At 69.8% G+C, this 55048-nt stretch carries 54 protein-coding genes (2 of these 54 only partly in view); 31 read left to right on the top strand and 23 right to left on the bottom strand.

The features are described 5' to 3' along the window. Positions 1-218, top strand: the 3' portion of a protein-coding gene (secB, locus tag ACK41C_RS05415) for a protein-export chaperone SecB (RefSeq protein ID WP_409651253.1). It extends 271 nt beyond the left edge of the window; 218 of the gene's 489 nt are visible here — the last part of the coding sequence; its start codon lies beyond the left edge, outside the window; its stop codon occupies positions 216-218. 53 nt (positions 219-271) lie between these two features. Here the strand turns inward: secB and dnaQ are convergent, their stop codons facing one another. From dnaQ to ACK41C_RS05390, 5 genes are read right to left on the bottom strand one after another with little or no spacing between them, the layout of a single operon-like run. Beyond that, positions 272-976, bottom strand: a complete 705-nt coding sequence (gene dnaQ / locus ACK41C_RS05410) for a DNA polymerase III subunit epsilon (protein WP_409651251.1) — start codon at positions 974-976, stop codon at positions 272-274. A 5-nt stretch (positions 977-981) separates the two neighbouring features. Continuing rightward, positions 982-1629: a dephospho-CoA kinase gene (gene coaE, locus ACK41C_RS05405; protein ID WP_409651249.1), complete on the bottom strand. Its 648-nt coding sequence runs from the start codon at positions 1627-1629 to the stop codon at positions 982-984. Then, positions 1630-2469 (bottom strand): shikimate dehydrogenase, encoded by an 840-nt coding sequence (gene aroE, locus ACK41C_RS05400; RefSeq protein ID WP_409651247.1) that lies wholly within the window; start codon positions 2467-2469, stop codon positions 1630-1632. Next, on the bottom strand, positions 2466-3062 hold the full coding sequence (locus tag ACK41C_RS05395) for a Maf family protein (protein WP_409651245.1): 597 nt from the start codon (positions 3060-3062) through the stop codon (positions 2466-2468). Before ACK41C_RS05395 ends, aroE begins: the two co-directional genes overlap by 4 nt. Beyond that, on the bottom strand, positions 3059-3907 hold the full coding sequence (locus ACK41C_RS05390) for a pyruvate, water dikinase regulatory protein (RefSeq protein WP_409651241.1): 849 nt from the start codon (positions 3905-3907) through the stop codon (positions 3059-3061). The genes ACK41C_RS05395 and ACK41C_RS05390 overlap by 4 nt, the downstream gene beginning before the upstream one ends. Before the next feature lie 504 nt (positions 3908-4411). Here ACK41C_RS05390 and hemE point away from each other — a divergent pair. The 5 genes from hemE (at position 4412) to ACK41C_RS05365 (ending at position 9448) form a co-directional block, all read left to right on the top strand. Next, positions 4412-5443, top strand: coding sequence for a uroporphyrinogen decarboxylase (gene hemE / locus ACK41C_RS05385; RefSeq protein ID WP_409651239.1), 1032 nt, complete (start codon positions 4412-4414; stop codon positions 5441-5443). Positions 5444-5525: 82 nt separating this feature from the next. Next, on the top strand, positions 5526-6563 hold the full coding sequence (gene hemH, locus ACK41C_RS05380; protein ID WP_409651237.1) for a ferrochelatase: 1038 nt from the start codon (positions 5526-5528) through the stop codon (positions 6561-6563). Continuing rightward, positions 6560-7021, top strand: a complete 462-nt coding sequence (locus ACK41C_RS05375; RefSeq protein ID WP_409651235.1) for a CopD family protein — start codon at positions 6560-6562, stop codon at positions 7019-7021. Before hemH ends, ACK41C_RS05375 begins: the two co-directional genes overlap by 4 nt. A gap of 280 nt (positions 7022-7301) precedes the next feature. After that, complete coding sequence (gene rho, locus ACK41C_RS05370) at positions 7302-8717, top strand: transcription termination factor Rho (protein WP_409651233.1); 1416 nt, start codon at positions 7302-7304, stop codon at positions 8715-8717. Positions 8718-8836: 119 nt separating this feature from the next. Beyond that, positions 8837-9448 (top strand): glutathione S-transferase family protein, encoded by a 612-nt coding sequence (locus ACK41C_RS05365; RefSeq protein WP_409651231.1) that lies wholly within the window; start codon positions 8837-8839, stop codon positions 9446-9448. A 28-nt stretch (positions 9449-9476) separates the two neighbouring features. Here the strand turns inward: ACK41C_RS05365 and ACK41C_RS05360 are convergent, their stop codons facing one another. Further along, positions 9477-10448, bottom strand: coding sequence for a quinone oxidoreductase family protein (locus ACK41C_RS05360; protein WP_409651229.1), 972 nt, complete (start codon positions 10446-10448; stop codon positions 9477-9479). Between the two features lie 8 nt (positions 10449-10456). After that, positions 10457-11152 carry a dienelactone hydrolase family protein gene (locus ACK41C_RS05355; RefSeq protein ID WP_409651227.1) on the bottom strand — a complete coding sequence of 232 codons (696 nt, stop codon included), beginning with the start codon at positions 11150-11152 and terminating at the stop codon, positions 10457-10459. 203 nt (positions 11153-11355) lie between these two features. On the opposite strand from ACK41C_RS05355, the gene ACK41C_RS05350 reads away from it, so the two are divergent. The 6 genes from ACK41C_RS05350 (at position 11356) to ACK41C_RS05325 (ending at position 17276) form a co-directional block, all read left to right on the top strand. Then, complete coding sequence (locus ACK41C_RS05350) at positions 11356-11607, top strand: DUF6489 family protein (RefSeq protein WP_409651225.1); 252 nt, start codon at positions 11356-11358, stop codon at positions 11605-11607. Further along, the gene (mnmE, locus tag ACK41C_RS05345; protein WP_409651223.1) at positions 11604-12941 is read left to right on the top strand and encodes a tRNA uridine-5-carboxymethylaminomethyl(34) synthesis GTPase MnmE; all 1338 of its coding nucleotides are present in this window, start codon (positions 11604-11606) and stop codon (positions 12939-12941) included. Before ACK41C_RS05350 ends, mnmE begins: the two co-directional genes overlap by 4 nt. Before the next feature lie 123 nt (positions 12942-13064). Then, the gene (gene mnmG / locus ACK41C_RS05340) at positions 13065-14915 is read left to right on the top strand and encodes a tRNA uridine-5-carboxymethylaminomethyl(34) synthesis enzyme MnmG (RefSeq protein WP_409651221.1); all 1851 of its coding nucleotides are present in this window, start codon (positions 13065-13067) and stop codon (positions 14913-14915) included. A 28-nt stretch (positions 14916-14943) separates the two neighbouring features. Continuing rightward, the gene (gene rsmG / locus ACK41C_RS05335) at positions 14944-15567 is read left to right on the top strand and encodes a 16S rRNA (guanine(527)-N(7))-methyltransferase RsmG (protein ID WP_409651219.1); all 624 of its coding nucleotides are present in this window, start codon (positions 14944-14946) and stop codon (positions 15565-15567) included. After that, complete coding sequence (locus ACK41C_RS05330) at positions 15551-16363, top strand: ParA family protein (RefSeq protein WP_409651217.1); 813 nt, start codon at positions 15551-15553, stop codon at positions 16361-16363. The genes rsmG and ACK41C_RS05330 overlap by 17 nt, the downstream gene beginning before the upstream one ends. A gap of 10 nt (positions 16364-16373) precedes the next feature. Further along, a complete protein-coding gene (locus ACK41C_RS05325) occupies positions 16374-17276 on the top strand; it encodes a ParB/RepB/Spo0J family partition protein (protein WP_409651215.1) in 903 nt (300 codons plus the stop codon). A gap of 261 nt (positions 17277-17537) precedes the next feature. Here ACK41C_RS05325 and holA read toward each other — a convergent pair whose 3' ends face one another. The 4 genes from holA to ACK41C_RS05305 form a co-directional block, all read right to left on the bottom strand. Then, positions 17538-18590, bottom strand: a complete 1053-nt coding sequence (gene holA / locus ACK41C_RS05320; RefSeq protein ID WP_409651213.1) for a DNA polymerase III subunit delta — start codon at positions 18588-18590, stop codon at positions 17538-17540. Positions 18591-18614: 24 nt separating this feature from the next. Continuing rightward, complete coding sequence (lptE, locus tag ACK41C_RS05315; RefSeq protein WP_409651211.1) at positions 18615-19112, bottom strand: LPS assembly lipoprotein LptE; 498 nt, start codon at positions 19110-19112, stop codon at positions 18615-18617. A 5-nt stretch (positions 19113-19117) separates the two neighbouring features. Then, complete coding sequence (gene leuS / locus ACK41C_RS05310; RefSeq protein WP_409651209.1) at positions 19118-21700, bottom strand: leucine--tRNA ligase; 2583 nt, start codon at positions 21698-21700, stop codon at positions 19118-19120. A 117-nt stretch (positions 21701-21817) separates the two neighbouring features. Then, a complete protein-coding gene (locus ACK41C_RS05305; RefSeq protein WP_409651207.1) occupies positions 21818-22306 on the bottom strand; it encodes a DUF3576 domain-containing protein in 489 nt (162 codons plus the stop codon). 258 nt (positions 22307-22564) lie between these two features. On the opposite strand from ACK41C_RS05305, the gene ACK41C_RS05300 reads away from it, so the two are divergent. Beyond that, positions 22565-22939: an NtrZ family periplasmic regulatory protein gene (locus tag ACK41C_RS05300; RefSeq protein WP_409651205.1), complete on the top strand. Its 375-nt coding sequence runs from the start codon at positions 22565-22567 to the stop codon at positions 22937-22939. On the opposite strand, the gene ACK41C_RS05295 is transcribed toward ACK41C_RS05300, so the two are convergent. Further along, positions 22929-23477 (bottom strand): thiamine phosphate synthase, encoded by a 549-nt coding sequence (locus ACK41C_RS05295; RefSeq protein ID WP_409651203.1) that lies wholly within the window; start codon positions 23475-23477, stop codon positions 22929-22931. The genes ACK41C_RS05300 and ACK41C_RS05295 overlap by 11 nt on opposite strands. 58 nt (positions 23478-23535) lie before the next feature. Between ACK41C_RS05295 and ACK41C_RS05290 the strand changes: the two genes are divergently transcribed. Next, positions 23536-24189 (top strand): YggS family pyridoxal phosphate-dependent enzyme, encoded by a 654-nt coding sequence (locus tag ACK41C_RS05290; protein ID WP_409651201.1) that lies wholly within the window; start codon positions 23536-23538, stop codon positions 24187-24189. A gap of 89 nt (positions 24190-24278) precedes the next feature. Here the strand turns inward: ACK41C_RS05290 and ACK41C_RS05285 are convergent, their stop codons facing one another. Next, positions 24279-24785 (bottom strand): L,D-transpeptidase, encoded by a 507-nt coding sequence (locus ACK41C_RS05285; RefSeq protein ID WP_409651200.1) that lies wholly within the window; start codon positions 24783-24785, stop codon positions 24279-24281. Positions 24786-24844: 59 nt separating this feature from the next. On the opposite strand from ACK41C_RS05285, the gene ACK41C_RS05280 reads away from it, so the two are divergent. Continuing rightward, entirely contained in the window at positions 24845-25531 is a 687-nt protein-coding gene (locus ACK41C_RS05280; protein WP_409651198.1) for a response regulator transcription factor, read from the top strand. Here the strand turns inward: ACK41C_RS05280 and ACK41C_RS05275 are convergent. From ACK41C_RS05275 to ACK41C_RS05265, 3 genes are all read right to left on the bottom strand, one after another. After that, positions 25528-26334 (bottom strand): exodeoxyribonuclease III, encoded by an 807-nt coding sequence (locus tag ACK41C_RS05275; protein ID WP_409651196.1) that lies wholly within the window; start codon positions 26332-26334, stop codon positions 25528-25530. The genes ACK41C_RS05280 and ACK41C_RS05275 overlap by 4 nt on opposite strands. A 210-nt stretch (positions 26335-26544) precedes the next feature. Beyond that, a complete protein-coding gene (locus tag ACK41C_RS05270) occupies positions 26545-27189 on the bottom strand; it encodes a LolA family protein (protein WP_409651194.1) in 645 nt (214 codons plus the stop codon). 95 nt (positions 27190-27284) lie between these two features. Then, positions 27285-29426 carry an ATP-binding protein gene (locus tag ACK41C_RS05265; protein WP_409651192.1) on the bottom strand — a complete coding sequence of 714 codons (2142 nt, stop codon included), beginning with the start codon at positions 29424-29426 and terminating at the stop codon, positions 27285-27287. 357 nt (positions 29427-29783) lie between these two features. On the opposite strand from ACK41C_RS05265, the gene ACK41C_RS05260 reads away from it, so the two are divergent. Both ACK41C_RS05260 and ACK41C_RS05255 read left to right on the top strand, forming a co-directional pair. Beyond that, complete coding sequence (locus ACK41C_RS05260) at positions 29784-31622, top strand: phosphoenolpyruvate carboxykinase (GTP) (protein ID WP_409651190.1); 1839 nt, start codon at positions 29784-29786, stop codon at positions 31620-31622. Between the two features lie 116 nt (positions 31623-31738). Beyond that, on the top strand, positions 31739-32887 hold the full coding sequence (locus ACK41C_RS05255) for a serine hydrolase domain-containing protein (protein WP_409651188.1): 1149 nt from the start codon (positions 31739-31741) through the stop codon (positions 32885-32887). 31 nt (positions 32888-32918) lie between these two features. On the opposite strand, the gene ACK41C_RS05250 is transcribed toward ACK41C_RS05255, so the two are convergent. Then, positions 32919-35288: a DNA translocase FtsK 4TM domain-containing protein gene (locus ACK41C_RS05250; RefSeq protein WP_409651186.1), complete on the bottom strand. Its 2370-nt coding sequence runs from the start codon at positions 35286-35288 to the stop codon at positions 32919-32921. Between the two features lie 146 nt (positions 35289-35434). On the opposite strand from ACK41C_RS05250, the gene ACK41C_RS05245 reads away from it, so the two are divergent. Continuing rightward, a complete protein-coding gene (locus tag ACK41C_RS05245; protein WP_409651184.1) occupies positions 35435-35842 on the top strand; it encodes a hypothetical protein in 408 nt (135 codons plus the stop codon). Positions 35843-35862: 20 nt separating this feature from the next. On the opposite strand, the gene ACK41C_RS05240 is transcribed toward ACK41C_RS05245, so the two are convergent. Both ACK41C_RS05240 and ACK41C_RS05235 read right to left on the bottom strand, forming a co-directional pair. Further along, positions 35863-36771: a dienelactone hydrolase family protein gene (locus ACK41C_RS05240; RefSeq protein ID WP_409651182.1), complete on the bottom strand. Its 909-nt coding sequence runs from the start codon at positions 36769-36771 to the stop codon at positions 35863-35865. A gap of 62 nt (positions 36772-36833) precedes the next feature. After that, positions 36834-37481, bottom strand: a complete 648-nt coding sequence (locus ACK41C_RS05235) for an alpha-ketoglutarate-dependent dioxygenase AlkB (protein WP_409651180.1) — start codon at positions 37479-37481, stop codon at positions 36834-36836. Between ACK41C_RS05235 and ACK41C_RS05230 the strand changes: the two genes are divergently transcribed. The 4 genes from ACK41C_RS05230 to dnaJ all read left to right on the top strand — a co-directional run bounded on the left by ACK41C_RS05230 (position 37480) and on the right by dnaJ (position 41332). Further along, positions 37480-37962: a hypothetical protein gene (locus ACK41C_RS05230; RefSeq protein ID WP_409651178.1), complete on the top strand. Its 483-nt coding sequence runs from the start codon at positions 37480-37482 to the stop codon at positions 37960-37962. The genes ACK41C_RS05235 and ACK41C_RS05230 overlap by 2 nt on opposite strands. Positions 37963-38138: 176 nt before the next feature. Beyond that, a complete protein-coding gene (gene dnaK, locus ACK41C_RS05225; RefSeq protein ID WP_409651176.1) occupies positions 38139-40049 on the top strand; it encodes a molecular chaperone DnaK in 1911 nt (636 codons plus the stop codon). Further along, the gene (locus ACK41C_RS05220; protein ID WP_409651174.1) at positions 40046-40180 is read left to right on the top strand and encodes a hypothetical protein; all 135 of its coding nucleotides are present in this window, start codon (positions 40046-40048) and stop codon (positions 40178-40180) included. The genes dnaK and ACK41C_RS05220 overlap by 4 nt, the downstream gene beginning before the upstream one ends. Positions 40181-40186: 6 nt before the next feature. After that, positions 40187-41332 (top strand): molecular chaperone DnaJ, encoded by a 1146-nt coding sequence (gene dnaJ, locus ACK41C_RS05215; protein WP_409651172.1) that lies wholly within the window; start codon positions 40187-40189, stop codon positions 41330-41332. 13 nt (positions 41333-41345) lie between these two features. On the opposite strand, the gene ACK41C_RS05210 is transcribed toward dnaJ, so the two are convergent. Both ACK41C_RS05210 and ACK41C_RS05205 read right to left on the bottom strand, forming a co-directional pair. Then, positions 41346-41738 carry a YciI family protein gene (locus tag ACK41C_RS05210; RefSeq protein ID WP_409651170.1) on the bottom strand — a complete coding sequence of 131 codons (393 nt, stop codon included), beginning with the start codon at positions 41736-41738 and terminating at the stop codon, positions 41346-41348. 30 nt (positions 41739-41768) lie between these two features. Beyond that, a complete protein-coding gene (locus tag ACK41C_RS05205) occupies positions 41769-42293 on the bottom strand; it encodes an N-acetyltransferase family protein (RefSeq protein WP_409651168.1) in 525 nt (174 codons plus the stop codon). Positions 42294-42399: 106 nt separating this feature from the next. On the opposite strand from ACK41C_RS05205, the gene mutS reads away from it, so the two are divergent. Together mutS and ACK41C_RS05195 are read left to right on the top strand one after the other, a co-directional pair. Beyond that, positions 42400-45081 (top strand): DNA mismatch repair protein MutS, encoded by a 2682-nt coding sequence (gene mutS, locus ACK41C_RS05200; protein ID WP_409651166.1) that lies wholly within the window; start codon positions 42400-42402, stop codon positions 45079-45081. Then, positions 45078-45689, top strand: coding sequence for an HAD family hydrolase (locus ACK41C_RS05195; RefSeq protein WP_409651164.1), 612 nt, complete (start codon positions 45078-45080; stop codon positions 45687-45689). Before mutS ends, ACK41C_RS05195 begins: the two co-directional genes overlap by 4 nt. Here ACK41C_RS05195 and ACK41C_RS05190 read toward each other — a convergent pair. Further along, positions 45679-45933, bottom strand: a complete 255-nt coding sequence (locus tag ACK41C_RS05190) for a hypothetical protein (protein WP_409651162.1) — start codon at positions 45931-45933, stop codon at positions 45679-45681. The two genes, ACK41C_RS05195 and ACK41C_RS05190, sit on opposite strands and share 11 nt — an antisense overlap. Before the next feature lie 65 nt (positions 45934-45998). After that, positions 45999-47480 carry a methyl-accepting chemotaxis protein gene (locus ACK41C_RS05185; protein ID WP_409651160.1) on the bottom strand — a complete coding sequence of 494 codons (1482 nt, stop codon included), beginning with the start codon at positions 47478-47480 and terminating at the stop codon, positions 45999-46001. A 261-nt stretch (positions 47481-47741) separates the two neighbouring features. On the opposite strand from ACK41C_RS05185, the gene ACK41C_RS05180 reads away from it, so the two are divergent. The 7 genes from ACK41C_RS05180 to tsaB form a co-directional block, all read left to right on the top strand. Then, the gene (locus ACK41C_RS05180) at positions 47742-47996 is read left to right on the top strand and encodes a hypothetical protein (RefSeq protein ID WP_409651158.1); all 255 of its coding nucleotides are present in this window, start codon (positions 47742-47744) and stop codon (positions 47994-47996) included. Between the two features lie 85 nt (positions 47997-48081). Beyond that, positions 48082-50907 (top strand): [protein-PII] uridylyltransferase, encoded by a 2826-nt coding sequence (locus tag ACK41C_RS05175; protein WP_409651156.1) that lies wholly within the window; start codon positions 48082-48084, stop codon positions 50905-50907. A gap of 52 nt (positions 50908-50959) precedes the next feature. Next, the gene (gene murJ / locus ACK41C_RS05170) at positions 50960-52585 is read left to right on the top strand and encodes a murein biosynthesis integral membrane protein MurJ (protein ID WP_409651154.1); all 1626 of its coding nucleotides are present in this window, start codon (positions 50960-50962) and stop codon (positions 52583-52585) included. A gap of 143 nt (positions 52586-52728) precedes the next feature. Continuing rightward, the gene (gene trpS / locus ACK41C_RS05165; protein ID WP_409651152.1) at positions 52729-53763 is read left to right on the top strand and encodes a tryptophan--tRNA ligase; all 1035 of its coding nucleotides are present in this window, start codon (positions 52729-52731) and stop codon (positions 53761-53763) included. 54 nt (positions 53764-53817) lie between these two features. Beyond that, positions 53818-54291 carry a universal stress protein gene (locus tag ACK41C_RS05160; RefSeq protein WP_409651150.1) on the top strand — a complete coding sequence of 158 codons (474 nt, stop codon included), beginning with the start codon at positions 53818-53820 and terminating at the stop codon, positions 54289-54291. A gap of 60 nt (positions 54292-54351) precedes the next feature. Further along, complete coding sequence (locus ACK41C_RS05155; RefSeq protein ID WP_409651148.1) at positions 54352-54924, top strand: NifU family protein; 573 nt, start codon at positions 54352-54354, stop codon at positions 54922-54924. A 25-nt stretch (positions 54925-54949) separates the two neighbouring features. Then, a protein-coding gene (gene tsaB / locus ACK41C_RS05150; RefSeq protein WP_409651146.1) for a tRNA (adenosine(37)-N6)-threonylcarbamoyltransferase complex dimerization subunit type 1 TsaB crosses the window boundary here: on the top strand, positions 54950-55048 show its beginning. Its footprint extends 537 nt past the window's final position; the window shows 99 of its 636 coding nt (coding positions 1-99); the start codon lies at positions 54950-54952; its stop codon lies beyond the right edge, outside the window.

The following is a 55048-nucleotide window of genomic DNA, read 5'->3' as shown; positions in this document are numbered from 1 at the left end:
TGCTTTACGGCGGGGTCTTCGCCATCACCGGCGTACCGCAGGAGGACCTGGAGCCGGTCCTCTTGGTGGAATGCCCCCGCTTCCTGTTCCCGTTCGCGCGGCAAATCATCGGGGCGGTGACCTCGGACGGCGGTTATCCGCCCTTCCTGCTCGACCCCATCGATTTCGCCGGTGTCTACGCCGCCCGCCGCGCGCAAGCCACCGTCGGCACGGCCTGAGGTCTTCCTATTCCTCCCCTGCGGGGCGGGGGGAGGAAAAAGGGTTTGTCTTCCTACAGTCCGTGCTTCTTCCAGAGCGCGTCGTTCTTCACCACGTCGCGGATGAAGCTCGCATGCCGCTCGCGTTCGGCGTCCGTCGAACGGAAGGGCAGGGGGCGGGGGCGGGCGCCGTAGGAACCGGCGCGTGCGACGCTGACCGCCTGGACGGCCACCGATGAGGTGAGCTCCAGCGTCCGGGCTCGGCCGCCCTTCAGTTCCAGATAGACCGCCGCCAGCAGGCGGGCGTCGATCAGGGCGCCGTGCTTCTCCCGCTCCGAGAGCGAAATCTTGAAGCGCTTGCAGAGCGCATCGAGCGAATTGTGCATGCCGGGGAAGCGCTGGCGAGCCAGGGCCAGGGTGTCGATCCAGCGGTGCTCCGGGATTTCGCCGCGGCCGCAGACGTTCAGCTCCCAGTTCACGAAGGCGCGGTCGAAGCTGGCGTTGTGGGCGATGATCGGGGCGTCGCCCACGAAGTCCAGAAAGGCGTGGCTGACTTCCGGATCCTCGAACTTCGGCTTGCCGGTCAGGAAGGCGGCGGACAGGCCGTGCACCCTTTCGGCCTCGGGGGGCATGTCGCGGCAGGGATCGATATAGACGTGGAAGCTGCGCCCCGTGGGCAGGTAGTCCTCGATCTCCAGGCAGGCGAGCTCCACCAGGCGGTGGCCGAGGTGGGGTTCAAAGCCCGTGGTTTCGGTGTCGAGGACGATCTCGCGCGCCATGGCCTTCAATCGCCCCGTTCGCCGCGGGCTTCAAGCGGGGCCTGCCGTCGCACCGGCCGTCGCTGTGGATCGCGGAGCGCCGAGATGATCTCCGCCACCTGTTCGCGTGCGGCCTCGATCCCGCGGCCGGTGTCGACCACGAAATGGGCGCGGGCGCGCTTTTCCGCGTCGTGCATCTGGCGGGCGAGGATGGCGTCCAACCGCTCCGGCGTCATGCCGGGCCGGGCCAGCACCCGCTCGCGCTGCTGCTCCGGCGGGGCCGAGACCACCACCACGGCGTCCATGTTCGCGTCGCCGCCGGTTTCGAACAGCAGGGGGATGTCCAGAACCACCATGTCGGCGGCTTGGGCCTGCGCCGCCTCAAAGAACTTCACCCGGTCGCGGCCGACCAGCGGGTGGACGATGGAATTGAGGCGGGTCATAGCCTCGTCGTCCCCCAACACCCGCTGGCGCAGGGCCTCGCGGTCGACGGCGCCGTCCCTGGTCACGCCCGGAAAGGCCGCCTCCAGGGGCTCGACCGCGGCGCCGCCCTTTTCATAGAGGTCGGCCACGGCGGCGTCGGCGTCGTAAACGGGAATCCCCGCCTCGCGGAACATGGCGGCCGTAGTCGACTTGCCCATGCCGATGGATCCGGTCAGGCCGACGATCAGCATTCATCCCTCCAGGATCTGCAGTGCGAGCGCGCGCACATCGACGTCCGCCGGCGGCGGGCGGCCATAGAAGGCCTCGAAGGACGGCGCGGCCTGGCCGATCAGCATGGCGAGCCCATCCACGGTGCGTCGCCCCAGCGCCTCGGCGGCGGCCAGGATCGGCGTCTTCAGCGGCTTGTAGACCATGTCCATGACAACCGCGGTCGCAGGCGTGGCCGAAAGCGGCAGGTCGAGGCGGCCTTCGCCGGCAAGCCCGGCCGAGGTGGCGTTCACCACCGCCCCGACGCCCTCGAAGGCCTCGGCCGCACGGTCCAGGGGATAGGCCCGGCCGCCGAACGACGCCGCCAGCGCCTCGGCCTTGGCGAGGGTCCGGTTGACGATCCGCACCTTTGCGCCGGCCTCGGCGAAGGCGGCCGCCGCGCCTCGCGCCCCGCCGCCGGCGCCCAGGATCGCAACGGGCGCCGCAGCCGGATCGAAGCCCGCCGCCTGTTCGGCGAAGGCGGCCAACAGGCCCATGCCGTCGGTGTTGTCGGCGTGCACGCCGCCGTCTTCACCGAACACCAGCACATTGGCGGCCTGGGCCGCCCGGGCGCGCGGGCTGGCTGTGTCGGCGAGGGCCAGGGCCTCTTCCTTGAAGGGCAGGGTGACGTTCAGTCCCGCCACCGAGCCGCCGCGGAGGGCGCGCACGAGATCCCCGAACCCTTCGGGCGTCACCGAAAAGGGGACATAGACCCCGTCGATCGCGGCCGCCGCCAGCCAGGCGTTGTGCAGCACGGGGCTGAGCGAATGGGCGATGGGCCGGCCCACTACGCCGGCCACCCGGGTCGCGCCGGAAATCCTCATGCCGCCAAGGCTCCGTGCCGCCGCAGGAGTTCGAGCAGGCCCATCAGCGGCAGGCCCAATATGGCGAAGTAGTCGCCTTCGATCTTCGAGAAGAGCTGGGCGCCGGGCCCTTCCAGCCGATAGACGCCCACCGAACCCAGCGCCGCCTCGCCCTCTTCCGCCAGATAGGCCTCCAGGAAGGTGTCGGAAAAGTCGCGCATGGTCAGGGTCGCGCTGACCACCTCGCGCCAGATCGGCGCCCCGTCCTTGGCCACCACCACCGCCGAGTGCAGCTTGTGCGGCTTGCCGCGCATGGCCTGCAGGCGCTCGCGGGCCTCGGCGAGGTCCTTCGCCTTGTCGTAGAGCCTGCCTTCGAACTCCAGAGTTTGGTCGGAGCCGACCACGAAGCCGGGCCGCCGGCGCGAGATCCGCACCGCCTTCAGCTCGGCCAGGGCGTCGGCCACTTCGCGCGCGCCGGCGCCCTCGGCCAGCAACGCCTGCTTGACCGCGTCCTCGTCGACGCCGGCCACTTCGGTCTCGAAGGCCACGCCGGCGCCGGTCAACACCGCGGCGCGGGCCGCGCTCTTCGACGCCAGAACGATGGGAGCACTCATCCCAGAACCTCGACCTGGCCATGACCGCCATGCAGCAGGTTGAGCACCGCCGCGGCCGTCTCCTCCACCGAACGGCGGGTGACGTCGATGACCGGCCAGCCCTGACGCTCATAGAGCCGGCGGGCATAGACGATCTCATCGCGCACGGCTTCGGTCTCGATATAGCTCGACTCCCGATCCTCCTTCAGGCTGAGCAGGCGGTTGCGACGGATCTGGATCAGCCGGTCGGGCGAAATGGTCAGCCCCACGACGAGGGTGTTCTTCAGTTCGAACAGCTTTTCCGGCGGCGGCCGGTGCGGCACCAAGGGCACATTGGCCGCGCGCACGCCGCGGTGGGCCAGATAGATGCAGGTCGGGGTCTTGGAGGTGCGCGACACCCCGACCAGCACCACATCGGCCTGGTCGAGATCCTGCCCGCCTTGGCCGTCGTCGTGGCCGATGGCGTAGTTGAGAGCGTCCATCCGGTTGAAATAGTCGTTGTCCATGGCGTGCTGGACCCCGACCCGCCGGGTGATGGAGGCCCCCAGATAGCGCTGCAGGGACGAGACCAGTGGGTCGAGCGCCGGGATGCAGGGCATGTCGAGCCGCCGCACGCCTTCCTCCAGGGCCGTGCGCAGGCTGTCGTCGACGATGGTGTGGATCACCACCCCCGGCGCCTCCTCGATGTCCTTCAGCGCCCGCTCCAGCTGCCGGGGCGATCGCACCAAGGCGTAGATGTGCTCGATGGGCAGGACGTTCTCGAACCGCGCGCAGACGGCGCGCGCCATGGCGTTCAGGGTCTCGCCGGTGGAGTCGGAGACCAGGTGAACATGGAAGTAGGTCGCGAAATTGCGGGCCGGGCTCATGGGATCGGGTGCGGCGTCATGTGGGGCCGGAAAGCTGGGGATGAAACGGTCGAAATCTTCTTAGCGAAGCTGGACGGGATTGGGGATAGGCGGCGGCTCTTCACGTCCGCCGTGGAAAGCCGGGATGAACCGCCCGGTTTCCGCTTCGTCGATCCACCGGATCGATGCTTAACGAAGTGTTACCGAACCATGACAGCCGGCGGCGCTGAACGACTCGTGTTCGATCACCGCCGCGCCCCGCCCAACTCTTAACGAAAGGTAAATCCTAACGGGGGGTTAACGACTTTCCCCGGTTTTCACAGGCGCCCCGCGTCGCGGCTGGAAAACCGCTTCGCGCCTGTGGGGAAAAGGGTTGGGAAGACGCCCGCCGACGGGGTTTTCCCCACATATCCACGGCCCTACCTCTTCCCCTGCATCCTTCTTTCTTAAGATCAGAAAAGATGAAGAGGGCTTTGGGGGCGGCTGGGCTTGAGCGTCCGGCGGGAAGCCGGTTTAAGGGCTTTCATGTCCAGTCCTTCTCGGCCGCGCCTGCTCGCGGCGCTCGCCGGCGAAACCCTCGATCGTCCGCCCGTATGGTTCATGCGCCAGGCCGGCCGGTCGCTCCCCGAGTACCGCGAGCTGCGCGCCCGGGCGAAAGACTTCATCGCATTCTGCCACAATCCGGAAATGGCGGCCGAGGCGACCCTGCAGCCCATGCGCCGGTTTCCGTTGGATGCGGCCATCGTCTTCGCCGACATCCTGCTGATCCCCCGGGCCCTCGGTCAGGAGGTCTGGTTCGAAGCGGGCGAGGGGCCGAGGCTGGGAGACCTGCCGCCCCTGGAAAGCCTCGCCGAACAGATCGAGGCCTCCACCGGCCGTCTGGCCGACATCGGCGAGACGCTGGCGAGAGTGCGCGCCGAGCTTGAGCCCGAGCGAGCCCTGATCGGTTTCGCCGGAGCGCCGTGGACGGTGGCCACCTACATGATCGAAGGCCGTGGCTCCGACCGGTCCGGAGCGCGCGCCTTCGCCTATGAGAACCCCGAGGCCCTGGACCGCCTGCTGGAGATCCTGGTGGAGTCCACGGCCCGCTACCTGGTCATGCAGGCGAGGTCCGGCGCCCAGGTGCTGAAGCTCTTCGAGAGCTGGGCGGAGGGCCTGGCCGAGGATGTCTTCCAGCGGATCGTGATCGAGCCCCATAAGGCGCTGGTCGAGAAGGTTCGCGCCGCGGGCGTAGAGGTTCCGATCATCGGCTTTCCGCGAGGGGCCGGCGCGTTGGTGGACTCCTACGCCGCCCAGGTTCCGGTCCAGGCGGTGGCCCTCGACACCCAGGCCAGCGCCGCCCAGGGCCGCCGCATCCAGGCGGGCGGCAAGGCGATCCAGGGGGCCCTGGACAATCTGCTGCTGCGCGTCGGCGGGCCGGCGCTCGATGCGCGGATCGATACGCTGATCGAGCAGTGGAACCAGGGACCTTACATCTTCAACCTCGGCCACGGCGTCATGCCCGATACGCCGATCGAACACATCGCCCGCGCCGTCCGCCGAGTGAAGGGGCTGTGATGGCTTGGTTCGCCGTATTCTTCCTCCCGGCCCAAGCGGGGGAGAGGGATGGAAAAGAGCGCCGCCTGCGTAGGCCCTTTTGATGAAACTCGCCGTCGTCCTCTTCAATCTCGGCGGGCCCGACGGGCCGGACTCCGTGCGGCCGTTCCTGGAGAACCTGTTCAGGGATCCGGCGATCATCGGCTTGCCGGGCGTGTTGCGCGTTCCGCTGGCCAAGCTGATCTCGACGCGTCGGGAGGAAACGGCCAAAGCCAATTACGCGATCATGGGCGGCGGCTCGCCTCTGCTGCCGGAGACGGAAAAACAGGCGCAGGCGCTGGAGGCGGCGCTTGCACAGGCGCAGCCGGAGATCACGGCCAAGGTCTTCATCGCCATGCGGTACTGGAAGCCGTTCGCCGACGAGACCGCCAGAGCCGTAGCCGCCTTCGCGCCGGACGAAATCGTGCTGTTGCCGCTCTATCCGCAGTTCTCCACCACGACCACGGCTTCGTCGCTGAGGGACTGGGCGCGGGCGTATCAGGGGCCTGGGCGGACCCGCACCGTCTGCTGCTACCCCACGGCCGATGGACTTGTCGAAGCCCACGCCAAGGTGATCCGCCGGACTTGGGAAGCGGCGGGCCGACCCCAGGGCCTACGGCTGCTGTTCTCGGCCCATGGCTTGCCGGAGAAGGTGATCCGCGCGGGCGATCCCTATCAGGCCCAGGTTGAAGCGACGGCGGCGGCGGTGTCCGCGCGCCTGCCGGAACTGCCGGACGTCCAGGTCTGCTACCAGAGCCGAGTGGGGCCGCTGAAATGGATCGGGCCGTCGACGGACGACGAGATCCGCCGAGCGGGCGCCGAGGGAAAGGGTGTGCTGATCAGCCCCATCGCCTTCGTCTCGGAACATGTCGAGACCCTGGTCGAGCTCGACCACGAATATGCGCATCTGGCGCGCGAGGCCGGCTGCGCCCCCTATCTGCGTGCGCCGACCCCCACGATCGAGCCGGACTTCATCGAGACGCTGGCCGGGACGGTGACGGGCGCGCTCGCCGGAAGCTCGACAATCGCGCCCTCCGGGCCTTGGCTATGCCCGGCGGAGTATGGAAAGTGCGCCTGCCGCAACCCGGGAGCCGCCGCATGAACACCTATGACCTCCTGCGAGGCGTCCACATCATCGCAGTGATCGCCTGGATGGCCGGGATGATGTACCTGCCGCGGCTCTTCGCCTACCACACCGAGACTGCGCCGGCGGGCAGCGAGTTCGACGGGCATTTCCTGGTCTGGGAGCGAAAGCTGCTCAAGATCATCATCAACCCCGCGATGAGCCTGACCTGGCTCTTGGGGGTCGGCCTCATCCTCTTCCACGTCTATGCCGTCGGGCAGGGCTGGGCGTTCCTGCTGCAGCCCTGGATGCTGGTGAAGCTGGCCGCTGTGATCTTCCTCTCGGGCTGGCACGGCTTTTTGAGCAAGTCCTACAAGCAATTCCTGGCGGGCGAGCGCCCGAAATCCGCGAAGTTCTGGCGGGCCACCAACGAACTGCCCTTCCTGGCCGCGGTGGTCGCCGTCCTGGCGGTCACCCTTCAATTCGGGCAGCGCTGATCCTATCTCTGGCGGGCGCGCCACAGCCTCTCCCCAAACGAGGTGGCTCCGCGGCGTCGCTTGACCCGGCGCGCGGCATGTGGTTCCGCTGATCCCACGCAGGGTCGGCTCGGCCGAAGCTGCGCCCCGCCTCTCTCCGTGCGTCGCGCGCCGTCACCGGCCGCAGCGGCCCGGCCCTCGAACAACATCGGCGTCCTTACGGATCGCCTGAAAGATTCAGAGTCTCCCCACGCCCGGAAACTGTCTCGGTTCCGGCGGGGCTCTCCCCAAGAGTAATCCCATGAACGAAGACAATCCGACCGAAACCCTCGACACCGAAGACGCCGCCCTGACGGCCGCCGCTTCGGACGAGGCCCCTGCCGACCTCGCGGCCGAGGACGGCGACGACGACGAGCCCTCCCAGGCCGCCCAGGCCATCGCCGCCATGGGGCTGACCTCCATGTCGCTCCAGGAGCTGAAGGACAAGGCGCCGTCCGACCTGCTCGCCTTCGCCGAGCAGCTGGAGATCGAGAACGCGAACTCCATGCGCAAGCAGGACATGATGTTCGCGATCCTGAAGACCCTGGCGGAGGAGGGGGTCGAGATCTCCGGCTCCGGCACCATGGAGGTGCTGCAGGACGGCTTCGGCTTCCTGCGCTCGCCGGAAGCCAACTATCTGCCCGGGCCCGACGACATCTATGTCAGCCCCTCCCAGATCCGGAAGTTCGGCCTGCGCACCGGTGATACGGTGGTCGGCGGCATCCGGGCTCCGCGCGAGGGCGAGCGCTATTTCGCCCTGGTCAAGGTCGACCAGATCAATTTCGAGCCGCCGGAGAACGTCCGGCACAAGGTCCACTTCGACAACCTGACGCCGCTCTATCCGGACCAGCGCCTGCGGATGGAGATCGACGACCCGACGCTGAAGGACCGTTCCGGCCGGGTCATCGACATCGTCGCGCCGCTCGGCAAGGGCCAGCGCTGCCTCATCACCGCCCCGCCGCGGGTCGGTAAGACGGTGATGCTGCAGAACATCGCCAAGTCGATCGCGGCCAATCATCCCGAGTGCTACCTGATCGTCCTGCTGATCGACGAGCGTCCGGAAGAAGTGACGGACATGCAGCGGACGGTGAAGGGCGAGGTGATCTCCTCCACCTTCGACGAGCCGGCCACCCGCCACGTCCAGGTGGCCGAGATGGTCATCGAGAAGGCCAAGCGCCTGGTCGAGCACAAGCGCGACGTCATCATCCTGCTGGATTCGGTGACCCGCCTGGGCCGCGCCTACAACACCGTGGTGCCGTCCTCCGGCAAGGTGCTGACCGGCGGCGTCGACGCCAACGCCCTGCAGCGGCCCAAGCGCTTCTTCGGCGCCGCCCGGAACATCGAGGAGGGCGGCTCGCTGACGATCATCGCCACGGCCCTGATCGACACCGGCAGCCGCATGGACGAGGTGATCTTCGAAGAGTTCAAGGGCACGGGGAACTCGGAAATCGTCCTGGACCGCAAGGTCGCCGACAAGCGCATCTTCCCCGCCATCGACGTGCTGAAGTCCGGCACCCGCAAGGAAGAGCTGATCACGCCCAAGGATCAGCTGCAGAAGACCTACATCCTGCGCCGGATCCTAAATCCGATGGGGGCTCAGGACGCTATCGAATTCCTGCTCGACAAGCTGCGGCAGGCCAAGAACAACGACGACTTCTTCCAGTCGATGAACACCTGAGGCGACGGGCTGCGGCCCGCCGAACCGATCTATCCGAACGCCCGGACACCGGAAGTGCACGGGCGTTCACTTTTTTCCGATCCTGTCCTAGGCTGCATCTCACAAGGTGGAGAGGCGGCATGATCGAAGTCTATCACTGGGGCCAGGCCCGGTCGCGGCGGGTAATGTGGACGCTGGAAGAGCTGGGCGTCCCGTACGAGGTGCGGCCGGTCCGCTTTCCGCCCCGCCTGCGCGATCCCGGTTATCTAGAGGTCAATCCGCTGGGGACCATCCCCACCTTTGTGGACGGGGATGTGCGGCTGACCGAAAGCCTGGCGATCTGCGAGTACCTGGCCAGGCGGTATGGCGGGGAGAGCCTGCTGGTCGCGCCCGACGAGCCGGACTACCCGGCCTACCTGCAGTTCCTGCACTACGGGGAATCGACTCTGGGCCACGGCATCGTGCCCATCGTGCGCTACTCCACCGGGCGTTCGGCGGAGACCTATGCCGAGGTCGCGGGCCACTTCCGCGAAACATTCTGCGAGCGCCTGGCGCCGGTGCGCGAGCGTCTGGCCGCAGGCCGGGCTTTCCTGGCGGCCGATCGCCTGACCCTTGCCGATATCTCGACGGCCTATGCGGTCAACATGACGCGCGTGCTCGGCATGACCGAACGACTGGCGCCGGAACTCGCCCGCTATCTGGACGAGATAGCCCGGCGGCCGGCCTTCCAGAGGGCCTATGCAGTGGCCTGAGGCCAGCGTTTCACGTGGAACGCCGCCCTCAGGGGATCAGAAGGCTGGCGCCGACCGTCTCGCGACCTTCGAGCGCTTCGTGCGCTCGACGGACGTCGGAGAGCGGGAAGGTCTGGCCGATGTCGATCCTCACCGCGCCCGAGGCGATCACCTCGAACAGGGCCGAAGCGCTGGCGTCCAGCTCCTCCGTTGTGGCCGCATAGTCGAAGAGGGTGGGCCGGGTGAAGAAGAGCGATCCCGCCCGCTGCAGCCGCGCCGGTTCGAAGGCCGGGACCGGGCCCGAGGCGTTGCCGTAGGAGACGAACAGCCCGCGCCGCGCCAGGCTGGCTAGGGTGCCTTCGAAAGTCGAGGCCCCGACGGAATCGTAGGCCACGGGCACGCCGGCGCCCCCGGTCAGACGACGGACTTCGGTGGCGACGTCCTGGTCGCCATAGAGGATGACGTGATCTGCGCCGAGCTCGCGCGCCCTTTGCGCCTTCGCCTCCGAACCGGCCGTGCCGATCACCGTGGCGCCCAGGTGCTTGGCCCACTGGACGAGGATCGAGCCGACGCCGCCGGCGGCCGCGTGGATCAAGACGGTTTCGCCGGCTTTCACCGGATAGCAGCGCCGCAGCAGGAACTCCGCCGTCATGCCCTTCAGCAGGGCCGCCGCGCCCTGCTCGGCCGAGACGCCAGCGGGCAGGCGTACCGCGCGCTCGGCGTTCACCACATGGCGCTCCGAATAGGCCCCGATCGGTCCCGAGGCGTAGGCGACGAGATCGCCGGCCGAGAACCGTGTCACGCCGTCGCCCACCGCCTCCACGACGCCGGCGGCTTCCATACCCAGGCCCGAAGGCAGCTTCACCGGATAGAGGCCGGAGCGGTGATAGGTGTCGATGAAATTGATCCCGACGGCCTGGTGACGAATGAGGATCTCACCCGCCTTGGGTTCGGGGGTCGGCAGGTCGACGAGCTGGAGCACCTCCGGCCCGCCGGTCGCCTCGATGCGGACGGCCTTCATCGCGCGGCTCAGGCCAGATGCTTGCGGAAGAAGGCGAGCGTCCGGCCGCCCGCCAGCTTGGCGTCGGCCTCATCGTAGTGCTCGCCGCCAACCCGCGCGAAGGCGTGGTCACGGCCCGGATAGGTGTGGATCTCGATCTGAGGATGGTTCTTCAGGGCGTTGAGGATCACCTCCTGGGCGGGCTTGGGCACGAACTGGTCCTCCTCGGCGATGTGCATGAGCAGGGGATTGGCCAGCTTGTCGGCCTCCACCGTGTGTTTCTCGATCCCCACGCCATAGTAGGAGACGCTGGCGTCGGCGTCGGTCCGGGCGGCGGTGAGGAAGGCCAGGAGGCCGCCGAGGCAGAAGCCGACGGCCCCGACCTTGCCGCTCGCCCCGTCGAGCTTGCGAACGTGCGCGATCGCCGCGGCGATATCCTTCACGCCGGCGTCCACGTCGAAGGCGTTGTAGAGCTCGAAAGCCTTCTTCCACTCGGCTTCGGACTGGTCGGTGATATCGACGCCGGGCTCGATGCGCCAGAAGAGGTCGGGACAGACGGCCAGGAAGCCCTCGGCGGCCAGGCCGTCGCAGATGTCGCGCATCACCTTGTTGACGCCGAAGATCTCCTGGATGACCACGACGGCCGGGCCGCCGCCCTTTTCAGGCCGCGCCAGATAGGCGCCGAACGCGCCGTCTTCGCCCTGGATGGTGATCTGCTCGCCCATCTTTCCGTCTCCCGTTTCACGTGAAGCTTGCCGCGCCTACTAGAGCATTTTCCGCCGAGGTGGAGGCCGGTTCGGCTAAGAAAATGCGCCGACTTCTAAAGTGTCTTGAGCGAAGTCCGATTCAAGTGGATCGGACTTCGCTCTGGCGTGAGGCCGGCGACACCCGCCATAACAATGTCGTCAGTCGGGATGGAGGATTGCACATGAAGATGACGGTCGAGATCGACTGCACCCCTCAGGAGGCCCGCACCTTTCTGGGCCTGCCCGACGTCACCGCCTTGAACGAAAAGCTCGTCGAGGAGATGCAGAAGCGGATGACCGCCAACATCAATATGCTTTCGCCCGAGGAGCTGATGAAGAACTGGGCGGCCTTCGGGGCGGGAGCCCAGGAGCAGTTCCGCCAACTGATGGCCGCCGCCGTCGACGTGGGCATGGGCGCCAGCCGCAACAAATGACCGACACCATCTTCGCCCCGGCCACCGCGGCGGGCCGCGCGGCGGTGGCGGTGGTGCGCCTGTCCGGATCGGATTCGGCCGGCGCGGTGCGCGCGCTGGCGGGCGCGCTTCCCCAGCCGCGGGTCGCTGCCCTACGCGCCTTGAAGGGCGCCGACGGGGCGCCGATCGACAAGGCCCTGGTGCTCTGGTTCCCCGGCCCGGCCAGCTATACGGGCGAGGATTGCGCCGAGCTGCACGTTCACGGCGGTTCGGCCGTGGTGTCGGCGGTGCTGGAGGCCCTTGCCGCCCAAGGCCTGCGGCTGGCCGAGCCGGGAGAGTTCACCCGCCGCGCCTTCGAGAACGGCAAGCTCGACCTGGCCCAGGCCGAGGGGGTGGCCGACCTGATCGAGGCGGAGACCGAGGCCCAGCGCCGCCAGGCCCTCGACCAGCTGGAGGGCGCGCTCGGCCAGGCCCAGCACCGGTGGCGCGAGGCTCTGGTGGAGGCCTTGGCCATGTTCGAAGCCGCCGTCGACTTCCCGGACGAGGAGGTGCCGGCCGACGTGGCGGCCCGCGCCCGCCCCGTCCTGGAGGCGCTCCTGGGCGAGCTGGAAAGCGCTATCGCCCACGTGAAACGCGCCGAGCAGGTGCGCGAAGGCTTCCGGATCGCGCTGATCGGCGCGCCCAACGCCGGAAAGAGCACCCTGCTGAACGCCCTGGCCCGGCGCGAGGCGGCCATCGTCACCGCCACCCCCGGGACGACCCGGGACATCATCGAGGTTCCTCTGCAGTTCGCCGGCTACAAGGCGGTGGTGGCCGATACCGCGGGCCTGCGCGAGACCGCAGACGAGATCGAGGCGGAGGGTGTTCGACGCGCCAAGGCCTGGGCCGCGGGCGCCGACATGCGGGTCTGGGTGGTGGACGGATCGGCGGAGGAGGGTGGGTTGCCGCCCGAAGCCCTTCATCCGCACGATCTCTGCCTGATCAACAAGACGGATCTTGCACCGGGCCCCAACACCGGGCGGGCCCTGGTGGAGGCCCGCGCCTCGGGGGTTGAGGTCCTGCGCCTGAGCGCCCGGGCGGCGGCCGACCTTGCGGCGGTGGAGGCGGCGCTGGCTCGCCGAGTGGTGGACGCCCTGGCCGGCGGCGAGTTGCCGACCGCCACGCGTCTGCGCCACCGCGAGCTGTTGGCGGAGGCGGCCGGCCGGGTGCGGAGCGCCCTGGGGTTTGAAGATCGGCTCGAACTGGCGGCCGAGGATGTTCGATTGGCCGCGCGCGCGCTCGACCGCATTACCGGGCGGATCGATCCCGAAGATGTTCTTGATCGCGTGTTTTCGAGCTTCTGCATCGGCAAGTAGGTGTTTCACGTGAAACACAGCCGGACGCGGCGCCAACCTTTCACGTGAAACCCGCGCCTCGATCCACTATATAGCCGGGCGCGCCCCCGCCTTGCCGGGGGCGTCTTGCATGGGATCGGAAGCTTGAGCGACTGGGACGTCATTGTGATCGGGGGCGGGCACGCCGGCTGCGAGGCCGCGGCGGCCGCAGCGCGGTTCGGCGCGCGCACCCTATTGCTGACCCATAAGCTCGAAACCATCGGCGAAATGAGCTGCAACCCCGCCATCGGCGGCCTCGGGAAGGGCCATCTGGTGCGCGAGATCGACGCTCTGGACGGCCTGATGGGCCGCTTGGCCGACGCCGCGGGCATCCAGTTCCGCCTGCTTAACCGCTCCAAAGGCGCGGCGGTGCGCGGGCCGCGGGCCCAGATCGACCGCAAGCTCTATCGTCAGGCCATGCAGGCCGAGCTCGCCGCCACACCCAACCTGGAGGTTCGCGCCGAGGCGGTGGAAGACCTCGTGGTTGAGAACGGCGTGGTGCGGGGCGTCGTCGGCGCCTCGGGCGTCGTCTATGGCGCCGGGCGCGTCGTGCTGACCACCGGCACCTTCCTGAAGGGCGTGATCCACCGGGGCGATGCGCGGATTCCAGCCGGTCGGGTGGGAGACGCCCCCGCCATCGGCCTCTCCGATCGGCTGTACGCCCTCGGGCTCTCCATGAGCCGGCTGAAGACCGGCACGCCGGCGCGGCTCGATGGGTCCACCATCGCCTGGGATCGGCTGGAGATGCAGTCGGCGGACGAGGTCCCGACGCCATTCTCCTTTCTGACGCCGGCGATCACCAATCCGCAGGTTCAGTGCGGCGTCACCTACACCACGGCCGAGACCCACCGGATCATCGCCGAGCGCCTGACGGAATCAGCAGTCTATGGCGGCCGCCTGACGGGGCGCGGGCCGCGCTACTGCCCGTCGATTGAGGACAAGGTGGTGCGTTTCGCCGACAAGGAGAGCCACCAGATCTTCCTTGAGCCGGAGGGCCTGGACGACGACACCGTCTATCCGAACGGCATATCCACTTCGGTCTCGGAAGAGACCCAGGACCTGTTCCTGCGCACCATTCCCGGCCTCGAGCAGGTGCGGGTGAAACGCTACGGCTACGCCATCGAATACGACTATGTCGATCCGCGGGAGCTCTATCCCACGCTCGAGGTGAAGCGGCTGCCGGGGCTTTATCTCGCCGGCCAGATCAATGGCACGACGGGCTATGAGGAGGCCGGAGCCCAAGGCCTGGTGGCCGGCCTGAACGCCGCCCGCGCCGCAGCCGGCCAGGACGGCGCGGTCTTCGGGCGGGACGAAGCCTATATCGGGGTTCTGATCGACGATCTCGTCACCCGCGGCGTCACCGAGCCCTATCGCATGTTCACCAGCCGGGCCGAGTTCCGCCTGAGCCTTCGGGCGGACAATGCGGACCAGCGCCTGACCGATCGCGGGCTCGCCCTGGGCGTGGTCGGTGTTTCACGTGAAACGGCCTGGCGCGCCAAGGCCGACGCCCTGGCTGCGGCTCGGGCTCGCGCGCGGGAGTTGACCCTGACGCCGTCCGCCGCCGCCAAGGCCGGGCTGCCGGTCAAGGCCGACGGGGTGGTGCGCGACCTCGGCCAGCTGCTTGCCTATCCCAGCATCGGGTTCGACGAGCTGGCGCAGATCTGGCCGGAAATCTCCGAGTGGCCGGCGGCGGTGCGGGAGCAGATCGAAATCGACGCCTCCTATGCCGGCTATCTGGACCGCCAGGCGGCCGACGCCGCCGCCTTCCGGCGCGACGAGGACCTGCGGCTGCCGTCCAGTCTCGACTACTCCAAAGTCGGCGGCCTCTCCAACGAGGTGCGCGAGAAGCTGGCCGCCGTGCGGCCTCTGACCCTGGGACAGGCCGCCCGCATCGAAGGTGTCACACCCGGCGCGCTCACCGCGCTTTTGGCCCATGTCCGCCGTCACGCAGCCTGATCCCGCGCCTCTGTCCCCGGTGGTGGACATGGCCGACGCGGCGGATTTCGCGGCCGTCACCGGCGCCACGCCCGAGCAGTTGGCCGACTTGGAGCGCTACCGGTCATACCTGGTCGACTGGAACCAGCGCATGAACCTGGTGGGGCCGGCGACGCTCGAGGTCTTCTGGTCCCGCCACGCCTGGGACTCCGCCCAACTACTTGAACTGGCGCCCGAGGCGCGGACCTGGGCGGACCTCGGCACGGGCGCAGGATTGCCCGGCATCGTGTTGGCGACGCTCGGAAAAAGGCGTCCAGGTTTCCACGTGCATCTGGTGGACAGCCTGACCAAGAGGTGCCGCTTCCTGAACGAGGTGGTGCAGGCGCTGGAGCTGCCGGCCACGGTTCACAATTCTCGTGCGGAAGACTTGTCCCTGTCTGTGGATATCGTCACCGCCCGGGCTTGCGCGCCACTCGCGCGCCTGTTGGGGTACGCGCGGCCCTACCTGCAGAAGGGGGCGGTGGGTCTGTTCCTCAAGGGTCAAGATGTTGCGTCGGAGCTTTCCGAAGCAGCAAGATCTTGGGACTTCGAGGCCGATATCCTGCCGAGTCGCAGCGATGTGCGGGGCCGGATCGTACGTGTGAGGAGGCTCGGCCGTGGCCGCAAAGTCTGAGCGAAAGCTGCGGGTGCTGGTGGTCGCCAACCAGAAGGGCGGGGTGGGCAAGACCACCACGGCCATCAATCTCGGCACCGCGCTCGCCGCCGTCGGCGAGAAGGTTCTCCTGATCGATTCCGACCCGCAGGGCAACGCCTCCACCGGCCTCGGCATCGGCCGGGCCCAACGCAAGACCACGCTCTACGACGTGCTGATGGGCGAACGGGGGATCGAGGCGGCCGTCGTCCACACCGAGTTGCCGGGCCTCGACCTGGTGCCAGCCGACCCCGACCTTTCGGGCGTGGAGCTGGAGCTGGGCCAGCAGGCGCGTCGCTCTTTCAAGCTGCGCGACGCCATAGAGCCCGTGCGGGCGTCGGGCGCCTATACCTACATCCTGATCGACTGCCCCCCCTCGCTGAACCTGCTGACCGTCAACGCCATGGCGGCCGCCGACGCGGTGCTGGTGCCCCTGCAATGCGAGTTCTTCGCCCTGGAAGGCCTGACCCAACTGATGCGCACGGTCGACCTGGTGCGGGGCAGCCTCAATCCGGCGCTGGAGATCCAGGGTGTGGTGCTGACCATGTACGACCGGCGCAACAGCCTGTCGGAACAGGTGGCCCGTGACGTGCGCGGCCACTTTGGCGAGACCGTCTACAACACGGTCATACCGCGCAATGTGCGGGTGTCGGAGGCGCCGTCCTTCGGCAAGCCGGCCCTGGTCTACGATCTGAAGTGCGCGGGCAGCCAGGCCTATCTGAAGCTGGCGCGCGAAGTGGTGACGCGCGAGCGCGACCGACGCGCCCGGGCGGCGTAAAGGAGCGACCATGGCCGAGAAACGCGGACTGGGCCGGGGGCTTTCGGCGCTCCTGGGCGATGTGGACGAGACGGCGACCCTGACCGCCGGCACGCCGGAAGCCGCCGCGGCGGGCGTGCGCGAGATCCCGATCGAGCTGATCCACCGCAACGAACGCCAGCCGCGCTGGGTGTTTTCGCCCGAGGAACTGGAGGAGCTGACCGCCTCGATCCGCGAGAAGGGCGTGCTGCAGCCGATCCTGGTGCGGCCTTCGCCCCGCACCGGCGGCGAGTTCGAGATCGTGGCCGGCGAACGCCGCTGGCGAGCCAGCCAGAAGGCGGGCCTCAAGGCCATGCCCGCCCTGGTGCGCGAGCTGGACGACCTGCAGGTGCTCGAGGTCGCGGTCATCGAGAACGTGCAGCGGGCGAACCTGTCGCCGATCGAAGAGGCCGCCGCCTATCGCGAGCTGATGGACCGCTTCGGCCGAACCCAGGAGGAGGTGGCCGACATCGTCGGCAAGAGCCGCAGCCACGTGGCCAACACCCTGCGGCTGATGAACCTCCCCGAGCCGGTGCGCGAGCATGTTCTGGAGGGGCGGTTGAGCGCCGGCCACGCCAGAGCGATCCTGACGGCGGAGAATCCCGAGCAGCTGGCCGAGCAGATCATCGCCCGCGGGCTTTCGGTGCGCGACGCCGAGCGGCTGGGACGCGAAGCGGGGCAGGTCGCGCGGGGCAAACCGCCGGCCCGACGGGCGGCGACGAAGGACACCGACACCCAGGCGCTGGAGAACGACCTCTCCGAAATGCTGGGCCTGGACGTCGAGGTGCTGGACCGGGGCGGCGCCGGCGAGCTGCGCATCAAGTACGCCACCCTGGAGCAGCTGGACGAGCTCTGCCGGCGGCTGACCACGCGGAGCGCCGCGGCGCTGTCCTGAGGTCTCGAACGCCGCTATTTGGCGCCCTAAAAACCCTAGTAAAAACAACGCCTCGCGGGACAAATTCGATTTCTCGCGCACCAGCCGTACCGGAGGCCGGGCACGGCGCGGGCTATGCGCCACAGACGCGATTTTATTTGCGGTCAAAATCGCCCTCAGTGGCCTTCGGCGACAGCTCCCCCAGAGGGGGGAGCGCCGAGTCTGGGTAGGTCCCCCTCTTGGGGGGAGGTGGCGGCCGGGCGACGCCCGGACGACGGAGGGTTACAGCCCCAGTCGCCGTGCGCGGCCGGCGATGGTGAGCGCCAGGCGCTCGGCGATCAGGTGGTCGGGAGCCCCGGCGGTCTTGCAGGCGCGGTCGGCGGCCAGCACGTCGGGCTGCAGGCGGTCGAGCTCTTCCAGGCTCCAGGCCCGGACCTGGCGCAAGAACTCCCGCTCCTGTTTCCAGAAGACGCCGGAGGCCTTGGCCGCCTCCTGAGCGCCTGCGCCGTTGCGCATCAGGGTCAAGGTTCGCCGCAGGCGGCCGAGATAGGCTCCGATCGCCCGCACGGCGGCCGGGCCGGCTTCGCCCTCGGCGCGGGCGCGGCGCAGGGCGGCCTGGGCCTCGGCCAGACGCCCGCCGAAGGCGTCGGCGGCGGCGTCGGAGAGCGAGGCTTCGGGCTCGACGCCGAGAAAATCCTCCAGGTCGGCGGCGGAGGCCGTGCGACCGCTGCCTGGCCCGAGATAGAGGGCCAGCCGCTCGATCTCCTGGCGGGCGACCCCGCGCTCGCGCGGCAGGCGGGAGACGAAAAGCTGCAGGGCCGGCGCGTCGAGGGCGACGCCGTCGGAGGCGAGGGTTTCGCGCACCAGTCGGGCGACGTCGCCGGGCTCATCTTCGTAGCAGGGGATGGCGGCGGCGTTCTCGGCCTTCTCGGCGGCCTTGCGCAGCGCGGAGTCACGGCCAAGGTTTCCGGCCTCGACGATGAACACCGCATCCGGGTTCAGCCGGCCCTCGGCGTGCGCCGTCAGGGCCTCGGCGGCCTGGCGGTCGAGGCTGGCCTTCTCCACCGAGAGCTTCAGCCGCACGAGGCGCCGGCCGCCCATCAGCGATTGGGCGGCGAGCTCGCCCTCCAGCCGGCCGCCGTCGGAATCGAGATCACCGTCGGTCAGAAGCGCCACGTCGAAGGGATCGTCCGGCCGCTCCACCGACTTGGCCGCAAGCGCATTGGCCCGATCCCGCACGACGCCCATGTCGCGGCCATAGATCAGGATCGCCCGGACCTTCGGATCGGGCTTGGCGAGGAACCGCTCGATGTCGGGGCGTTTGGAGAGGATCAATGACAACCCCGCCCCTTGGCTAGGTCACGACCGGTCCTGGGTCGCCAGCCAGGCGGCGAGCTCCAGTTCGATGCGGCGGGCGGCTTCGGCGGCGGCGCGATCCTGCGCGTCCTGCTGGGCGGCGATGGAGGCGTAGGGCTGGTCGGCGGAGTCGTAGGTCACCTCCACCCGCGCCTGGCCGGTCTTCACCGCCGCCCCGGAGGCGACGGAGGTCAAGGTGTAGGCCGCGGTCAGTACATATTCGTAGCGTGTGGCCACGGCGTCGACGCGCACGCCGCGGGGGTAGCGCGTCTCGAAGAGCTGCAGCTCCATCCGGTAAAGCGGCTCGGTCCCCTTGGCCCGCCCCAGCGCATCGTCCAGATGCTCGCGGATCAGGTGTCCGGCTCGCCCCTCCGGCGCCGTCACCTGCACGCCGGCCAGTTGGCGAGTCACGCCGGGCGAGGCGTAGAGGGGCGTGAAGCCGCAGCCGCCCAGGACGAGCGCGCCGGCCAGGACGGCGGCGGAGACGAAGCTGCGGTTCATGATCTTCACCCGGCCACGATGTTGACGATGCGGTCCTTCACCACGATGACCTTGCGGATCGTCAGGCCCTCAAGGCGCCGCGCGATCTCCGGATCGTCAAGCACGATCTTCTCCACATCGGCCGGTTCGGCTCCCGCCGGGGCGGAAATCTCCCCGCGGCGCTTGCCGTTGACCTGCACGGGCAGGATCTTGACCGTGTCCTGGGTGAGGGCGGGATCGAACTCCGGCCAGGGCGCGTGCACCGCCAGACCTTCGCCGCCGATCCGCGCCCAGGCCTCTTCGGCCAGGTGCGGCGTGAAGGGGGCGATCAGGCGCGCGAAGGCCGAGAGCGCCTCGTGGCGCGCGGACAGCACCGCGGGGCTCGCGCCCTCTGCCGGGAACTCCTTGAGCTTGTTGAGGAATTCGTACATCCGCGCGATGCCGGAATTGAACCGGAAGGTCTCCACCGCCTCGGTCACCGCCTTGATGGTGCGATGGGTGAAGGCGCGCAGCTCCTCGGCCTTCGGATCGCCCATGGCGGCCGCCGGAACGTCCGCCGGCTGGCTGTCGAACTCGTTCCAGACCCGGTTGACGAAGCGCCAGGCGCCCTCGACGCCGGCGGCCGACCACTGGGTGTCGCGCTCGGGCGGCGAGTCGGAAAGGACGAACAGGCGCGCGGCGTCGACCCCGTAGACGTCGAAGATCTCCTCCGGCGCCACGGTGTTGCGCTTGGACTTCGACATCTTTTCGACGTCGCCGATGACCACCGGCTCGCCGGTTTCGAGCAGCACGGCCCGTCGCGTGTTCCCCTCGGCGCGGATCTCCACCTCCTTGGGCTCGATCCAGTCGCCGGACTGACGCCGATAGGTTTCGTGGGTCACCATGCCCTGGGTGAACAGGCCGGCGAAGGGCTCCTTCACCGACAGCATGCCCTCGTCCGACAGCGCGCGGGTGACGAAGCGGGCGTAGAGCAGGTGCAGCACCGCGTGCTCGATGCCGCCCACATACTGGTCCACCGGCAGCCAGTAATCGGCGGCGGCCTTGTCGACCGGCTCGTCGGCGTTCGGATTGGCGAAGCGCGCGAAGTACCAGGAGGAGTCCACGAAGGTGTCCAGGGTGTCGGTCTCGCGCGTCGCCGGCCCGCCGCAGTCGGGGCAGGTGGTGTGCTTCCAGGTGGGATGGCGCGCCAGGGCGTTGCCGGGTTTCGAGAAATCCAGGTCTTGCGGCAGCTCGACGGGCAGGGCGCTCTTGGGCAGGGGAACGACCCCGCACCTGTCGCAATGGACCACCGGAATCGGACAGCCCCAGCCCCGCTGGCGCGCCACGCCCCAGTCGCGCAGGCGATAGACGGTGGCGCCTTCGCCCTGGCCCTGAGCCTCCACCTTGGCGATCGCCGCACCCTTGGCAGCCTCGATGTCCAGGCCGTCCAGGAACGCCGAGTTGAAGATGGTCCCGGGTCCTACATAGGCCTCGTCGGCCACCTGGAAGGTGGCCGGATCCTCGCCCGGCGGCAGCACCACGGGCTTCACCGGCAGCTTGTATTTCCTCGCGAAATCCAGGTCGCGCTGGTCGTGCGCCGGGCAGCCGAAGATGGCGCCGGTGCCGTAGTCCATCAGGATGAAGTTCGCGATCCAGACCGGCAGCTTCCAATCGGGATCGAAGGGATGGGCCACCGTCAGGCCGGTGTCGAAGCCGATCTTCTCGGCGGTCTCGATCTCGGCCTCCGAGGCGCCGCCCTTGCGACATTCGGCGATGAAGGCGGCGACCTTCGGATCCGCAGCCAACTGCTCGGCCAGCGGATGATCCGGCGCGATCCCTAAGAAGCTCGCGCCGTACAGGGTGTCCGGCCGGGTGGTGTAGACCTCGATTCCGTCCTCGAAGCCGGCCGAGGCATCGCCGGCGAACTTCCAGGTCAGCCGGCAGCCCTTCGAGCGGCCGATCCAGTTCTCCTGCATGGTCCGGACCTTGTCCGGCCAGCGCTCCAGGGTCTCCAGACCCTCGATCAGCTGGTCGGCATAGTCGGTGATGCGCAGGAACCACTGGTTCAGCTTGCGCTTCTCCACCACCGCGCCCGAACGCCAGCCGCGGCCGTCCACCACCTGTTCATTGGCGAGCACGGTCTGGTCGACCGGATCCCAGTTGACGGTGCTCTCGCGGCGATAGACTAGGCCGCGCTTCAGCAGGTCCAGGAACCAGTCCTGCTGCTTGCCGTAGTATTCGACGTCGCAGGTGGCGAACTCGCGCGACCAGTCGATCGACAGGCCGAGCTGCTTCAGCTCGCCGCGCATCCGGTCGATGTTGTCGTAGGTCCAGCCGCGGGGGTCGACGCCGCGCTCCATCGCCGCGTTCTCGGCCGGGAGGCCGAAAGCGTCCCACCCCATCGGATGCAGCACGTTGAAACCCCGGGCGCGCTTGTAGCGCGCCACCACGTCCCCCAGGGCGTAGTTGCGCACATGGCCCATGTGCAGGCGCCCCGAGGGATAGGGGAACATCTCCAGCACGTAGTACTTGGGAACGTCGGGCGCCGGCGGAGCGGGCTTGAACGCCTGCGCCGACTCCCAGGCCTTGCGCCACTTCGGCTCGGTTTCTTTCGGATTGTAGCGGGCCATGGACGGGCGCTTTCGGAAGATCGGTTGAGGAGGCCTGGCCGCGTCTTTGAGAAGCGCCGGCCCGGCGGGGCAGGCGCATCTAGGGTTCGGCTCCTCAATGCGCCCGTTGCGGAGGCGTCAGCCCCGGATGTTCGACAGCCGAAGCTGCCGCGCCCTGGTAAGGATCGCGTTTTCCAGGTCGATCTCAGTCTGGCCGGCGGCCGGCTGGTCGACCCAGTTCCCGGCGCCGTCGCGAATCTGCTTGTGCACGGCCACGTTCAGGCCGTCGGCGCGCAGGCGCGAATCCAGGATGTAGACGGTGCACTTGAAGCGCTCGTTCGGCTGCTCCGGATTGGTGTACCAGTCGGTGATGATCACCCCGCCATAGGGATCGGCCGAGACCAGCGGCATGAAGGCCAGCGTATCCAGGCTGGCGCGCCACAGATAGCCGTTGACGCCGATTGCGGGCGCCTGGGCCGAGGCTGCGCGCGAACCGCCGCCGCCGAACAGGCGGAACCCGCCGGATTCCCGGCTTCCGCCGCTCGAGCAAGCCGCCAGCGCCGAGAGGCTGAGGATCAGCACTCCGGTCGTCGCGCCACGCCACAACTCACCGCGCACAAACGGCATATATCGCTCCCAGTCGTAGATCCGCGTCGGTTCCGCGCCGCGGCGCCGCCCCCCGAGCCGCAGCCGTGTATAACAACGCTGCGACGAGCGCCAAACAGGAATCGCGTGGCCGAGTCGCCACAGGGGGCGAAGGAACTGCCTCTGGCGCGGGCGTCCGCCCTCCGGAGCTGTTGACCTAGATCATTGCAGGACTTTAATCGACCCGACGGTCGCGCTCGAATGTGGCGGGGCCGGGGCTAAGGGGCCATATAGGCGGCGATGTTCAAGCGTCTGGTCATTTCAGCGATCGGTGCGGCGCTCCTTGCGAGCGGCGCGTCGGCCGCCCATGCCCAGACCGGCAAGGCCGCCGACTTCACCGTGCGCAGCGAAACCTCGGCGAATTCCCAAGGGGGCAAGTCGCTGAAGTGGGATACGCGCAAGGGGCGCTGGGGGGTCTCGCTCAACGTCGATCAGCGGACCGAGCGGGACATGCAGTGGAACGACGTCCAGGCGGGGGCCTATTTCCGCGTCACGCCGAGCCTGCAGGTCGGCGGCGCGGTCGCCCTCGGCGAAAAGGACGGTCCGCCCTACAAGAAGGCCGAGCCGCAGGAGAGCGCCCCGCGCGTGCGCCTCGAGACGAACTTCAAGTTCTAAAGGCCGCCACGGCCGCCAGTCCGACCAGGCCCGTCCGCAGCAGCTGGCGGGCGTTTTCATGTCCGATGCCCCCCAAGCCGTAGACGGGGCCGCCTGTGGTCCGCACGAGACGGGCGAGGCGCAACGGGCCGATGGGCGGGCCGGCCGACGGGCTCTTCGACGGAAACACAGCGGAGACGACGGCCGCATCGGCGCCTGCCGCCAGGGCTATGCGGGCCGCACGGGGGCTGTGGGCCGCGGCGGTCACCAGGAATCCTCGGCGTTTCAGGGGCTTGGCGAGGCGCGCCAGGCGTTCGGGCAGGTGAACGCCGTGGGCGCGGACGCGCGCGGCCAGCTCCGCATCGGCCCCGATCAGCAGCAGCAGGCCTCGCTCGCGCGCGATCCGGGCCAGTTCCTGGGCGGTCGCCGCCGCCTCCGGCGCCCCGAAGGCGCGATAGACCAGGCCGGTTCCCCGCGGCAGACGCCGCGCCAGGGCGGTCGGATCCGGCGTCCGCACGGGGTCGGTGAAGGCCAGCAGGGCGGGCAGGGGCTTCCGCAACCCCGCCCGGGCGCTTAAGGCTGCCGCCGTCCGCCCCATGGTCCAGAAGCTTGCCGAAATGTCCGATTCTCCCGCCGCCTACGCCGACGTCCTGGCGCGGATCGCCCGCGCCGCCAAGGCCTGCGGCCGCGACCCGGCGGATGTGAGCCTGACCGCCGTCTCCAAGCAACAGTCGTGGGAGAAGGTCGCACCCGTTCTGGCCGCCGGCCAGAAGGTGTTCGGCGAAAACCGGGTGCAGGAGGCCATGGCCCGTTGGTCCGAGCGCCGCGCCGAGGTGGAGCTGCACCTGATCGGACCTTTGCAGACCAACAAGGCCCGCGAAGCCGTGGCCTTCTTCGACGTGATCGAAAGCCTCGACCGGGAAAAGCTGGCCGCCGCCCTAGCCGCCGAGATCGCCCGCCAGGGCCGGGCGCCGCGCCTCTATGTGCAGGTGAACACCGGCGAGGAGCCGCAGAAGGCCGGCATCGCGCCGCAGGAGGCGGACGCCTTCATCGCCGCCTGCAGGGAGGCCTACGGCCTCGCCATCGAGGGCCTGATGTGCATTCCGCCGGCTGAGGAACCCGCTGGGCCGCACTTCGCCCTGCTGGCCAAGATCGCGGCGCGCAACGGGCTTTCAAAGCTCTCCATGGGGATGAGCGACGATTTCGAGACCGCCATCGCCTTCGGCTCCACCAGCGTCCGCGTGGGCTCGGCCCTGTTCGGGGCGCGCTGAGCCCTAGAGCGCGTTCCGCAAAAGTGGAACCCGGATTTGCGCTCAGTACGCGCTCAAACCCTTGAATCTAGAGCAGGAGTTAACGCGCTCTAGGCCCGAACCACCGCCACGGCGTCGCCATGCTTGGCCATGGCCAGCAGCGAAATCATGTCCTCCCGCGAAAGCGCGATGCAGCCCTCGGTGGGGGCGTAGTCCGGCTTGGCGAGGTGCAGGAAGATGCAGGAGCCGAGCCCCGGGACCGGCGGATCGTCGTTGTGCGCCAGCACGCCGACCAGGTCGTAGAGCTCGTCCTCGCGCCACATGGCCTCGGCCCGCGCCGGATGGGGCAGTTTGACCGGGCGGTTGTAGGCGGGGTCGTCAGGGTCGTCGCACCAGCCGTCGTCACGCTCCAGCGCCTTGGTGGGCAGGCCGGTGTCGGGCCGACCGCCCTTGTCAGGGCGGAACAGGATGCGCCGGATCGTCCAGGTCCCCAGCGGGGTGCAGCCGTCGCCCTCGCGCTTGTCCTCGGCCGCGATCACCCCGCCCCGGCCCAGCGCGCAGCGGGTGATCCGGCCGGCCAGGTCGAAGCGGCCGTCTGACATCGCCGTGAAGATCATGCGCCCGGGTTTCCTCCGATGGTTGGCGAACAGGGCCGACACGGTGCATGTTCCCGTCTATGGCTCAACGCAAGACCCTGCTCGTCGTCGACGACAACGAAGACCTGCGCGGCGCGATCGCCGAACAGCTTCAGCTCCAGGAAGAATTCCAGGCCATCGAGGCCGCCACCGCGGCCGAGGGGGTGCTGGCGGCGGTGGACCGCCCCCCCGACCTGATCCTGCTGGACGTAGACCTGCCCGACATGAACGGCCGCGAGGCCTGCCGCCAGATGCGCCAACGCGGCGTCGCGGCCCCGATCATCATGCTGACGGCGGCCGACACCGATGAGGACACCATCAAGGGCTTGGAGGCCGGGGCCAACGATTATGTCACCAAGCCCTTCAAGTTCCAGGTCCTGCTCGCCCGCATCCGGGCCCAGCTGCGCAGCGCCGAACAGTCCGAGGGCGCGGTCTTCCACCTGGGGGGCTATGAGTTCCGCCCCTCGGCCAAGCTCCTGATCGACGCCAACCAGAAGAAGATCCGGCTGACCGAGAAGGAAACCAACATCCTGAAGTACCTCTACCGGGCCGGGGAGAAGGCGGTGAGCCGCGAAGAGCTGCTGGCCGAGGTCTGGGGCTATAACGCCGGCGTCACCACCCATACGCTGGAGACTCACGTCTATCGCCTGCGCCAGAAGATCGAGCCGGACCCCTCCAACGCTCGCTTGCTGATCACGGAGGCGGGCGGCTACCGCCTGGCGCCTTAGAGGCCCAGATCCGCGGTAACGGGGGCGTGGTCGCTGGGGCGCGTCCAGGCGCGGACGTCGTCGTGGACGCGGGCGGCGGCGGAGCCCTGCCGGAAGGCCGCCTCGCGCAGGCCGGGGCTCACCCAGATGTGGTCGAGACGCAGGCCGCGGTTCGAGGCGCGGAAGTCGGCGGCGCGGTAGCTCCACCAGGAGAACAGCTTCTGCGGCTCCGGCGTCGCTTCGCGCGGCAGGTCGATGAAGCCCAGGCTCGCCTTCAGCGCCTCCATGGCGGCCACTTCGACGGGCGTGTGGCTGACGATCCTCGACATCTGCTTGTGGCTCCAGACGTCGAACTCGCCGGGCGCCACATTGAGGTCGCCCACGATCGCCAGGGGGGCCTTCGGGTCGCGGCGCGCCATCTCAGCCGTCAGCTTCTCGAAGAAGTCGAGCTTGTGGTCGAACTTGGGGTTGAGCGCGCGATCCGGCACGTCGCCCCCAGCCGGCACGTAGAAGTTCTGGATCTCGATCCCCGCCACCTTGGCCGAGACGCAGCGGGCGTGGCCCTCGCGGCAGACGGCGAGGGTCGGCGCGCCCTCCAGCGGCAGGCGTGAGGCGATGGCCACGCCGTGCCAGCCCTTCTGGCCCGAGATCCGGATATGCGGCAGGCCGAGATCCTCGAAGACCTGACGGGGGAATTCCCCCTCCTGGCACTTGATCTCCTGCATGCAGAGCACGTCGGGCGCCTGTTCGTCGACGAATCGGGCGACCTGTTCGGCCCGAAGCCGGACGGAGTTCACGTTCCAGGTGCAAAGGCGAAGGCGCATGGGCGGTGTTTAAGCTTCGATCGGACGAAAAGAAACGCCCGGACGCCAGAGCGTCCGGGCGTGAAGTCTGTCTCTCATGCCGCCGCCGGGAGGGGATAGGTTCCGGCACGGATCAGGCCCGCGATCGCGCGAACCTCATGTTGTATAAATGGCGCTTGATGAAGGAATTATCAAGGCCGATATCGCAACGTCTTGCGCGTTGCGAAATTATCACACCTTGCCGCGACCCACGTTCTTCGGCCGCGGGTCCTTCAGGACGAAGAGCGAGGCCGCCAGGCCGGAGGTGGGGGCGAACCCGCTGAGCTGCACCCGGGTGGACTGCCCCTGCGCGTCGGTCACCGTCCAGCCGGTCAGGGCCAGCGGCCGGTCGGCGAAGGTCATGGTGATCTGGCCTTCGGCTTCGCGCCGCCCATCGCGGGCCACGATCGAGAAGCCGTCGGCATGCCGGGCGACCCGGCTGATCACCACCCCGCGATCCAGCCGAATCTGGCGGGCGAGAAACAGCGAAAGCGGCGTCGCCTGCAGCGGATAGCTCTCGAAGGTTTTCAGCCGTGAATCGGCGATGGAGACCAGCGCGCCGTCGGACACCACCAGCAGGCCGGATGGCGGCTCGTAGTCGAAGCGCGCCTTGCCCGGGCGCTTCAAATAGAATTGACCGCGGCTGACGGCGCCGCGGGGATCGGTTTGGACGAAGCGGCCCTTGGCCTCGTTCAGGCCCTGCAGATAGGCCGCGGCGCGGTCCACCAGCGCCTTGTCGGCCGCTGACAGCGCGGGCGCCCCCGCCCGCTGGGCGAACGCCGGCAGCGGCAGGGCGGCGAGACCGAACGCAAGGGCGCGACGGGTCAGGCGGGACATGGAACCTCCATATAGCGGGCGCGGAGCCTAGACCGGCGGGGCGCCATCAATAGGGCGCCGGAACGGCGAAAGCGCGCGTTCCGTTCCGCGCGGGGTCAGGCGCTGCGCCGCGCCTCCTCCGCCGGAACGTCGCGATTGCGGCCGGCCCAATGGGCGATGACCTCCAGGAGGCTGCGCGGGTCGATCGGCTTGCCCAGGTGATCGTCCATACCGGCCTGGCGGCAGGTCTCCACCTGGTCGGAAAGCACGTTGGCGGTCATGGCGACGATCGGTACGGCGCGAGCCGCAGGATCGGGGAGGCTGCGGATCAGCCGCGTGGCGGTGAGGCCGTCCATCACCGGCATCTGCACGTCCATGAGCACCAGGTCGAAGTGGGCGCGGGTCACCGCGGCGACGGCCTCCTCGCCGTTCTCCGCGGTCTCGATCTCGAGGCTGAAGGGGGCGAGCAGGGTGGCGATCAGCTCGCGGTTCACCGCCACGTCCTCCGCCAGGAGCAGCCGCATGGGTCTGGCGAAGTCGACCTGCGATTCGGGCTCGGGCGTCGGCGAGGGAAGCTCGTCCGTGACCGGAAGGTCGAGCTCGAACCAGAAGGTGGAGCCTTCGCCCGGTTTGGAGCCGGCGCCGATCCGCCCGCCCATGAGCTCGACGGTGCGTTTGCAGATCGCCAGGCCCAGGCCCGTGCCGCCGTAGCGACGTGAAACCGTGGCGTCGGCCTGGGTGAAGCGGTCGAACAGGTGCTCGATCTGGTCTTCGCGCAGGCCGATGCCGGTGTCGGCGACCTCCATGCGCAGGCGCGCCCGTTGGCCGGAGAGGGGCGACTGCCGGACCGTCAGGGTCACGCCGCCGCGCTCGGTGAATTTCAGGGCGTTGGAGAGGAAGTTCAGCAGCACCTGGCGGATCCGGGCGGCGTCGCCCAGCAAGGGCGCGATCTCGCCCTCCGCCCGCACGGCGAGGGAGAGGCCCCGGGCCTCCGCCTGGCCGGCGAGGAGCGCGCCGAGCGCCTGGGCGGGCTCGAGGGGGTCGAAGGGGCGGGCCTCCACCTCCACCTGGCCGGATTCCAGGCGAGAGAAGTCCAGCACGTCGTTGACCAGCTCCAGCAGGCTGCGGCTGGCTTCGTCGATCAGGTGGGCGTGGCGGGAATCCTGCGGAGTGAGGTTGGGGGAGTCCTTGAGGATGCCGGAAAAGCCGATGATGGCGTTGAGCGGCGTGCGCAGCTCGTGGGTCATGTTGGCGAGGAAGTCGGACTTGGCCGCCGCAGCGGCCTCCGCCCGGCGGCGCGCCTCCACGAGCTCGGTCTCCAGCGCCTTGCGTGCGTCGATCACGCGGGAGACCGAGACCACCTTGGCCTCCGGATCGGCCGCGCTGGGCGGCACGATGTCGAAGGTGGTCTCCACCCAGATGGTCCGGCCGTCCTTATGCTGCACCCGATACTGATGGGTGGCCTGTCCGCCGGTCTCCGCCAGTCGGGCGAGTTCGGCCGGCAGCCAGGTTTTGTCGTCGGGATGGAGATAGGTGTAGAGGCCGCTGCGATAGAGCTCCTCGGTCGTGTAGCCCATCGCCGCCTCGATCGAAGGCGAGAGATAGAGCCGCCGGCCGTCCACGCTGGAAAGCGAGATCACGTCGGTGATGTGGTCGGCCAGCATCCGGTACTGGGTCTCGGAGGCCTGCAGCCGGGCCTGGGCCTGGTCGAAGTGCTTGCGGGCCCGCATCATCCGCGCCACCCCGTCGGCCGCGAACAGCAGGCTGACCGAAAGCAGCGCCAGGATCGGCAGGCGCGTTTCCCCCAGCGGGCCGGGCTCCCAGGCGAGATAGGCCGCCAGCGCCAGGCTGGGCAGGGCGCCGCCGATCACCAGGCCGGCTCGGGAGACATAGGCGAAGGTCTGGGCGAAGAAGATCACCGAGAGCCATATCGCCGTCCCGGCGACGGCTCCGCCGGGCGAACCCTGGGCCCAGAGCAGGGCTCCGAACGCCATCCAGCCGCCGGCGACAAGGAAGAGGGTCACGGCGTAGCTGGCGCGGGCGGCCGGCCCGACGGTCTCGCCCCGCGCCTGGCGGCGGGTGGTGGAATAGGCCCAGAGCTCGGCCAGCGACATGGCCGCCAGCCAGCCGGTGCAGATCCAGCTGGGCAGCAGCGCGGTGGCGATGATTGCGGAGAGGCAGGTGACGATGAAGCGCAGGGGCGCGCCCTGGTGCGCGACCGCCGCGAGCTCGTCGAGCCCTTCGTCGAGTATTTTCAAGGCCGGCCCCCTCCCGCGCCGCGACCTTAGGCCGCCGCCCGTTGCGATCACGTTACCGGACCATCGTTGTCCCAAAGCAGGATTTTCAGCGCGGCTGGGTCTTGGCCGAGGATCGCCGTGCGCCGGTCAAGTGGGCCGGAGTGGGAACCCCCGCGCGGTTGAAGCAATGGCGTGAGAGTGAGTCGCTGATCGCAGGATGATACCGGTGTCAATACTTGCTGACCTTTGGTCAAGCTTGTGCGCCCTCCCAATCAAACCTAATCAGGACCGGTTCGGCCCCTTGGGGGACGGCCCTGGGTTTGCAGGGGCGGGGGCCGCGACGGGCGCGTGGATTGACCAAGAAAGGGCGAAGCCTAGATGGGCGTGGCCATTCCGGGGCTGGATCAGGCTCCGACAAAGCATAAGGGCCTTCTGGCCTGGGTACGTGAAGTCGCCGAATTGACGCAGCCGGACCGGGTCCGCTGGTGCGACGGTTCGGAAGCGGAGTGGAACGAGCTCACCGCGGAGCTGGTGGCGAGCGGCACGCTGAAGCCGCTCGATCCGCAAAAGCGCCCCAACAGCTTCTACGCCGCCTCCGACCCGCGCGACGTGGCCCGGGTGGAGAGCCGAACCTTCATCTGCTCCAAGGACCCGGCCGACGCCGGGCCGACCAACAACTGGCTCGATCCCGACGAGATGCGGGCCGACCTGACCGACCTGTTCCGGGGCTGCATGCGCGGCCGCACCATGTACGTGGTCCCCTTCTGCATGGGCCCGCTGGGGTCGAAGATTTCCGCCCTCGGCGTCGAGATCACCGATTCGGCCTATGTGGCGCTTTCCATGCGGGTAATGACGCGCATGGGCGCGGGGGCGCTGGAGGAACTGGGCGAAGACGGCTTCTTCGTGCCGGCCCTGCATTCGGTCGGCGCGCCGCTGGAGCCCGGCCAGCAGGACGTTCCCTGGCCCTGCAACGATATCAAGTACATCGTCCACTTCCCGGAGAGCCGGGAGATCTGGTCCTACGGCTCCGGCTACGGCGGCAACGCCCTCCTGGGCAAGAAGTGCTACGCCCTGCGCATCGCCTCGGTGATGGCCCGCGACGAGGGCTGGCTGGCCGAGCACATGCTGATCCTCAAGCTGACCTCCCCGGAGGGCCAGGTCCGCTATGTGGCCGCCGCCTTCCCCTCGGCCTGCGGCAAGACCAACATGGCCATGCTGCAGCCGACCATCCCCGGCTGGAAGGCCGAGACGGTGGGCGACGACATCTGCTGGATGCGGTTCGCCGACGATGGGCGGCTCTACGCCATCAATCCCGAGGCGGGCTTCTTCGGCGTGGCGCCCGGCACCGGGAACGCCACCAACAAGAACGCGGTCGACGCCCTGCACGCCAACACCATCTTCACCAATGTGGCCCTGACCGCCGATGGCGACGTCTGGTGGGAAGGCCTGACCGACACCCCGCCGGAAGGCCTGACGGACTGGAAGGGCCGCCCCTGGTCGCCCGAGATGGGCGAGCCCGCCGCCCATCCGAACGCCCGCTTCGCCGTGCCGGCCGATCAGTGTCCAGTGATCGCGCCGGAATGGGACGATCCCAAGGGCGTGCCGATCTCCGCCATCCTGTTCGGCGGTCGCCGGGCCAGCGCGGTGCCGCTGGTCACCGAGGCCTTTGACTGGGCCCACGGCGTCTTCCTGGCCTCGAACGTCGCCTCCGAAGGCACGGCGGCGGCCGAGAACAAGGTCGGCGAGCTGCGCCGCGATCCCTTCGCCATGCTGCCGTTCTGCGGCTACAACATGGGCGACTATTTCAGCCACTGGCTGAAGGTCGGCGAGACGGCCGATCCGGCGAAGCTGCCGCGGATCTATTTCGTGAACTGGTTCCGCAAGGGCGCGGACGGCAAGTTCCTTTGGCCGGGCTATGGCGAAAACGCCCGGGTGCTGAAGTGGATCTTCGGCCGCCTGGAAGGAACCGCCGAGGCGGCGGACTCTCCGATTGGACGCCTGCCGACCAAGGCCGCGCTCGATCTGTCGGGGCTTGAGATTTCCGACGCCGCGCTGGACGCCCTGCTCTCGGTCGACCGCGAGGTCTGGGCCGAGGAGGCGGGGCTGATCCCGGACTTCTACCGCCGGTTCGGCGACCGGCTCCCCGCCGGGCTGTGGAGTCAGTACGAGGCCCTCGTCCAGCGCCTTGGCGCCCGTGCGGCGGTGGCGGCGGAGTAGGCCCTGCTCGCCCCGCGCTCCTCTTGGAGGGGCGCGGAGGGATCTCCCGGGCAAAGCCTTGCGCCGAGGCGCTGACGATCCATCTGATCGGAAACCCCGATCCGACGGAGCGCTCCATGACCCTATCCCTGCAGGACCGGCTCGACGACGTCATCGACCGGGCGCTTGCCGAGAAGCGCATTGTGGGAGCGGTGGTGCTGGTCTCGCATAGAGGCGAGCCGGCCTATGCCCGGGCGGCCGGTCTCGCCGACCGCGAGGCGGGGCGGCCCATGGCCTTGGACACGGTCTTCCGGTTCTCGTCGGTGACCAAGCCGATCGTCGCCGCCTCGGCTTTGGCCCTGGCTGAGCGCGGGTCGCTGCCGCTCGACGCGCCGGTCTCGAGCTTCCTGCCGGATTTCAGGCCGAAGCTTCCCGACGGCCGGGTCCCGGACATCACCGTCGGCCACCTGCTCACCCATACCTCGGGTCTGAGCTACGGCTTCCTGCAACCCGACGGCGGCCCTTACCTCGCCGCAGGCGTCTCCGACGGCATGGATCAGCCGGATCTCTCGATGGACGAGGAGTTGAAGCGCCTGGCCGGCGTCGACCTCTTCTTCCCTCCGGGCGCGGCGTGGAACTACTCCCTCGGGCTGGACGTGCTGGGCGCGGCGATGACGAAAGCGGCGGGCAAGTCTCTGCAGGAGGTGCTGGACGAGACCGTCCTCCAGCCCCTCGGCATGGGCGACACGGCTTTCGTCGCCAAAGACCCCGGACGCCTGGCCAAGCCGTACCTGGACGCCCAGCCCGAGCCGCGGCCTATGGAAGACCCCGACATCTCTCCCTTCGCCGAGCTCTCGGGCATTCGCTACGCGCCTAGCCGGACTCTGCGGCCGGCCTCTTTCCCGTCGGGTGGCGCCGGCATGGCCGGCACGGCGGGCGACGCCTTGAAGCTGCTGGAGACCATCCGGGCCGGCGGCGCGCCGATCCTGACCGAAGCCACCGCCGCGGCGGCGCTGAAGAACCAGATCGGCGAACTGCCCGTGACCACCCACGGCCCTGGCTGGGGCTTCGGCCATATCGGCGCGGTCCTGCTGGATCCGCAGGCGGCGGGGTCCTCGCTCAACCGCAATACGGTGAGCTGGGGCGGCGTATACGGCCACGCCTGGATGATCGATGTGGATCACGAGACGACCGCGGTGTCGCTCACCAACACCGCCATCGAAGGCATGGCCGGGGTGTTCCCGACGGAACTCAACGCCGCCGTGGCCGCAGCCGTGCGCGCTTAAGCCTGCTCACGAAGGACGACGGGCCTTAGGCTCAGGGCGCCGCGCTCGCCAGCACTTCGCGCTTGCCGGCGTGGTTGGCGGGGCTGACCACGCCCTCCTGTTCCATGCGCTCGATGAGCGAGGCGGCGCGGTTGTAGCCGATCTGCAGCCGCCGCTGGACGTAGGAGGTCGACGCCTTGCGGTCGCGGGTGACCACGGCCACGGCGCGGTCGTAGAGGTCGTCGCTGGAGCCGCCGCCGTCCGCGCCGAACAGCTCGCCTTCCTCGCCCTCCTCCTCGCCGCCGGCGGTGATCTCCTCCAGGTACTGGGGCTGGCCCTGGTCGCGCAGGAACTTGGCCACCGCCTCGACTTCCTGGTCGGAGACGAACGGGCCGTGCAGGCGTGTGATGCGGCCGCCGCCGGCCATGTAGAGCATGTCGCCCTGGCCCAGCAGCTGCTCGGCGCCCTGCTCGCCCAGGATGGTGCGCGAGTCGATCTTCGAGGTGACCTGGAAGGAGATCCGGGTCGGGAAATTGGCCTTGATGGTGCCGGTGATCACGTCCACCGACGGGCGCTGGGTGGCCATGACCAGATGGATGCCGGCCGCCCGAGCCATCTGGGCCAGGCGCTGGACGGCGCCTTCCACGTCCTTGCCGGCCACCAGCATCAGATCGGCCACCTCGTCGATCACCACGACGAGATAGGGCATGGGCTTCGGGTCGATCCGCTCGCTTTCGTAGATCGGCCGGCCGGCGTCGTCGAAGCCGGTCTGGACGGTGCGTTCGAAATGCTCGCCGCGGGCGGCGGCTTCGCGGGCGCGCTCGTTGTAGGAGGCGACGTTCCGTACGCCGATCTTCGACATCAGGCGGTAGCGGTCCTCCATCTCGCGGACGGTCCACTTCAGCGCCACGATGGCCTTCTTCGGGTCGGTCACCACGGGCGCCAGCAGGTGCGGGATGCCGTCATAGACCGACAGCTCCAGCATCTTCGGGTCGATCATGATGAACCGGCACTGCTCGGGCGGCAGGCGGTAGAGGATCGACAGGATCATGGCGTTGACCCCCACCGACTTGCCCGAGCCGGTGGTGCCGGCGATCAGGAGGTGGGGCATCTTGGAGAGGTCGGCGATATAGGGCTCCCCGCCGATGTTCTCGCCCAGCGCCATCGGCAGGGCCTGGGTCGACTTCTCGTATTCGGCGCTGGCCAGCAGGTCGCGCAGATAGACGGTCTCGCGCCGGGCGTTGGGCAGTTCGATGCCGATGGCGTTGCGGCCGGAGACGACGCTGACCCGGCAGGCGGCCACAGACATTGAGCGGGCGATGTCGTCGGCCAGGGCCACGACCCGCGCCGACTTCACGCCGGCGGCGGGGACCAGTTCATACAGCGTCACCACGGGGCCCGGGCGGATCTGGTCGATCTGGCCGCGGACGCCGAACTCGGCGAGCACGTTCTCCAGGAGCTGGGCGTTCTGGCGAAGCGCGCCTTCGTCGAAGGAGGACGCGCGGGGCTTCGGCTTGGCCAGCATGGCCAGTTCCGGGAGCATAAAGCCCTCGGTCCTGACGAACTCGAACGCTCCCTGCGCCTCGCGCTGCTCGCGTCCGGAGTCCTTGGCGGCGGGCTTGGGCGCCTTGATGGCCACCGGGGCGGCGGGGGTCGGCGGCGGCTCGGGCGCCTCCTCCGGGGCGGGATCGAAGGCGGCTTCGGGAATGGTCGTGGCCTTGGCGGCGGCGGCCTTGGCGCGGCGGGCGACCGAGGGACGGACCGGCTTGGCGGGCGCCGGCGCGGCGGCCTTGCGGGCGGCGGCGGCGCGCATCCAGTCGCCGACCACCTCCAGGTCGGTGCGGCGCACCCCGATCGCGTAGCCGAGGGCGGCGAGCGCCCCGGCCGCCAGCAGCAGGCTGGCGATCAGGCTCCCTGCCGGAACGTGAGCATAGGCGAAGAGACCGGCGAAGGCGTGCAGCAGTCCGTCGCCCCAGAAGCCGCCGAGGCCCTTGGCCAGCGGCCAGGCGGCCGGCGGGGCGGGCGCGGCGAGGATGCCGGCGAGCGCCAGGATTCCCAGGGTCCCGATCGCCGCGCGCAGGCGGATGTGGTTTCGCGTGCGGGCCGGCTGGGGCGAGGCGGTGCGATAGAGGCCGAACAGCACCATCAAAAGGGCGGCCACCCCGGCGGCCAGGCCCAGGGACTGCATTCCGACGTCGGCCGCCGCCGCCCCCGGGCCACCCAGCACGTTCGAGGGCGGCAGCGGGGAGGCGGCGTTGAAGCTCGGGTCGGCTGCGTCATAGGTGGCGAGCGCCACGGCGAAGGCGAGGCCGGCGGCGGCCACGATCCCGCCCCGCAGGCGCGCGCAGGCCGGATGCTCCCAGGCCAGGCCCGCGATGTGCAGCGCCAGATCCAACCCCGTCTTCCGCGCCGCCCGCGCCATCCAGACCCTCCATCCGAAGTCGAGCCTATCTGGCGCGCAGAGGGTTAAGAGGCGTTTACTTCGCGCTTTCCAGCCTGCGGCCCAAGGCCGCTGCAAGACGATTGTGGCGCTCGATGCGGGCCGCTAGGTTCGCCGCCATGTGGAGCATGCCCCGAAGCGTCCTGCAGGTGGTCGCCGTCCTTATCCTGGCCTGCGCCGTGGGCGGCTTCGTGCTGGGCCTGCGCGGCGCCCCGGATCGCGGCCGCCTGCCGGGCGAGGGGCCGGACGCGACGCCCGGCCAGGCCATTCAGGCGCCCGACGCCGAGCTGCTCGAGACCGACGAACGCCCGCCGCCGCCGCCGGAAAAGACCGAGGAGGAGCTGCGCGCGGAGGCCGAGCAGGCCGCCGAGGAAAAGGCCAGGGCGGAGGCCGCCGCCGCCGAGAAGCTGGCCCAGGCCGAGGCCGAGAAGGCCGCCCGCCCGCCGCCGAAGATCACGCCCCCGCCGCAGCCCGAACCGGACCGCGTGGGCGATCTGATCGACGGCCTGACTCCCAACGACATTCCGCCGTACTAAGGCGAGGCGCGAAGCCGACCCTACCGGGCGGGGCGATAGGCCCGCGGCCGCACGCCATGGGCGGCGAAGTGGGCCAGCATCCGCCGCCAGCCGTCCTGGGCGGCCTCGGCGTCGTAGGAGCTGCGATAGTCGGCGTGGAAGCCGTGCTGGCTTTCCGGATAGACGACGATGTCGCTGGAGGCCTTCGCCGCGCGCCGCAGGGCCTCCTTCATCGCCTCGACATCGCCTGCGGGAATCCCGGCGTCCTTGCCGGCGTAGAGGCCGAGCACCGGAGCATGGAGTCGGTGGGCGACCTGCAGCGGCCAGGTGCGGTTCGGCTCGCCCAGGAATTCGCCCTCCGGCGGCGCGGAGAGCCGGCCGTACCAGGCCACGCCGGCCTTGATCTCGGGGAACCGCGCCGCCGCCAGCCAGACCACCGCTCCGCCCCAGCAGAAACCGGTGATCGCCACCTTGGCCCGGTCGGCGTAAGGCTGGCGGGTGACGAAGTCGAAGGCGGCCTTCACATCGCCCAGCACCTGGGCCTCAGAGGCCGCGCCGACGATGGCGCGGATCTGGGCGAAGTCGGCGACCTCGGAGGGATCGCCCTGGCGGATGAAGAAGTCGGGCGCGATGGCGACGTAGCCGAGCTTGGCGAGGCGGCGGCAGATGTCGCGGATGTATTCGTGCAGCCCGAAGACCTCGGAGACCACCAGCACCACCGGAAAACGGCCGCGCGCATCGGGGCGCGCGACGAAGGCGGGGATCTCCCGATCAGGGGCCGAAATCTCGACCATTTCGGTGATCAGGCCCTCGGCGTCGGTGGTGATCGGCTGGGCCTCGGCGGAAAAGGCGTAGACGGCGTAGCCGCCGAACACGGCCGCCGCCAGGCCGCGACGGGACAGATGGAAGTCCTCCGGCTTCGAGCCCTCGGGCCGGGTGAGCGTAGGCATGGACGAAAGCCTCCCTGGATCGTGAGCCGATCCTGCGGCCTTACCCCCTCGGGAGTCCACTGTCAGGGCGCCGCCCGCCGCAGGGTGAGGTTGATCCGGCCTCCCCCCGGGATCAGGCTCGAGGAGCCCGCCAGGATGCGGTCGACGCCGTGATGGAAGAGGCGCGCCTCGCCCGCCAGCAGGCAGACATCGCCGGAGGCGAGTTTCAGGGTCCGCGTCGGATCGCCGCGCCGCGCGCCCCCGAGCCGGAAGACCGCCGTGTCGCCCAGCGAAACCGAAAGGACGGGAAAGCGGAAGTCGGCCTCGTCTCGGTCCTGGTGCAGGCTCATCCGCGCTTGCGGCCCATAGAAGTTGACCAGGCAGGCGTCCGGCGGCGTCGCCGGGTCCGCCAGTTCGGCCCAGAGGTCGAGCAAGACCTCCGGAATATCCGGCCAGGCCTCGCCGGTCTGTGGGTGATGCGGCTCGTAGCGATAGCCTCGCCGGTCGGTGGTCCAGCCCAGCGCCCCGAAGCTGGTGGTGCGCACCGACATCGGCCTTCCGCCCGGCGTGACCTGAGTCACGAAAGGCGCGCGGGCGGCGCGCGCCAGCACCTCGTCCCGTAGCCGGGCCTGGGCGGCGGCGTCCAGCCGGCCGGGCAGCAGGCGAAAACCGGTGGTCGTCGAAAGAGTCATGTCGGCCCATATGTAGGCGATGACGAGCGATCGGCGCATGGCGCCGCTGCGCTGGCGGCGGCTGACGGACGGGGAACGGGACCTGGCGCAGGAGGTCTTCGGAAGCGCGCTGGACGCTGCGCGGATCCGGATCCTGTCCCTCCCCGCCTGGCCGCGGCCTTTCGTCCCGAACGGACGCTTCGTCGTCTGGCCGGCGGCCTCGGCGCTCGCCGACTTCGCCGCGGCTCCGGTCTGGCTGCGTTCGGTGCTGGTGCATGAGCTGGTCCACGCCTGGCAGGCGCAGAACGGCGTCTTCCTGCCCCTGGCCAAGCTGAAGGCCGGCGATGGGCGCGGGGCTTACGCCTACGATCTCGGCGACGGTCGCCCGTTCGCGGCGCTCAATATCGAGCAGCAGGCCATGGTGGTGCAGCACGCCTATCTGGCCCGCGAGGGCGGTTCCGCGCCCTATGCGGCGCCTCGCTACGCCGACTATATGGGCGACTGGACGAACGCGGTGCGACGAAAACCCCGAAGAATCTAGGGTCATTCGCCCTTGCAGGCGCAGCGCTTCATCCCATATCGCGACTCGACGCCGGTTTCCGTGTGGGTTAACCGGCCGAGCCCTTATTCGAACCGGGGGCGTCGACAAGAAACGGGGTGCTTCGCCAGAAGGCCCTCAATGCGGCGCCCGCCAATCAGGAGCGAGCAAGACTCGATATGAGCAAGATCATCGGCATCGACCTCGGGACCACCAACTCGTGCGTCGCCATCATGGACGGCAAGACGCCGAAAGTGATCGAGAACGCCGAAGGCGTCCGGACGACGCCCTCCATCGTCGCCTTCCTGGAAGACGGCGAGCGCCTGGTCGGCCAGCCCGCCAAGCGCCAGGCGGTCACCAACCCGTCCAACACCCTTTTCGCCATCAAGCGCCTGATCGGCCGGAACTTCTCCGACCCCGTCGTCGAGAAGGACCGCCACATGGTGCCCTATGACATCGTCAAGGGTCCGAACGGCGACGCCTGGGTGAAGGCTCAGGGCAAGGACTACTCGCCCCAGCAGGTTTCGGCCTTCATCCTGCAGAAGATGAAGGAAGCCGCCGAGCAGCACCTCGGCGAGAAGGTCGAGAAGGCGGTCATCACCGTCCCGGCCTATTTCAACGACGCCCAGCGCCAGGCCACCAAGGACGCCGGCAAGATCGCCGGCCTGGAAGTCCTGCGCATCATCAACGAACCCACCGCCGCCGCCCTCGCCTACGGGCTCGAGAAGAACGACGGCAAGAAGATCGCGGTCTACGACCTGGGCGGCGGCACCTTCGACGTGTCGATCCTGGAAATCGGCGACGGCGTCTTCGAGGTGAAGTCCACCAACGGCGACACCTTCCTCGGCGGCGAGGACTTCGACCTGCGCGTGGTCGACTACCTGGCCGACGAGTTCAAGAAGGAGAACGGCGTCGACCTGCGCAAGGACAAGCTGGCCCTCCAACGCCTGAAGGAAGAGGCCGAGAAGGCCAAGAAGGAGCTCTCCTCGACCACCCAGTACGAGGTGAACCTGCCCTTCATCTCCATGAACGCCAACGGCCCGCTGCACCTGAACATCAAGCTCTCCCGCGCCAAGCTGGAGGCCCTGGTGGAGGACCTGGTGGCCAAGACCATCGGCCCCTGCGAGCAGGCGCTGAAGGATGCAGGCCTCAAGAAGTCCGACATCGACGAGGTGATCCTGGTCGGCGGCATGACCCGCATGCCCAAGGTCGTCGAGACGGTGAAGGAGTTCTTCGGCCGCGAGCCCCACAAGGGCGTGAACCCGGACGAAGTCGTGGCGCTGGGCGCCGCGGTCCAGGCCGGCGTGCTGCAGGGCGACGTCAAGGACGTGCTGCTGCTGGACGTGACCCCGCTCACCCTCGGCATCGAGACCCTGGGCGGCGTTTTCACCCCGCTGATCGAGCGCAACACCACCATCCCCACCAAGCGGTCCCAGACCTTCTCGACCGCGGACGACAACCAGTCGGCCGTGACGATCCGGGTCTTCCAGGGCGAGCGCCCGATGGCGGCCGACAACAAGCTGCTGGGCCAGTTCGACCTGGTCGGCATCCCGCCGGCGCCGCGCGGCGTGCCGCAGATCGAGGTCACCTTCGACATCGACGCCAACGGCATCGTCAACGTCCAGGCGCGCGACAAGGCGACCAACAAGGAACAGTCGATCCGCATCCAGGCGAACGGCGGCCTCTCGGACGCCGACATCGACCGGATGGTCAAGGAGGCCGAGTCGCACAAGGCCGAGGACGAGAAGCGCAAGGCCGCGGTCGAGGCCAAGAACCAGGCCGAGGCCGTCATCCACTCCACCGAGAAGGCGCTCTCGGAGCACGGCGACAAGATCGCCGGCGCCGACAAGGAGGCCATCGAGGCGGCGCTCGCCGACCTGAAGTCGGTGCGCGAGGGTGAGGACGCCGAGGCCATCGCGGCCAAGACCCAGACCCTGATCCAGGCCTCCATGAAGCTGGGCGAGGCGATGTACGCCGCCCAGCAAGGCTCGGCCGAAAGCCCGGCCTCCGACGAAGCCTCGAGCGGCGAAGACGTGGTCGACGCCGAGTTCGAGGAAGTCGGCGACGACGACCAGAAGAAGTCGGCGTGACCATAGGTCCCATGGCGGGCGGCCGCGACGGCCACAAGCCCGCCATGGGCTCCGCGCGGCGGGGCGCTCAAGCCTTGCAGCCGCGCCGGGGCCATCCCACCTCATTTCATCATGACATGCTGAACGCCTGACATCAGATGCGGGACTATTACGAGATCCTGGGCGTGAGCCGCGGCTGCGACGAGGCCGCCCTGAAGGCGTCCTTCCGCAAGCTGGCCATGGAGCACCATCCCGACCGCAACGGCGGCTGCGAGGAGGCTTCGTCCCGTTTCAAGGAGATCAACGAGGCCTATTCGGTTCTCTCCGATCCGCAGAAGCGGGCCGCCTACGACCGCTTCGGCCATGCGGGGGTCAACGGCGCCGGCGGGGCGAACGGGGCCCAGTTCCACGACGTGAACGACATCTTCAACGAGGTGTTCGGCGACGTCTTCGGCGACATGTTCGGCGGCCGCCGCCAGCGGGCGGGTCCGGCCCGGGGCCAGGACCTTCGTTACGACCTGGAGATCACCCTGGAGCAGGCCTATGCCGGCGCCGAGGTGGAGATCACCGTTCCAGCCTCCGTCACCTGCGAGACCTGCGACGGGTCAGGCGCCAAGCCGGGCACCAGCCCCACGGTCTGCGGGACCTGCGGCGGCGGCGGTCGGGTGCGGGCCAGCCAAGGCTTCTTCTCCATCGAGCGCGCCTGCCCGCGCTGCGGCGGCTCCGGCCGGTTGGTGCTCGACCCCTGCGCCGACTGTCACGGCCATGGCCAGGTGCGCAAGCAGCGGACCCTGCAGGTGCGCATTCCCGCCGGGGTGGACGACGGATCTCGCATCCGGTTGGCCGGCGAAGGCGACGCCGGCGCCCGCGGCGGGCCTCGCGGCGACCTCTACATCTTCCTGTCGGTGAAGCCGCACGAGCTGTTCGACCGCGACGGCCTGGACCTCTTGTGCACCGTGCCCGTGCCGATGACGGTGGCGGCGCTCGGCGGCGAGATCGACGCCCCTTGCCTGTTGGGCGGCGAGAACTGCGACGGCAATTGCAAGATCGCCGTGAAGGTGCCGGAAGGAGCCCAGACCGGCCGCACCGTGCGGCTGAAGGGCCGCGGCATGCCTTCGCTCCGCTCGCGCGAGCGCGGCGACCTGGTGGTGGAGCTGTTCGTCGAAACGCCCACCAAGCTCAACGCCCGCCAGAAGGAGCTGATGCGCCAGCTGGCCGAAAGCTGCGGCGAGGCCCAGCACCCGAAATCGGCCAGCTTCCTCGGCAAGGCCAAGCGATTCTGGGAAGAGGTGACGGGCGTTTAGCGGCCGCCCGTCGCTAGCCTACGGTCTCCAGTTCCGCCTCCGGGCTCCAGGCGCCGGGAAGAAAGAGCCGCAAGGGCCGGATCTCGTAGGCGCCGAGGCCGGGATTGGCCTGTTCCAGCTCGCGGGCGACGGCGGCGGCCTCGTCCATGTCGGCGCAGTCGACCAGATAGAATCCCAGCAGCTGTTCCTTGGTCTCGGCATAGGGGCCGTCGGTGACCATGGGGCTGCCCTTCCAGAGCGTGCGCGCCGTGCTCGTCGGCGCAAGCCGCGCGGCCGGGCCGAGCTTGCCGGCCTCGGCGAGGCGCCGGTGGACCGCATCCAGCCGATCCATGACGGCGGCGTCCTCCTCCGGCGTCCAGGCGCCGACGACCTCCTCGGAATTGAAGCACAGCAGCATGTAGAGCATGGCGATCCCCTGAAGCGCTCAATAGCCGCCCTATGAGACCAGATCGCGGATGTCGGGCCAACGGTAGCTGACTTCGGCCACCACGCCGCCGGGCCCGGGCTCCCGCCGCGGCACGTCGGGCAGGCCGCCGAGATGTTCGTAGAATCGCCGGGCCGGCAGGTTGTCGCGCAGCACCGAAATGGTCAGGGAGGCGGCGCCGTTGGCGGCGAAGACCCGCGCCAGGCCCTGCACCAGCCGCCGGCCGAGCCCCCGGCCCTGGGCGGCGCGCAGAACATAGAGGGTGGCGATCTCGGCCTCGCCGGGCAGGCCCTGGCGTGAGCGCCCGCCGGAGGCGTATCCCACCAGCCCCGCGCGATTGGCGGCGACGAGCGTGGCGTCGGTCGGCTCCGGCTGCATCAGGGCGGTGTAGAACCGCCGGGCCTGGGCCTCTGGCGACATGGCGGCGAGATAGTCCTCCGGCAAGAGGCCGCGATAGGTCTCCCGCCAGGAGGCGACATGCAGGCGGGCCAGGTCGAGGGCGTCGTCCGGGCCCGCAGGGAACACGACGTAGCTCACGCGCCGATCCTTGCGACTTTCCCACAGCTTGGTCGTCGCAGGGGGAAGTTCAAGAGCCAAGCAGGGGCTGACGCCGGCCGCGGGCGCCGCTAGCTTCGCCCCGCAGATGAACGCCCAGACCCCCGCCATGCCCGATCCGGCCGGCGCGACGCCGGTGATGGCCCAGTTCTTCGAGGCCAAGGCGCGCCAGCCCGACGCCCTGGTCTTCTTCCGCATGGGCGATTTCTACGAGCTCTTCTTCGAGGACGCCGAGAAGGCGGCGGTTGCGCTCGGCATCACCCTCACCGCGCGGGGCAATCACGGCGGCGCCCCAATCCCTATGGCGGGCGTGCCGGTGCATGCGGCCGAGGCCTATCTCGCCAAGCTGATCCGCGCCGGCTTCAAGGTCGCCGTCTGCGAGCAGATGGAGGACCCAGCCGAGGCCAAGAAGCGCGGCTCGAAGTCCGTCGTCCGGCGTGAGATCGTCCGCGTGGTGACGCCGGGCACGCTCACGGAAGAGGGCCTGCTGGACGCCCGAGGCGCCAACCGCCTGGCCGCCGTGGCGGCGCGGGCCGGCTCGGCGGCGGTGGCCAGCGTCGAACTCTCCACCGGCGAGGTGGAGTGCCTGGCGGTGGGGCGCGACGCCCTCGCTTCGGCGCTCGCCTCGCTCGGCCCCTCGGAAATCCTGGTCCCTGACCGGCTGTTCGCCGACGAGGGGCTGAACCAGTCTCTCAAGGCGGCTGGCGGCCTCTTGCAGCCGATGCCAAGCGCCCTGGCCGAACCCTCGGCGTCGGAGGCGCGACTGAAGCGCCTCTACGGCGTGGATACGCTGGACGGATTTGGCGAAATCTCCGGCGCCGAGATCTCGGCGCTCGGCCTGATCGCCGCCCATCTGGAGACCACCCAGGCGGGCCGGCTGCCGGCGCTTTCGGCTCCCCGGCGGGCCGGCGAAGCCGATGTCATGGCCATCGATCCGGCCACGCGAGCCAGCCTGGAGATCGAAAAGAGCCTATCGGGCGGGCGCGAGGGCTCGCTGCTGGGGGCCATCGACCGGACGATCACAGCGCCCGGCGCGCGCCTGCTGGCTGCGCGTCTGGCCCGGCCGCTGCTGGACCCCGCCGCCATCGACGCGCGGCTGGATGCGGTGGCCTGGTTCTGCGAGCGCCGAACCTTGCGGCAGGACGCCCGTGAGACCCTGCGCGGGGTCGGCGACATGGCGCGCGCCCTGTCGCGCCTGGCGCTGGGCCGCGGCGGGCCGCGGGACCTGGGCCGCCTGCGCGACGGCCTGGCGGCGGGCGAGGCCCTGTTCGGCCTTTTCCAGGCGCCGGCCCCGCTCGACCCGCCGCCGCCCGCCGAGATCGCCCAGGCGCTGGCGGCGCTGGATCCGGCGGCGGACGAAGGCTTGGCCGAATTCCGCCGCCAGCTGGCTGTCGGGCTCTCCCACGAACTGCCGACCCTGGCCCGCGACGGCGGCTTCGTGGCGCCGGGGATTCGCGCCGAGCTCGACCAGGCGCGCGCTCTGCGGGACGACAGCCGCCGAGTGATCCTGCAGCTGGAGGCCCGGCTCGCGGCCGAGAGCGGCGTGGCCCTGAAGGTCCGTCACAACGCCGTGCTGGGCTACTTCGTCGAGGCCACGGCCAAGGCGGCCGAGCCGCTGATGGCGCCGCCGCTGAACGCCACCTTCATCCACCGCCAGACCCTGGCCAACCAGGTCCGCTTCACCACCGTGGAGCTGGCGGAGCTCGACGCCAGGATCGCCCAGGCGGCGGAGCGGGCGCTGGCCATGGAGGTCGCCGCCTTCGAGGCCTGGCGCGAGCAGGCGATCGCCGTCGCCCCGGCGATCCAGGCCGCCGCGGAGGCCTGTGCGCGGCTGGATGTGGCGGCAGGCCTGGCCGAATGGGCCGACGAGGCCGGCGCCAGCCGCCCGATCGTGGACCGCTCCACCGCCTTCGAAGCCGAGGCCGCCCGCCATCCGGTGGTGGAGGCCGCCGTCCGTCGGGCGGGCGAGGCCTTCACCCCCAACGACTGCCGCCTCGATGGCGCCGGGGTCGCGGGGCCGAGGCTCGCCCTCGTCACCGGACCCAACATGGCCGGCAAGTCGACCTTCCTGCGCCAGAACGCCCTGCTGGCCGTGCTCGCCCAGGCGGGCTCCTTCGTGCCGGCCAAGCGGCTGCGGCTCGGGGTGGTGGACCGCCTGTTCTCCCGCGTCGGCGCCGGCGACGACCTGGCCCGCGGCCGCTCGACCTTCATGGCCGAGATGGTGGAGACCGCGGCGATCCTGACCCAGGCGACGCCCCGCTCCTTGGTGATCCTCGACGAGATCGGCCGCGGCACCGCCACCTATGACGGCCTGGCCATCGCCTGGGCCTGCGCCGAGGCCCTGCACGAGACCAACCGCTGCCGGGGCCTGTTCGCCACCCACTATCACGAGCTGGCGGTGCTGGAGGAGCGCCTCGCCCATGTGGCCAACCTGTCGCTGAAGGCCAAGGAGTGGAACGGCGAGCTGATCTTCCTGCACGAGGCCGGGCCTGGTCCGGCCGATCGCTCCTACGGAGTCCAGGTGGCCAAGCTGGCCGGCGTGCCGCCGCCGGTGGTCGCCCGCGCCCGCGACGTGCTGGAGCGGCTGGAGCGGGAGGCGGGCGCGCCCGCGCACCTGGACGACCTGCCGCTGTTCGCCGCCGCCGCGCCGGAGCCCGATCAGGGCGGGCCGAGCCAGGTGGAGGCCGAACTCGCGGGCCTCGACCTCGACGGCATGAGCCCGCGCGAGGCCATGGCCGCCCTCTACCGCCTGAAGGAGCTGATGGGGTGAGCCTGCGGGCCTTGATGGTGGATGTGGACGGCGTGGTGGCGCGCCGGCCGGACGGCCGCCGCTGGGACTGGGGGATGCAGCGCGATCTCGGCCTCGATCCGGAACGCCTGCAGACCGCCTTCTTCGCCGCGCATTTCGGGGAGATCGTGCTCGGCCGCGCCGACCTCTACGAGCGCCTAGCGCCGGTGCTGGCGGAGATTGCGCCCGAGCTGGCCTGCGAGGACCTGGTCGCCTACTGGTTCGAACAGGACGGCCATCTGGACCACGCCCTGCTGGAAGACCTCGCAAGCCTTCGCGCCGGCGGCCTGGAGTTGCACCTGGCTACGGTTCAGGAGCACCACCGCGCCCGCCACCTTTGGGATACGCTCGGCCTCAAGTCGCGCTTCGAGGCAATCCACTACGCCGCCGATCTCGGCTGCAAGAAGCCGGAGGCGGCGTTCTATCGCGCCGTGGAGGCGCGCACCGGCTTCGCGCCGCACGAACTCGCCCTGCTCGACGATTCCCCGCGCAATGTGGCGGCCGCCCGTGACTGCGGCTGGGGCGCGGCGCTGTGGACGGCCGAGCGGCCGCTGACCGAGGTTCTCGCCGAGGCCGGACTCAGGCCCTAGGCGATTCCCCGTAGCGCGGAACGCGTTCGCCGGATTTCACCTCTTCCAGGCGGTCCTCCGGAGAATTGTCGCGGGCCGGCTCGCCCGAGACGGACTTGTCGTAAAGCTCGCGCGTCGCGGCCTCGGTCACGGCGTCCTTGCTGCGGTCCCGCCGCGCGTTGCGGATCATCGCATAGGCCAGGACGAGGCCGAGGACGAGGGCGCCGCCGATCGTCACGACCGGCATCAGGTCTCCGACTTCCATGGATCTCCTCCGATCGGGTGTTCCGGACACCAACGGCCCGGCCGGCGGTTCGATCCGAGAAAGCCTCAGGCGGCGCGGCGCGCGCCCGGCGCCTGAGCCGCGCTAAGCCGGAAGCCGCCGATCAGCTGAGCCAGGCGCTCGGCCTCCCGGGCGAGACTGGCGGCCGCAGCGGCGGTCTCCTGCACCATGGCGGCGTTCTGTTGGGTGACCCGGTCCATGTCGGAGACGGCGGTGTTCACCTGGCTCAGGCCGGAGGCCTGCTCCTGGGTGGAGGCGGAGATCTCGCCCACCAGCCCGTGGACGTCGGTTACCCGGCCGACGATCCGGGTGAGCGCCTCGCCCGTGCGGCCCACCAGTTCGACCCCTTGGCTCACCTGGTCGGAGGACTCCGTGATCAGGCCCTTGATCTCCTTGGCCGCCTCGGCGGCTCGCTGGGCGAGCGCCCGGACTTCGGAGGCCACGACGGCGAAGCCCTTGCCGGCCTCGCCGGCGCGGGCGGCCTCCACCCCGGCGTTCAGGGCCAAGAGGTTGGTCTGGAAGGCGATCTCGTCGATCACCCCGATGATCTGGCCGATCTGACGGGACGAAGCCTCGATCGCGCTCATCGCCTCGATCGCCGACTCCACCACCGGCGCGCTCTGTTCGGCGTCCTGGCGGGCCTCGGACACGGCGCCGGCCGTGTGGCGGGCGGTCTCGGCGGAGCGGCGGACGGTGGCGGTGATCTCCTCCACAGCCGCCGCGGTCTCTTCCAGGCTCGCGGCCTGATGCTCGGTGCGGCGCGACAGGTCCTCGCCCGACCGTTCCAATTCGCCCACCGTGCTTCCCACGGCCTCCACCGCGACGGCGACCGCCGAGATGGCCTGGTCCAGATGGGCGACGGCGGCGTTGAAGTCGGCGCGCAGACGCTCGTACTCGCCGGGCAGGGGCCGGTCGATCCGTGCGGAGAGATCGCCCTGGGCGAGGCCGGTCAGGGCGCTCGCCAGGGCCTGGACGACGGCCGCCTGCTCGGCGGCGGCCTTCTGCCGTTCGGCCTCGGCTCTAGCGCGCTCGGCCGCGGCGGCCTCCACATAGACGTCGAGCACCAGGGACATGTCGAGCAGGGTGGCCTTGATCAGCGCCGCCACGGCGTCGGCGTCGTCGTCGGCGGACTTGCGGGCGCCGAAGCCTTTCGGCCGCTTGGCCTTCAGGGTCGCGCGGACGAGCTGTTCCAGTACGAGGGCGTATCCGCCCACATACCAACGCGGCTCCAGGCCGATCCGCGCATGGGTTTCGCCGATGGCGCGCACCCCCTTGGCGTAGGGTTCGGAGAACTCCCCGGCGGCGATCCCGTCCCAGTGACGCAGCTGGGCCTTGTGGGCGCCTGCGATATGAGTCTCATCGCGAAAATGGGCCCGTGTGTCTGGAAAGCGCCGGACCTGTTCGTAGAACGCATCGAGCGCCGCCGGCAGTTCGCGGGCGATCAGGGGGCGCAGGTCGCGCAGCTCTCGCCGCGTCGCCTCCGTCATCTGCATGAAGGACAGGCGCGTGTGCAGGTCTTCGCCGGACATGGGACTCTCTCTCGCGGCGGGAAGCGGAAGCGCCGCATAACTATCCTGCCTGCGCCGCGAGGGTTAACGAGCCCCTAAGCCTGACCGTGGCGAAATGACGAATCCTCATTCCGCCTGCCTGCGACCGCACGCCGCAGGCGGCTGTGTTGCAACGCACCATGTTAACCACTGCGCTGCACAATATTTTAATCGCGAGCGTCGAAAACGCCCTCCGACGAGCGCGGCGTCTCCTCCCCATGACCGCGCATTGGAGAATTTCAGATGATCCGTTTCGTGACCCTCGCGGCCGTCGCCGCCTTTGCTTTCGCCGCCCCGGCTTCGGCCGCCGAAGTCCGCGTTTCGCTGACCGGCAAGTCCTCCGCCCAGATCGAGGCCGAGATCGTCCAGGCCGCCCGTTCGGTCTGCCTGCGCGAAACCGCCTTCGAGACCCTGGTGCAGGACGCCTACGGCCGCTGCGTGCGCGCCACGGTGAAGTCGGCGACCGCCAAGCTGGCGTCGGTTCAGGCCGCGGACTGATCGCGAAACGAACGATCGTTCAAGGAAAGGCCGGCGAGCTTCGCCGGCCTTTTTCTTTTCCGCGCCGCCCGCCTATATCCAAGCCATGCCGCCCCGACTTCGCCCGACCCGCCTGGAATATGTCGTCGACGGGGTGCGGCTGCGGGCCCAGCTCTCCGCCGCGGCCCTGGACGCCCTGGGCGACGAGGCCGAGCAGCGGCGCCGGGCGCTGGAGATCCTGAAGGCGGCCCTGTTCCGCGGCCGGATGATCGCCAAGGAGCGGCTGGAGAACGGCGCCGGCGGCATTGAGACCGCCCGCCTGCTCTCGGGCGTCACCGACGAGGTGGTCACCGCCCTCTACGACTTCACCACCGTTCACATGTTCCGGGCCCGCAACCCGACCGAGGGCGAGCGCCTGGCCCTGATGGCCGTGGGCGGCTACGGCCGCGGAGCGCTGGCGCCCTTCTCCGACCTCGATCTCTTGTTCCTGCGGCCCTACAAGCAGACCGCACACACCGAGAGCGTGATCGAGTACATGCTCTATGCGCTCTGGGACCTGGGCTTCAAGGTCGGCCACGCCTCGCGGACGGTGGAGGAGTGCGTCAAGCTCGCCCGCGAGGACTACACCATCCGCACCGCCCTTCTGGAGGCGCGCCGCCTGGCCGGCGACGAGGCCCTGGCCGAGGAGCTGAAGCGCCGATTCCGCGCCGAGGTGGTCAAGGGCACCGCCGCCCAGTTCGTCGCCGCCAAGCTGAAGGAGCGCGACATCCGCCAGGAGCGGGCCGGCGCAAGCCGCTACATGGTCGAGCCGAACGTCAAGGAGGGGAAGGGGGGCTTGCGCGACCTCAACACCCTCTTCTGGATCGCCCAGTACCTGCATCCGGTGGAGCAGGTGGACGGCATGGTCCAGCTCGACATGTTCGACCGGCGCGAGGTGGCGGCCTTCATCCGCGCCTTCGATTTCCTGTGGGCGGTGCGCTGCCACCTGCACTTCGCCACCGGCCGTCCGGAGGAGCGGCTGACCTTCGATTTGCAGCCGGAGATCGCCCGCCGCATGGGCTATGGCGACCGCGGCGACGCCCCAGCGGTGGAGCGGTTCATGCGCCGCTACTTCCTGATCGCCAAGGAGGTGGGCTCGCTGACGCGGACATTCGCCGCCAAGCTGGAGGCCGACCGCATCAAGCAGAAGCCGACGGGGATCTCGCGCCTGATTCCCGGGCGTGGGCGGGTCAAGCGCAAGAAGCTGGACCCCGGCTTCCACGAGGAGGGCGGCCGGCTCAATATCGACGGCCGGGAAGTGTTCGAGCGCGACCCGGTGAACCTGCTTCGCCTGTTCCGCCTGGCTGACCAGCACAATCTCGACCTGCATCCCGACGCCTTCACCGCCGCCACCCGCTGCGCGCCCCTGATCGGCTCCAAGGTGCGGCGCGACCCCCTGGCGGCGCGGGTCTTCCTCGACATACTGGCCCATGGCCGCGACCCGCAGCGGACGCTGTCGATGATGAACGAGGCCGACGTGCTGGGCCGGTTCATCCCGGAGTGGGGGCGCATCGTCGCCCAGATGCAGTTCAACATGTACCACTCCTATACGGTGGACGAGCACACCCTGCGGGCGGTGGGGGTGATCGCCGACATCGCCGAGGGCCGGTTCGCCGAGGACCACCCGCTGTCGACCCAGATCATGCCGCTGATCGACGACCGCGAGGCGCTGTTCCTGGCCATGCTGCTGCACGACACCGGCAAGGGCGGGGCCGGCGGCCAGGAGAAGGCCGGGGCGCGCGCCGCCCGCCAGGCCTGCGAGCGCCTGGGGCTGGACCGCAAGCGCATCGAGATGGTCGCCTGGCTGGTGGAGCATCATCTGGTGATGAGCGACTACGCCCAGAAGCGCGACGTCTCCGATCCCCGCACGGTCGCCGACTTCGCCCGCATCGTAGAGACGCCCGAGCGCCTGCGTCTGCTGCTGGTGCTGACCGTGGCCGACATCCGTGCGGTGGGGCCGGGAGTCTGGAACGGCTGGAAGGGCCAGCTGATGCGCGAGCTCTACGGCGCCACCGAGGCGGTGTTCCGCGGCGGGCGCGGCTCCGACGCCGCCGCCCAGATCCGCCGCTATCACGAGAACGCCGCCTACGACGCCCGCGTGCGCCTGATCGCCGCCGACCCGGCGGCCGAGGCCTGGGCGACGGCCATGGAGGACGCCTATTTCACCGCCTTCTCCGACGCGGAGATCCTGGCCCATGCGGCCCTGGCGCGGCGCGCAGGCGAAACCGGCGGCGTCGCGGCCGAGGGGCGCGTGAAGCCCGAACTCAACGCCTCGGAAGTGACGGTCGCCGCTCCGGACCGCCAGCGCCTGTTCGTCGACCTCGCCCAGGCCGTGACGGCCACCGGGGCCAATATCGTCGGCGCACGGGTCTATACCTCGCGCGACGGCCAGGCGCTGGACGCCTTCTATGTGCAGGACGCCACCGGCGGGCCGGTGGGCGCCGACAACGCCGGGGCGCTACGCCGCCTGGTCGATGCGGTGGAGGCCGGCGGCCGCGGCGAGCCGGCCGCCATCGACGGCAGGCGCTCGGGCGACCTCGGCCGCGCGGCGGCCTTCGCCATCACCCCCACGGTGATGCTGGACAACGACGCCTCGGAAGCCTCGACCGTCGTGGAGGCCTCCGGCCGCGACCGGCCGGGCCTCCTGGTGGCGCTGGCCCGCAACATCGCCGACGCCGGGCTTTCGATTCTGTCGGCCCACATCGATTCCTACGGCGAGCGCGCGGTGGACGCCTTCTACGTCGTCGGGGCGGACGGCGGGAAGGTGACCGATCCGAAGAAGGTGGCGGCCCTGAAGGCCAGCCTCATGGCCTCGCTCGACGCCGCCGAGGCCCAGGCGGCCGCCAAGGGCCGGGCCAATCTGCAGAAGGCCCGCGCCAGCGTCGCGCGGTGAGGCGCCGGCCCCGGCTTGACCGGCGCGCCGGGCTCGGCGCACACACGGCCTCGTGACCGCGCCCGCCACCAACCCGCCGAAGGGCGGCCTGATCCGCTCCTCGATGGTGCTGTCGGGCCTGACGCTCGTCAGCCGCGTCATGGGCCTGGCCCGGGACCTGGTGCTGACCGCGCGCCTGGGGGCCAGCGCCACCATCGGCGCCGACGCCTACTATACCGCGCTCGCCTTCCCGAACCTGTTCCGCCGGATCTTCGCCGAAGGAGCCTTCGCCTCGGCCTTCGTGCCGGCCTACACCAAGACCCTGACTGGCGAGGGGCAGGCGCAGGCCGACCGGATCGCCTCCGACGCCCTGGCCACGCTTGCGGCCGCCACGCTCGCCCTGACGCTCGCCGCGCAGTTGGCCATGCCTTGGCTGATGTTCGTCATCAATCCCGGCTATGTGGACGACCCGGCCAAGTTCAAGCTGGCGGTGGTGCTGACCCAGATCACCATGCCCTACCTGCCGTGCATGGCCATCGGGGCGCTGCTCTCCGGCGTGCTGAACGCGCACCGGCGGTTCATCCTGACGGGCATCTTCCCGACCATCCTCAACGCGGTGATGCTGATCGTGGTGCTGCCGCAGACCGACCCGCTGCGGGCGGCCTATGCGGCGGCCATCGGCGTGCCGATCGCGGGCGTGCTGCAGGCGGGGCTGCTGTGGTGGGGGGTGCGGCGCACGGGCGCCAAGATCCGCCTGGCCCGGCCCAAGCTGTCGCCGGAGATCAAGGCGCTGATCGCGCTCGCCATTCCCGGGACCATCGCGGCCAGCGCCGTGCAGATCAACATCTTCGTCTCCGGCATCCTCGCCTCGATGGTGGCCGGCGGCCGGGCGTGGATGGAGGTGGCCGCGCGGCTCTATCAGCTGCCGCTCGGCCTGATCGGTGTGGCGGTGGGGGTGGCCCTGCTGCCGCGGCTCTCCAGCGCCGTGCAGGCCAAGGACGCCGACGACGCCCAGGGCGCGACCGACCAGGCGGTGGTCTTCTCGCTGGCGCTCACGGCCCCTGCGGCCGCGGCCCTGATCGCCATGCCCTTCTTCCTGATCGACGGCCTCTTCACCCGCGGCGTGTTCACGCCGGAGGACGCGCGCGAGACGGGCAAGGTCCTGCTGCAATACGGCTGGGGGGTGCCGGCCTTCGTGCTGGTGCGGGTGCTGCAGCCGGCCTTCTTCGCCCGCGCCGACACGAAGAGCCCGATGCGCTTCGGCCTGATCTCGGTGGCGGTGAACATCGTGCTCGGTGTCTCGCTCTTCCCCCTGGTGGGCGTGCAGGGCATCGCAGCGGCGACCTCCGTCGCCGCCTGGCTGAACGTCGCCCAGCTGGCGGTGCTGCTGGCCCGCCGCGGCGACTACACGCCCTCGGCGCGGGCCTGGAGCAAGATCGGGCGGATCCTGGCGGCGAGCGCCGTCTTCGGCCTGCTGCTGGCGGCGGCTTCGCACTACCGGTCGGTGCTGGAGGCGCCGCTCCGCGGTCTCGCCCTGCCGGGCCTGGGCGCGAAGGAGATCGCCATCCTCTCGGTCAGCGCCGTGGGCGTGGCGGTCTATGGGCTGCTGCTGCTGGCGGTGCGCGGGATCACGCCGACGGAAATTCGCGCGGCCCTGCGGCGACGCCCCGGGGACGCGGCCGTCCCCACCGACCTCTGAGGCTTGCCCGCGCCGCGCGCCTGGCTTAAGGGGCTCCGCCATGGCTTTCGACCGCACCACCTGGCGATGGCGCAGCGCCTGATCCCCTCCGCTCGGCGCGCGGCCGCGCGCCTGTCGCCTCTCCAGATTCGAAGCCCGATCCCATGACCGATCAAGCTCCCCCGTCCTATACGGGTCCCCAGCGCGTGCTCTCCGGCGTCCAGCCGTCCGGCGCCCTGCATCTCGGCAACTATCTCGGCGCCCTGGTGAAGTTCACCCGGCTGCAGCACGAGGTGGAGACCTTCATCTTCGTGGCCGACATGCATGCGATCACCGTCTGGCAGGACCCCAAGCTGCTGGCCGATCAGGTGCGGGAGATCGCCGCGGCCTATCTCGCCTCCGGCCTGGACCCGAAGGTCGCCACCATCTTCCCCCAGTCGGCGGTGAACGCCCACGCCGAGCTCGCCTGGATCTTCAACTGCGTCGCCCGCCTCGGCTGGCTCGACCGCATGACCCAGTTCAAGGAGAAGGCGGGCAAGCACAAGGAGCGGGAGAGCGTCGGCCTCTACACCTATCCGGTGCTGCAGGCCGCCGACATCCTGGTCTACAAGGCCACCCAGGTGCCGGTGGGCGACGACCAGCGCCAGCACCTGGAGCTGACCCGCGACATCGCCGCGAAGTTCAACCACGACTTCGACGTCCCGGCCTTCTTTCCCCTGCCCGAGGCCCTGACCCAGGGGCCGGGCGCACGGATCATGTCGCTGCGGGACGGCTCGGCGAAGATGTCCAAGTCCGATCCGTCGGACAATTCGCGCCTGAACCTCCTGGACGACGCCGACACCGTCGCCCAGAAGATCCGCAAGGCGAAGACCGATCCCGAGCCCCTGCCGGACAATCTGGAGGACCTCGCCAAGCGGCCGGAAGCCCAGAACCTGGTGGGAATCTACGCCGCCCTGGATGGCCGCAGCTCCGCCGAGGTTCTGGCGGAGTTCGCCGGCCAGGGCTTCGGCGCCTTCAAGCCGAAACTCGCCGACCTCGCCGTCGCCAAGCTCGGCCCGGTCGGGGCGGAGATGCGCCGGCTGATGGCCGACCCGGCCGAGATCGACCGGATCCTTCTGGCGGGCGCCGAGCGGGCGCGAGAGGCCGCCGCGCCGACCCTGGCGGAGGTGAAGCGGATCGTGGGGTTCTGGGGCGCTTAAGACCCTGCGGCGCGGAGGCTTGCCGAAAGCCCCGCGCCGCGCCACCGTCCCGATATGAGCCAACGCAAGTTCCTCGTCATCGCCGACGACAGCCCGGAGTTCCAGGCGGCCCTGCGCTTCGCCTGCCGGCGCGCCCGCTCCACCGGGGGCCACGTGGCCCTGCTGCGGGTGATCGAGCCGGCGGTGTTCGAGCACTGGTCGGGGGTGCGCGAGGAGATCCAGCGCCAGGCTCGCGAAGAGGCCGAGGCCGAGCTTCAGAAATCGGCCGAGTTCGTGGTCGCCGAGACCGGCCAGCCGCCGGAATTCATCATCCAGAACGCCGACAATGTACGGGCGGCCCTGCGCAAGGTCATTTCCGAGGATCCCGACATCAAGATCCTGGTGCTCGCCGCCGCGGTGGGCGGCCGCGGCCCGGGGCCGCTCGTCTCCTCCATCGCCAAGGAAGGCGTGAAGTGGGGTTCGCGCAAGGTGCCGGTGACGGTGGTGCCCGGCGATCTGACCGACGAGGAGATCGCGGACCTCGCCTGATCCTCCGGCGGCGGCGCCGGAAAACTTGCGATTCCGCGCCCGAACGGCCACATCAGGGCCATGTTCATCCAGACCGAAGCCACCCCGAACCCCGAGGTCCTGAAGTTCCTGCCCGGCCGGGAAGTGCTGGGCGAGGGCTCGCGGGACTTTCGCTCGATGGAGGAGGCCCAGGCCTCGCCGCTGGCGGCCGACCTGTTCGACATCGAGGGCGTGGTGCGGGTGTTCTTCGGGCCCGACTTCGTGACCGTCGGCAAGGGGCCGCATCACGACTGGCCGCACCTGAAGGCGCCGATCCTGGCGGCGATCATGGACCACTTCACCTCCGGCCGGCCCCTCTTCGCCGACGCCGCCGAGGGCGCGGGCGGCCACGACGAGACGGCCTATGAGGGCGAGACCGCCCAGGTGGTGGCCGAGATCAAGGACCTGCTCGACACCCGCATCCGCCCGGCGGTCGCCCAGGACGGCGGCGACATCCTCTTCAACCGCTTCGAACCCGAGACCGGGGTCGTCTGGCTGCACATGCGCGGCGCCTGTTCGGGCTGCCCGTCCTCCTCGGCGACACTCAAGGCCGGGGTGGAGAACATGCTCAAGCACTACGTGCCCGAGGTGACCCGCGTCGAGCAGGTGGCGTGAGGCCGACCGGCCGCCGCCGCGTTCGATGAGGATTCTCGCCCTCGACACCTGCCTGTCGGCCTGTTCGGCGGCCGTGGTGGAGGATGGACGCGTGCGCGCCAGCCTGAGCGAAGCCATGGCCCGC

The sequence above is a fragment of the Phenylobacterium sp. genome (genome assembly GCF_046290725.1).
Taxonomy (GTDB): Bacteria; Pseudomonadota; Alphaproteobacteria; order Caulobacterales; family Caulobacteraceae; genus Phenylobacterium.
The sequence above is the reverse complement of the archived record's forward strand: the minus strand, read 5'-3'. Positions and strand labels throughout refer to the sequence as shown.

What these genes read in the sequence shown, in the direction of transcription:
- ACK41C_RS05270 (WP_409651194.1), bottom strand. Translation starts at nt 27,189, where the DNA reads ATGTCCCGCCTGACCCGTCGCGCCCTTGCGTTCGGTCTCGCCGCCCTG.
- coaE (WP_409651249.1), bottom strand. Translation starts at nt 1,629, where the DNA reads ATGCTGATCGTCGGCCTGACCGGATCCATCGGCATGGGCAAGTCGACT.
- ACK41C_RS05280 (WP_409651198.1), top strand. Translation starts at nt 24,845, where the DNA reads ATGGCTCAACGCAAGACCCTGCTCGTCGTCGACGACAACGAAGACCTG.
- ACK41C_RS05355 (WP_409651227.1), bottom strand. Translation starts at nt 11,152, where the DNA reads ATGGGCGAGCAGATCACCATCCAGGGCGAAGACGGCGCGTTCGGCGCC.
- ACK41C_RS05240 (WP_409651182.1), bottom strand. Translation starts at nt 36,771, where the DNA reads ATGCCTACGCTCACCCGGCCCGAGGGCTCGAAGCCGGAGGACTTCCAT.
- ACK41C_RS05285 (WP_409651200.1), bottom strand. Translation starts at nt 24,785, where the DNA reads ATGATCTTCACGGCGATGTCAGACGGCCGCTTCGACCTGGCCGGCCGG.
- ACK41C_RS05190 (WP_409651162.1), bottom strand. Translation starts at nt 45,933, where the DNA reads ATGGAAGTCGGAGACCTGATGCCGGTCGTGACGATCGGCGGCGCCCTC.
- ACK41C_RS05305 (WP_409651207.1), bottom strand. Translation starts at nt 22,306, where the DNA reads ATGCCGTTTGTGCGCGGTGAGTTGTGGCGTGGCGCGACGACCGGAGTG.
- ACK41C_RS05210 (WP_409651170.1), bottom strand. Translation starts at nt 41,738, where the DNA reads ATGCTCTACATGCTGCTGTGCTTCAATTCCGAGGAGGTCGTCGGCGCC.
- ACK41C_RS05255 (WP_409651188.1), top strand. Translation starts at nt 31,739, where the DNA reads ATGACCCTATCCCTGCAGGACCGGCTCGACGACGTCATCGACCGGGCG.
- lptE (WP_409651211.1), bottom strand. Translation starts at nt 19,112, where the DNA reads ATGAACCGCAGCTTCGTCTCCGCCGCCGTCCTGGCCGGCGCGCTCGTC.
- ACK41C_RS05325 (WP_409651215.1), top strand. Translation starts at nt 16,374, where the DNA reads ATGGCCGAGAAACGCGGACTGGGCCGGGGGCTTTCGGCGCTCCTGGGC.
- ACK41C_RS05160 (WP_409651150.1), top strand. Translation starts at nt 53,818, where the DNA reads ATGAGCCAACGCAAGTTCCTCGTCATCGCCGACGACAGCCCGGAGTTC.
- ACK41C_RS05350 (WP_409651225.1), top strand. Translation starts at nt 11,356, where the DNA reads ATGAAGATGACGGTCGAGATCGACTGCACCCCTCAGGAGGCCCGCACC.
- mutS (WP_409651166.1), top strand. Translation starts at nt 42,400, where the DNA reads ATGAACGCCCAGACCCCCGCCATGCCCGATCCGGCCGGCGCGACGCCG.
- ACK41C_RS05230 (WP_409651178.1), top strand. Translation starts at nt 37,480, where the DNA reads ATGGCGCCGCTGCGCTGGCGGCGGCTGACGGACGGGGAACGGGACCTG.
- hemH (WP_409651237.1), top strand. Translation starts at nt 5,526, where the DNA reads ATGAAACTCGCCGTCGTCCTCTTCAATCTCGGCGGGCCCGACGGGCCG.
- ACK41C_RS05245 (WP_409651184.1), top strand. Translation starts at nt 35,435, where the DNA reads ATGCCCCGAAGCGTCCTGCAGGTGGTCGCCGTCCTTATCCTGGCCTGC.
- ACK41C_RS05185 (WP_409651160.1), bottom strand. Translation starts at nt 47,480, where the DNA reads ATGTCCGGCGAAGACCTGCACACGCGCCTGTCCTTCATGCAGATGACG.
- ACK41C_RS05300 (WP_409651205.1), top strand. Translation starts at nt 22,565, where the DNA reads ATGTTCAAGCGTCTGGTCATTTCAGCGATCGGTGCGGCGCTCCTTGCG.
- ACK41C_RS05250 (WP_409651186.1), bottom strand. Translation starts at nt 35,288, where the DNA reads ATGGCGCGGGCGGCGCGGAAGACGGGGTTGGATCTGGCGCTGCACATC.
- ACK41C_RS05260 (WP_409651190.1), top strand. Translation starts at nt 29,784, where the DNA reads ATGGGCGTGGCCATTCCGGGGCTGGATCAGGCTCCGACAAAGCATAAG.
- ACK41C_RS05235 (WP_409651180.1), bottom strand. Translation starts at nt 37,481, where the DNA reads ATGCGCCGATCGCTCGTCATCGCCTACATATGGGCCGACATGACTCTT.
- ACK41C_RS05180 (WP_409651158.1), top strand. Translation starts at nt 47,742, where the DNA reads ATGATCCGTTTCGTGACCCTCGCGGCCGTCGCCGCCTTTGCTTTCGCC.
- ACK41C_RS05155 (WP_409651148.1), top strand. Translation starts at nt 54,352, where the DNA reads ATGTTCATCCAGACCGAAGCCACCCCGAACCCCGAGGTCCTGAAGTTC.
- ACK41C_RS05390 (WP_409651241.1), bottom strand. Translation starts at nt 3,907, where the DNA reads ATGAGCCCGGCCCGCAATTTCGCGACCTACTTCCATGTTCACCTGGTC.
- mnmE (WP_409651223.1), top strand. Translation starts at nt 11,604, where the DNA reads ATGACCGACACCATCTTCGCCCCGGCCACCGCGGCGGGCCGCGCGGCG.
- ACK41C_RS05365 (WP_409651231.1), top strand. Translation starts at nt 8,837, where the DNA reads ATGATCGAAGTCTATCACTGGGGCCAGGCCCGGTCGCGGCGGGTAATG.
- leuS (WP_409651209.1), bottom strand. Translation starts at nt 21,700, where the DNA reads ATGGCCCGCTACAATCCGAAAGAAACCGAGCCGAAGTGGCGCAAGGCC.
- ACK41C_RS05375 (WP_409651235.1), top strand. Translation starts at nt 6,560, where the DNA reads ATGAACACCTATGACCTCCTGCGAGGCGTCCACATCATCGCAGTGATC.
- ACK41C_RS05360 (WP_409651229.1), bottom strand. Translation starts at nt 10,448, where the DNA reads ATGAAGGCCGTCCGCATCGAGGCGACCGGCGGGCCGGAGGTGCTCCAG.
- rsmG (WP_409651219.1), top strand. Translation starts at nt 14,944, where the DNA reads ATGGCCGACGCGGCGGATTTCGCGGCCGTCACCGGCGCCACGCCCGAG.
- aroE (WP_409651247.1), bottom strand. Translation starts at nt 2,469, where the DNA reads ATGAGGATTTCCGGCGCGACCCGGGTGGCCGGCGTAGTGGGCCGGCCC.
- dnaJ (WP_409651172.1), top strand. Translation starts at nt 40,187, where the DNA reads ATGCGGGACTATTACGAGATCCTGGGCGTGAGCCGCGGCTGCGACGAG.
- ACK41C_RS05290 (WP_409651201.1), top strand. Translation starts at nt 23,536, where the DNA reads ATGTCCGATTCTCCCGCCGCCTACGCCGACGTCCTGGCGCGGATCGCC.
- ACK41C_RS05175 (WP_409651156.1), top strand. Translation starts at nt 48,082, where the DNA reads ATGCCGCCCCGACTTCGCCCGACCCGCCTGGAATATGTCGTCGACGGG.
- ACK41C_RS05395 (WP_409651245.1), bottom strand. Translation starts at nt 3,062, where the DNA reads ATGAGTGCTCCCATCGTTCTGGCGTCGAAGAGCGCGGCCCGCGCCGCG.
- hemE (WP_409651239.1), top strand. Translation starts at nt 4,412, where the DNA reads ATGTCCAGTCCTTCTCGGCCGCGCCTGCTCGCGGCGCTCGCCGGCGAA.
- dnaK (WP_409651176.1), top strand. Translation starts at nt 38,139, where the DNA reads ATGAGCAAGATCATCGGCATCGACCTCGGGACCACCAACTCGTGCGTC.
- dnaQ (WP_409651251.1), bottom strand. Translation starts at nt 976, where the DNA reads ATGGCGCGCGAGATCGTCCTCGACACCGAAACCACGGGCTTTGAACCC.
- rho (WP_409651233.1), top strand. Translation starts at nt 7,302, where the DNA reads ATGAACGAAGACAATCCGACCGAAACCCTCGACACCGAAGACGCCGCC.
- trpS (WP_409651152.1), top strand. Translation starts at nt 52,729, where the DNA reads ATGACCGATCAAGCTCCCCCGTCCTATACGGGTCCCCAGCGCGTGCTC.
- ACK41C_RS05275 (WP_409651196.1), bottom strand. Translation starts at nt 26,334, where the DNA reads ATGCGCCTTCGCCTTTGCACCTGGAACGTGAACTCCGTCCGGCTTCGG.